At 60.3% G+C, this 54,910-nt stretch carries 58 protein-coding genes and 1 tRNA gene (2 of these 59 only partly in view); 25 read left to right on the top strand and 34 right to left on the bottom strand.

Translation table 11 applies throughout. The features are described from left to right. Window positions 1–2,904 carry the 3' portion of an aminotransferase class III-fold pyridoxal phosphate-dependent enzyme gene (locus TRL7639_RS19480; protein WP_207559700.1) on the top strand. The gene continues 165 nt to the left of window position 1, outside the view, so 2,904 of the gene's 3,069 nt are visible here — the last part of the coding sequence; the start codon falls outside the window, past its left edge; its stop codon occupies window positions 2,902–2,904. Between the two features lie 68 nt (window positions 2,905–2,972). Here the strand turns inward: TRL7639_RS19480 and TRL7639_RS19475 are convergent, their stop codons facing one another. Both TRL7639_RS19475 and hemP read right to left on the bottom strand, forming a co-directional pair. After that, window positions 2,973–3,446, bottom strand: coding sequence for a hypothetical protein (locus tag TRL7639_RS19475; RefSeq protein WP_085797537.1), 474 nt, complete (start codon window positions 3,444–3,446; stop codon window positions 2,973–2,975). Continuing rightward, window positions 3,443–3,610, bottom strand: coding sequence for a hemin uptake protein HemP (gene hemP / locus TRL7639_RS19470; RefSeq protein WP_085797536.1), 168 nt, complete (start codon window positions 3,608–3,610; stop codon window positions 3,443–3,445). The genes TRL7639_RS19475 and hemP overlap by 4 nt, the downstream gene beginning before the upstream one ends. A 323-nt stretch (window positions 3,611–3,933) precedes the next feature. Here hemP and gph point away from each other — a divergent pair, with 323 nt between their 5' ends. Beyond that, window positions 3,934–4,590 carry a phosphoglycolate phosphatase gene (gene gph, locus TRL7639_RS19465; RefSeq protein WP_085797535.1) on the top strand — a complete coding sequence of 219 codons (657 nt, stop codon included), beginning with the start codon at window positions 3,934–3,936 and terminating at the stop codon, window positions 4,588–4,590. On the opposite strand, the gene TRL7639_RS19460 is transcribed toward gph, so the two are convergent. Together TRL7639_RS19460 and TRL7639_RS19455 are read right to left on the bottom strand one after the other, a co-directional pair. Next, the gene (locus TRL7639_RS19460; RefSeq protein ID WP_085797534.1) at window positions 4,572–4,976 is read right to left on the bottom strand and encodes an acyl-CoA thioesterase; all 405 of its coding nucleotides are present in this window, start codon (window positions 4,974–4,976) and stop codon (window positions 4,572–4,574) included. The genes gph and TRL7639_RS19460 overlap by 19 nt on opposite strands. A 51-nt stretch (window positions 4,977–5,027) precedes the next feature. Then, window positions 5,028–5,888: a 2-dehydro-3-deoxygalactonokinase gene (locus TRL7639_RS19455; protein ID WP_085797533.1), complete on the bottom strand. Its 861-nt coding sequence runs from the start codon at window positions 5,886–5,888 to the stop codon at window positions 5,028–5,030. A 169-nt stretch (window positions 5,889–6,057) separates the two neighbouring features. Here TRL7639_RS19455 and TRL7639_RS19450 point away from each other — a divergent pair, with 169 nt between their 5' ends. Then, window positions 6,058–8,100: a molybdopterin-dependent oxidoreductase gene (locus TRL7639_RS19450; protein WP_085797532.1), complete on the top strand. Its 2,043-nt coding sequence runs from the start codon at window positions 6,058–6,060 to the stop codon at window positions 8,098–8,100. A gap of 65 nt (window positions 8,101–8,165) precedes the next feature. Here the strand turns inward: TRL7639_RS19450 and TRL7639_RS19445 are convergent, their stop codons facing one another. Then, window positions 8,166–8,876, bottom strand: coding sequence for a GNAT family N-acetyltransferase (locus TRL7639_RS19445; protein WP_085797633.1), 711 nt, complete (start codon window positions 8,874–8,876; stop codon window positions 8,166–8,168). Window positions 8,877–8,970: 94 nt separating this feature from the next. Between TRL7639_RS19445 and pdxR the strand changes: the two genes are divergently transcribed. Beyond that, the gene (gene pdxR / locus TRL7639_RS19440) at window positions 8,971–10,386 is read left to right on the top strand and encodes a MocR-like pyridoxine biosynthesis transcription factor PdxR (RefSeq protein WP_085797531.1); all 1,416 of its coding nucleotides are present in this window, start codon (window positions 8,971–8,973) and stop codon (window positions 10,384–10,386) included. Next, entirely contained in the window at window positions 10,386–11,213 is an 828-nt protein-coding gene (locus TRL7639_RS19435; RefSeq protein WP_085797530.1) for a PhzF family phenazine biosynthesis protein, read from the top strand. The genes pdxR and TRL7639_RS19435 overlap by 1 nt, the downstream gene beginning before the upstream one ends. A gap of 1 nt (window position 11,214) precedes the next feature. On the opposite strand, the gene TRL7639_RS19430 is transcribed toward TRL7639_RS19435, so the two are convergent. Continuing rightward, window positions 11,215–11,829, bottom strand: a complete 615-nt coding sequence (locus TRL7639_RS19430) for a helix-turn-helix domain-containing protein (protein WP_085797529.1) — start codon at window positions 11,827–11,829, stop codon at window positions 11,215–11,217. Window positions 11,830–12,004: 175 nt separating this feature from the next. Here TRL7639_RS19430 and lpdA point away from each other — a divergent pair, with 175 nt between their 5' ends. The 8 genes from lpdA to TRL7639_RS19390 all read left to right on the top strand — a co-directional run bounded on the left by lpdA (window position 12,005) and on the right by TRL7639_RS19390 (window position 21,790). Next, window positions 12,005–13,387: a dihydrolipoyl dehydrogenase gene (lpdA, locus tag TRL7639_RS19425; RefSeq protein WP_085797528.1), complete on the top strand. Its 1,383-nt coding sequence runs from the start codon at window positions 12,005–12,007 to the stop codon at window positions 13,385–13,387. A gap of 12 nt (window positions 13,388–13,399) precedes the next feature. After that, entirely contained in the window at window positions 13,400–14,329 is a 930-nt protein-coding gene (gene lipA / locus TRL7639_RS19420) for a lipoyl synthase (RefSeq protein WP_085797527.1), read from the top strand. 49 nt (window positions 14,330–14,378) lie between these two features. Continuing rightward, complete coding sequence (locus tag TRL7639_RS19415; RefSeq protein WP_085797526.1) at window positions 14,379–15,752, top strand: alanine/glycine:cation symporter family protein; 1,374 nt, start codon at window positions 14,379–14,381, stop codon at window positions 15,750–15,752. Window positions 15,753–15,828: 76 nt separating this feature from the next. Next, complete coding sequence (locus tag TRL7639_RS19410; protein ID WP_085797525.1) at window positions 15,829–16,242, top strand: universal stress protein; 414 nt, start codon at window positions 15,829–15,831, stop codon at window positions 16,240–16,242. 30 nt (window positions 16,243–16,272) lie between these two features. Further along, window positions 16,273–17,370, top strand: coding sequence for a glycine cleavage system aminomethyltransferase GcvT (gene gcvT / locus TRL7639_RS19405; protein ID WP_085797524.1), 1,098 nt, complete (start codon window positions 16,273–16,275; stop codon window positions 17,368–17,370). A gap of 18 nt (window positions 17,371–17,388) precedes the next feature. Then, the gene (gcvH, locus tag TRL7639_RS19400; RefSeq protein ID WP_085797523.1) at window positions 17,389–17,754 is read left to right on the top strand and encodes a glycine cleavage system protein GcvH; all 366 of its coding nucleotides are present in this window, start codon (window positions 17,389–17,391) and stop codon (window positions 17,752–17,754) included. 68 nt (window positions 17,755–17,822) lie between these two features. Then, window positions 17,823–20,675 (top strand): aminomethyl-transferring glycine dehydrogenase, encoded by a 2,853-nt coding sequence (gene gcvP, locus TRL7639_RS19395; protein ID WP_085797522.1) that lies wholly within the window; start codon window positions 17,823–17,825, stop codon window positions 20,673–20,675. A 116-nt stretch (window positions 20,676–20,791) separates the two neighbouring features. Then, window positions 20,792–21,790 (top strand): helix-turn-helix domain-containing protein, encoded by a 999-nt coding sequence (locus TRL7639_RS19390; RefSeq protein ID WP_235820461.1) that lies wholly within the window; start codon window positions 20,792–20,794, stop codon window positions 21,788–21,790. Window positions 21,791–21,821: 31 nt separating this feature from the next. Here the strand turns inward: TRL7639_RS19390 and TRL7639_RS23145 are convergent, their stop codons facing one another. From TRL7639_RS23145 to TRL7639_RS19325, 14 genes are all read right to left on the bottom strand, one after another. Continuing rightward, on the bottom strand, window positions 21,822–21,959 hold the full coding sequence (locus TRL7639_RS23145) for a hypothetical protein (RefSeq protein WP_165759855.1): 138 nt from the start codon (window positions 21,957–21,959) through the stop codon (window positions 21,822–21,824). A 77-nt stretch (window positions 21,960–22,036) separates the two neighbouring features. Next, window positions 22,037–22,927, bottom strand: coding sequence for a sugar nucleotidyltransferase (locus TRL7639_RS19385; protein ID WP_085797521.1), 891 nt, complete (start codon window positions 22,925–22,927; stop codon window positions 22,037–22,039). A gap of 25 nt (window positions 22,928–22,952) precedes the next feature. Next, window positions 22,953–23,597: a sugar transferase gene (locus tag TRL7639_RS19380; RefSeq protein WP_085797520.1), complete on the bottom strand. Its 645-nt coding sequence runs from the start codon at window positions 23,595–23,597 to the stop codon at window positions 22,953–22,955. Window positions 23,598–23,621: 24 nt separating this feature from the next. Beyond that, the gene (locus TRL7639_RS19375; protein WP_085797519.1) at window positions 23,622–25,682 is read right to left on the bottom strand and encodes a GumC domain-containing protein; all 2,061 of its coding nucleotides are present in this window, start codon (window positions 25,680–25,682) and stop codon (window positions 23,622–23,624) included. Window positions 25,683–25,687: 5 nt separating this feature from the next. Then, window positions 25,688–26,527: a glycosyltransferase gene (locus tag TRL7639_RS19370; RefSeq protein WP_085797518.1), complete on the bottom strand. Its 840-nt coding sequence runs from the start codon at window positions 26,525–26,527 to the stop codon at window positions 25,688–25,690. Continuing rightward, window positions 26,524–27,066 (bottom strand): glycosyltransferase, encoded by a 543-nt coding sequence (locus tag TRL7639_RS19365; RefSeq protein ID WP_085797517.1) that lies wholly within the window; start codon window positions 27,064–27,066, stop codon window positions 26,524–26,526. The genes TRL7639_RS19370 and TRL7639_RS19365 overlap by 4 nt, the downstream gene beginning before the upstream one ends. Window positions 27,067–27,095: 29 nt before the next feature. Continuing rightward, window positions 27,096–27,563, bottom strand: coding sequence for a glycosyltransferase family protein (locus TRL7639_RS19360; RefSeq protein WP_085797516.1), 468 nt, complete (start codon window positions 27,561–27,563; stop codon window positions 27,096–27,098). A gap of 106 nt (window positions 27,564–27,669) precedes the next feature. Next, the gene (locus TRL7639_RS19355) at window positions 27,670–28,908 is read right to left on the bottom strand and encodes a glycosyltransferase family 4 protein (protein WP_085797515.1); all 1,239 of its coding nucleotides are present in this window, start codon (window positions 28,906–28,908) and stop codon (window positions 27,670–27,672) included. Further along, window positions 28,905–29,852, bottom strand: a complete 948-nt coding sequence (locus TRL7639_RS19350) for a glycosyltransferase family 2 protein (protein ID WP_085797514.1) — start codon at window positions 29,850–29,852, stop codon at window positions 28,905–28,907. Before TRL7639_RS19350 ends, TRL7639_RS19355 begins: the two co-directional genes overlap by 4 nt. A gap of 24 nt (window positions 29,853–29,876) precedes the next feature. After that, entirely contained in the window at window positions 29,877–31,184 is a 1,308-nt protein-coding gene (locus TRL7639_RS19345; RefSeq protein ID WP_085797513.1) for a hypothetical protein, read from the bottom strand. Continuing rightward, the gene (locus TRL7639_RS19340) at window positions 31,181–32,164 is read right to left on the bottom strand and encodes an acyltransferase family protein (RefSeq protein WP_085797512.1); all 984 of its coding nucleotides are present in this window, start codon (window positions 32,162–32,164) and stop codon (window positions 31,181–31,183) included. Before TRL7639_RS19340 ends, TRL7639_RS19345 begins: the two co-directional genes overlap by 4 nt. Next, the gene (locus tag TRL7639_RS19335) at window positions 32,161–33,420 is read right to left on the bottom strand and encodes a Coenzyme F420 hydrogenase/dehydrogenase, beta subunit C-terminal domain (RefSeq protein ID WP_085797511.1); all 1,260 of its coding nucleotides are present in this window, start codon (window positions 33,418–33,420) and stop codon (window positions 32,161–32,163) included. The genes TRL7639_RS19340 and TRL7639_RS19335 overlap by 4 nt, the downstream gene beginning before the upstream one ends. Continuing rightward, complete coding sequence (locus TRL7639_RS19330; protein WP_165759854.1) at window positions 33,417–34,655, bottom strand: oligosaccharide flippase family protein; 1,239 nt, start codon at window positions 34,653–34,655, stop codon at window positions 33,417–33,419. The genes TRL7639_RS19335 and TRL7639_RS19330 overlap by 4 nt, the downstream gene beginning before the upstream one ends. After that, entirely contained in the window at window positions 34,652–35,908 is a 1,257-nt protein-coding gene (locus TRL7639_RS19325) for a polysaccharide pyruvyl transferase family protein (protein WP_085797631.1), read from the bottom strand. Before TRL7639_RS19325 ends, TRL7639_RS19330 begins: the two co-directional genes overlap by 4 nt. A gap of 299 nt (window positions 35,909–36,207) precedes the next feature. Here TRL7639_RS19325 and TRL7639_RS19320 point away from each other — a divergent pair. Beyond that, a tRNA-Arg gene (locus TRL7639_RS19320) sits at window positions 36,208–36,285 on the top strand. A 68-nt stretch (window positions 36,286–36,353) separates the two neighbouring features. On the opposite strand, the gene TRL7639_RS19315 is transcribed toward TRL7639_RS19320, so the two are convergent. Continuing rightward, on the bottom strand, window positions 36,354–36,830 hold the full coding sequence (locus tag TRL7639_RS19315) for a GNAT family N-acetyltransferase (protein WP_085797509.1): 477 nt from the start codon (window positions 36,828–36,830) through the stop codon (window positions 36,354–36,356). 4 nt (window positions 36,831–36,834) lie between these two features. Then, window positions 36,835–37,146 (bottom strand): ETC complex I subunit, encoded by a 312-nt coding sequence (locus TRL7639_RS19310; RefSeq protein WP_085797508.1) that lies wholly within the window; start codon window positions 37,144–37,146, stop codon window positions 36,835–36,837. Between the two features lie 209 nt (window positions 37,147–37,355). On the opposite strand from TRL7639_RS19310, the gene uvrB reads away from it, so the two are divergent. The 4 genes from uvrB (at window position 37,356) to TRL7639_RS19290 (ending at window position 40,887) form a co-directional block, all read left to right on the top strand. Then, window positions 37,356–39,542, top strand: a complete 2,187-nt coding sequence (uvrB, locus tag TRL7639_RS19305; protein ID WP_085797630.1) for an excinuclease ABC subunit UvrB — start codon at window positions 37,356–37,358, stop codon at window positions 39,540–39,542. Window positions 39,543–39,605: 63 nt separating this feature from the next. Further along, entirely contained in the window at window positions 39,606–40,097 is a 492-nt protein-coding gene (locus TRL7639_RS19300) for a hypothetical protein (RefSeq protein ID WP_085797507.1), read from the top strand. A 101-nt stretch (window positions 40,098–40,198) separates the two neighbouring features. Continuing rightward, complete coding sequence (locus tag TRL7639_RS19295; RefSeq protein WP_306456285.1) at window positions 40,199–40,369, top strand: hypothetical protein; 171 nt, start codon at window positions 40,199–40,201, stop codon at window positions 40,367–40,369. Window positions 40,370–40,458: 89 nt separating this feature from the next. Then, window positions 40,459–40,887, top strand: coding sequence for a hypothetical protein (locus tag TRL7639_RS19290; protein ID WP_133057679.1), 429 nt, complete (start codon window positions 40,459–40,461; stop codon window positions 40,885–40,887). A gap of 1 nt (window position 40,888) precedes the next feature. On the opposite strand, the gene TRL7639_RS19285 is transcribed toward TRL7639_RS19290, so the two are convergent. Then, window positions 40,889–41,242, bottom strand: a complete 354-nt coding sequence (locus TRL7639_RS19285) for an MmcQ/YjbR family DNA-binding protein (RefSeq protein WP_085797629.1) — start codon at window positions 41,240–41,242, stop codon at window positions 40,889–40,891. Between the two features lie 4 nt (window positions 41,243–41,246). Next, window positions 41,247–41,540: a DUF5665 domain-containing protein gene (locus TRL7639_RS19280; RefSeq protein WP_085797504.1), complete on the bottom strand. Its 294-nt coding sequence runs from the start codon at window positions 41,538–41,540 to the stop codon at window positions 41,247–41,249. A gap of 106 nt (window positions 41,541–41,646) precedes the next feature. Between TRL7639_RS19280 and TRL7639_RS19275 the strand changes: the two genes are divergently transcribed. Together TRL7639_RS19275 and TRL7639_RS19270 are read left to right on the top strand one after the other, a co-directional pair. Beyond that, the gene (locus tag TRL7639_RS19275; protein ID WP_085797503.1) at window positions 41,647–42,132 is read left to right on the top strand and encodes a HugZ family pyridoxamine 5'-phosphate oxidase; all 486 of its coding nucleotides are present in this window, start codon (window positions 41,647–41,649) and stop codon (window positions 42,130–42,132) included. 21 nt (window positions 42,133–42,153) lie between these two features. Beyond that, window positions 42,154–42,420, top strand: coding sequence for a hypothetical protein (locus TRL7639_RS19270; protein ID WP_085797502.1), 267 nt, complete (start codon window positions 42,154–42,156; stop codon window positions 42,418–42,420). On the opposite strand, the gene TRL7639_RS19265 is transcribed toward TRL7639_RS19270, so the two are convergent. From TRL7639_RS19265 to parA, 3 genes are all read right to left on the bottom strand, one after another. Continuing rightward, complete coding sequence (locus tag TRL7639_RS19265; RefSeq protein WP_085797501.1) at window positions 42,417–42,824, bottom strand: universal stress protein; 408 nt, start codon at window positions 42,822–42,824, stop codon at window positions 42,417–42,419. The genes TRL7639_RS19270 and TRL7639_RS19265 overlap by 4 nt on opposite strands. A 76-nt stretch (window positions 42,825–42,900) precedes the next feature. Beyond that, the gene (locus TRL7639_RS19260; RefSeq protein ID WP_085797500.1) at window positions 42,901–43,221 is read right to left on the bottom strand and encodes an antibiotic biosynthesis monooxygenase family protein; all 321 of its coding nucleotides are present in this window, start codon (window positions 43,219–43,221) and stop codon (window positions 42,901–42,903) included. A gap of 30 nt (window positions 43,222–43,251) precedes the next feature. Next, on the bottom strand, window positions 43,252–43,887 hold the full coding sequence (parA, locus tag TRL7639_RS19255; protein WP_085797628.1) for a ParA family partition ATPase: 636 nt from the start codon (window positions 43,885–43,887) through the stop codon (window positions 43,252–43,254). A gap of 133 nt (window positions 43,888–44,020) precedes the next feature. On the opposite strand from parA, the gene TRL7639_RS19250 reads away from it, so the two are divergent. Continuing rightward, window positions 44,021–44,686 carry a hypothetical protein gene (locus TRL7639_RS19250; protein ID WP_085797499.1) on the top strand — a complete coding sequence of 222 codons (666 nt, stop codon included), beginning with the start codon at window positions 44,021–44,023 and terminating at the stop codon, window positions 44,684–44,686. A 49-nt stretch (window positions 44,687–44,735) separates the two neighbouring features. Here TRL7639_RS19250 and TRL7639_RS19245 read toward each other — a convergent pair whose 3' ends face one another. The 4 genes from TRL7639_RS19245 to TRL7639_RS19230 form a co-directional block, all read right to left on the bottom strand. Beyond that, window positions 44,736–47,021 carry a glycosyl hydrolase family 28-related protein gene (locus TRL7639_RS19245; RefSeq protein WP_085797498.1) on the bottom strand — a complete coding sequence of 762 codons (2,286 nt, stop codon included), beginning with the start codon at window positions 47,019–47,021 and terminating at the stop codon, window positions 44,736–44,738. A 141-nt stretch (window positions 47,022–47,162) separates the two neighbouring features. Beyond that, complete coding sequence (locus TRL7639_RS19240; protein WP_085797497.1) at window positions 47,163–47,564, bottom strand: DUF4864 domain-containing protein; 402 nt, start codon at window positions 47,562–47,564, stop codon at window positions 47,163–47,165. 54 nt (window positions 47,565–47,618) lie between these two features. Next, window positions 47,619–49,193: a lysine--tRNA ligase gene (locus TRL7639_RS19235; protein ID WP_085797496.1), complete on the bottom strand. Its 1,575-nt coding sequence runs from the start codon at window positions 49,191–49,193 to the stop codon at window positions 47,619–47,621. 95 nt (window positions 49,194–49,288) lie between these two features. Further along, window positions 49,289–50,170 carry a LysR family transcriptional regulator gene (locus TRL7639_RS19230; protein ID WP_085797495.1) on the bottom strand — a complete coding sequence of 294 codons (882 nt, stop codon included), beginning with the start codon at window positions 50,168–50,170 and terminating at the stop codon, window positions 49,289–49,291. Between the two features lie 96 nt (window positions 50,171–50,266). Here TRL7639_RS19230 and TRL7639_RS19225 point away from each other — a divergent pair, with 96 nt between their 5' ends. Together TRL7639_RS19225 and TRL7639_RS19220 are read left to right on the top strand one after the other, a co-directional pair. After that, the gene (locus TRL7639_RS19225) at window positions 50,267–50,725 is read left to right on the top strand and encodes a cupin domain-containing protein (RefSeq protein ID WP_085797494.1); all 459 of its coding nucleotides are present in this window, start codon (window positions 50,267–50,269) and stop codon (window positions 50,723–50,725) included. Between the two features lie 89 nt (window positions 50,726–50,814). After that, window positions 50,815–51,237, top strand: coding sequence for a tellurite resistance TerB family protein (locus TRL7639_RS19220; protein WP_085797493.1), 423 nt, complete (start codon window positions 50,815–50,817; stop codon window positions 51,235–51,237). A gap of 60 nt (window positions 51,238–51,297) precedes the next feature. On the opposite strand, the gene dacB is transcribed toward TRL7639_RS19220, so the two are convergent. Then, window positions 51,298–52,785, bottom strand: a complete 1,488-nt coding sequence (dacB, locus tag TRL7639_RS19215) for a D-alanyl-D-alanine carboxypeptidase/D-alanyl-D-alanine endopeptidase (RefSeq protein ID WP_085797492.1) — start codon at window positions 52,783–52,785, stop codon at window positions 51,298–51,300. 85 nt (window positions 52,786–52,870) lie between these two features. Between dacB and TRL7639_RS19210 the strand changes: the two genes are divergently transcribed. Next, a complete protein-coding gene (locus TRL7639_RS19210) occupies window positions 52,871–53,698 on the top strand; it encodes a DMT family transporter (protein ID WP_085797491.1) in 828 nt (275 codons plus the stop codon). Here the strand turns inward: TRL7639_RS19210 and TRL7639_RS19205 are convergent. Together TRL7639_RS19205 and TRL7639_RS19200 are read right to left on the bottom strand one after the other, a co-directional pair. Continuing rightward, complete coding sequence (locus tag TRL7639_RS19205; RefSeq protein WP_085797490.1) at window positions 53,678–54,292, bottom strand: nicotinate-nucleotide adenylyltransferase; 615 nt, start codon at window positions 54,290–54,292, stop codon at window positions 53,678–53,680. The genes TRL7639_RS19210 and TRL7639_RS19205 overlap by 21 nt on opposite strands. A gap of 33 nt (window positions 54,293–54,325) precedes the next feature. Beyond that, entirely contained in the window at window positions 54,326–54,793 is a 468-nt protein-coding gene (locus tag TRL7639_RS19200) for an MOSC domain-containing protein (RefSeq protein ID WP_110647190.1), read from the bottom strand. Window positions 54,794–54,889: 96 nt separating this feature from the next. On the opposite strand from TRL7639_RS19200, the gene TRL7639_RS19195 reads away from it, so the two are divergent. Next, a protein-coding gene (locus TRL7639_RS19195; protein WP_085797489.1) for a KAP family P-loop NTPase fold protein crosses the window boundary here: on the top strand, window positions 54,890–54,910 show its 5' end (the start). Its footprint extends 1,362 nt past the window's final position; 21 of the gene's 1,383 nt are visible here — the first part of the coding sequence; its start codon is at window positions 54,890–54,892; the stop codon falls past the right edge of the window.

The raw sequence follows: 54,910 nt of genomic DNA, 5'->3' as shown, positions 1-54,910 counted from the left end.
CTGGTTGACATGCAGGTCAAGGCGTTGGAGCACATCGCCCAGGCCGCGCCCGGCCTTCCATTCCCAAAAGTTTTCCCGACAATCGCAGGCGCGCTGTTGCCAGAGATCGCAGATGAAAGCGGCGCACCGCGCCTTGCTTGGTTGCTCGAACGGTTGCCGGGAGACTGCTACGCCAAATCCAACCCGAAACCGCTGGACCTGATCGTCAAACTGGGTCGGGTTCTGGGCGCGACCGGACGGGCGCTCAAGGGGTTCGAAAACGATGGGCTTGAGCGCGATTTCAAATGGAACCTGATGCAGGGCGATTGGATCGCGAACAATCTGGATGCGATCGACGATCCGGCAAGGCGGGCGCTGTTGGGGGACATCACCAGGTCGTTTGCGGCGATCAAGCCCGAGCTGCAGGCCCTGCCCAAACAAGCGATCCATAATGATGCCAATGATTACAACATCCTGGTCGAAGGCGAATTGGGCGCGCCCAAGCAGGTATCGGGCCTGATTGATCTGGGTGACATGTGCGCCGCGCCCAGGGTTTGCGATCTGGCCATCTGTGGCGCTTACATCGTTCTGGATCATCCCAACCCCGAGGCAGCTTTGGCCGCGTTGGTGCAGGGCTATCACGCGGCCGGGCGACTGAGCCCACAAGAGGTTGATCTGATCTGGCCATTGCTGCGGATGCGGCTGGCGGTGTCGGTTGTGAACTCGACCCTGATGGCGGTGGAGAACCCCGGCGATCCTTATGTCACCATCTCGCAGGCCCCTGCGTGGCGGTTCCTTGAAAATGACGCGGTCAATGGTGGTCTGATGTCGGCGCGCTTGCGCGCCGCCTGCTACCTGCCCGTGACCGATGGCGCCGACCGGGTTCACGCCTATCTGGAAGAGCACCGGGGCGAGTTTGCCGATCTCTTTGGTCGCGATCTGAACGATGTGCCGATGGGGTCGCTCTCGGTCGAGAACTCCACTTGGCCGCAAAACCCGTTTCACATGCCATTGGAAGAAGCCGCTCGTGTGGGTGAGGAATTCGGTCCCGACTGGTGGCTGGGCTATTACAGCGAACCGCGCCTGATCTATGCCGAACCGGGGTTCCGCAAGGGCCCCTGGAAGGCCAGCGACCGGCGCACCGTGCATTTGGCCGTGGATGTCTTTGCCCCCGCCGGAACGCCGCTTTATGCACCGATGAGCGCACGGGTCGAGGTGGTCGAGAACCGCACCGGGCATCTGGACTATGGTGGCGTGGTGATCCTGCACCACGAAACGCCCGAAGGCGATGCGTTCTACACCCTCTATGGTCACCTGGATCCCGAGGTCTGCGACCGTCTGAAGCCTGGTGATCCGGTGGCGCGCGGATCGGCCTTTGCCCGGCTGGGCAATCACACTCAGAATGGCGGTTGGGCGCCGCATGTGCATTTCCAACTGGCACTGACCACTGACGGCATGGAGGCCGACTGGCCTGGCGTCGGCGACCCGGACGAGATATATCTGTGGCACAAGGTCTGCCCCAATCCGGCAGCGATGCTGAACCTGCCCGACGACAAGGTGTTCTATCAGCCCACCGATAAAGGCGGCGTGCTGCAAGGACGGCAGGAGCATTTCGGCGGCAACTTGAGCCTGACCTATAACGATCCGGTCATGCTGGTGCGCGGCTGGAAACATCACCTGTTCGACGAATGGGGACGGCCCTATCTGGACGCCTACAACAACGTCCCCCATGTGGGTCACGCGCATCCCCGCATTCAGGCGGTTGCGGCGGATCAGCTCAAACGCATGAACTCGAACACCCGCTATCTGCATCCGGCGCAGACCGCCTTTGCCGACAAGGTGCTGTCAAAGCTGCCAGACTATCTGGAGGTTTGCTTTTTTGTCAATTCCGGCACCGAGGCCAACGAGCTGGCCTTGCGGCTGGCACGGGCGCACACCGGCAACAAGGGGATCGTGACACCGGATCACGGCTATCACGGCAACACCAATGCCGCCGTCGCGATCTCGGCCTACAAGTTCAACAAGCCGGGTGGCATTGGTCAGGCGGATTGGGTCGAACTGGTTGAAGTGGCCGACGACTACCGCGGTAGCTTCAATCGCGATGATGCCGATCGTGCCCGAAAGTTTGCCGATCTGGTCGATCCTGCGATTGCGGCCTTGCAAGAGCGCGGTCAGGGGCTGGCCGGGTTCATCGCTGAAACCTTCCCCTCGGTCGGTGGTCAGATCATCCCGCCCAAGGGTTACCTGCCTGCTGTTTACGAGAAGATCCGCGCCGCTGGCGGGGTCTGCATCGCAGATGAGGTGCAAACCGGATTGGGCCGCCTGGGAGAGCATTACTTCGGCTTTGAACACCAAGGCGCCCTGCCCGACATCGTTGTCATGGGCAAACCCATCGGCAACGGGCATCCCCTGGGCGTACTGGTTACGACCAAAGAGATCGCGCAAAGCTTCGACAACGGGATCGAGTTCTTTTCGACCTTTGGCGGCTCGACCCTGTCTTGTCGGACCGGCAAGGAAGTGCTGGATATTGTCGATGACGAGGGGTTGCAGGACAACGCACGCCTGATGGGCGACACGCTGATGGCGGGGCTCAAGGCGCTTGAGGCCAAATATGGCAGCGTTGGCGATGTGCGCGGTATGGGCTTGTTCCTAGGGGTCGAACTGATCAACCCGGACGGGTCCGAGGGCACCGAGATCTGCAAATTCGTCAAGAACCGGATGCGTGATCACCGCATCCTGATCGGCAGCGAAGGGCCCAAAGATAACATCCTGAAAATCCGCCCGCCGCTGACGATCGAGGCAGAAGACGTCGAGATGATCCTTTGGGCCTTGGATCAGGTGTTGTCAGAGGTGGGCGACTTTGCACCCGCGCACGATCACGGCTGCGGGCATGAGCATCATCATTCCGGCTGCGGGTGCTGCTGACAGAAAATGCCCCGGACCTGAGGGAGGGCCGGGGCGACAATGACTTTGTTGAAAATGGTTTAGTGCTGTCAGTGCAACACTGATGGCGACGTGGAATGTGTCACCCGTCCGTGTTGAAACGGAAGGGTCATGCGCCGCAAAGCCAGCCCGAATTGCTCGGACAGGGCCGTCAGAGACGGTGCAAAGTCCGGCCGCACGATCAACGCAGCCATCATCATCGCGTCTTCATTCTGGCCGTCTGCCGCTGCACCGATCATCTGCGCGAAACAGCTTTCATCTGCGCCCAAACAGGAACAACCCAGCCCATGCCGGATCAATGGGCGACGCCCGTGCACGGCACATAGCGAGCAAATCTGCTCCAGCGTCGACATCGCCGATTTGCCAAGACCCCGCCCGAGAGCAAGATTGAAATCGCTGGCGGCATCAGCGCGGGAATGGGCGCTGTCGCTCCACATGCGCAGGTACATCACCGCGCCCGCCTCAACCGGGGCCAGGTCGGCGAGACGGCCAACAGCCGCCCCGCCCCGAGGTGTCCCGCTCATTTGGTCAGGATCAATTTGCCCGCGCGGGTGATCCGCAGCGTGTACAGCTGATCGCCCAACTCAATATGGGCCAGATTGCCGCCTTTGGTCAGCTCTTCGGCCTTGTGGGCCGGCAGCAGGGAAACAGGGTAACCTTGGGTCGGAGTGGAGGTCTGCGCGTTCATTGGATCATCTCCTGAGCTTTGGACTGGATGCGAGTGGTGGCTGGGACGTGTGTCCGGGCTCGAGGAAACAGACATTTGAATTCAATGCTTTGCATGTTGCGAACCAGAGATCGGACTGGGTTGCGATATTGGCTGACCCTATGCAAAGCAGGTTGGCAAAGCAGGTTGGCAAAACGGGTTGGCTGTTCGTGTTGATCCATAATCTGATAAAAATAGTAAGGTATGTCAAGCGGGCAATTTTGCGCCCGCAGAATTCTGCGAGCCTCCCCTCTTGCGCTTGCGCTTTGGCCCTGTCACTCAAGGCTGAAACAGGGGGACTTCTAATGACCGCAAGCATCGTCTTTGATCTGGACGGCACGCTGGTCGACAGCGCACCGGACATTGCCGCCGCCGTCAACGCCATGCTGGCAGACGAAGGGTACGAATCGCTGGACCTTGCGACCGTGATCTCTTTTGTCGGCAATGGCTTGCCGCATCTCGTGAAACTGGTGATCGAGCACGTCGGGCAGGACATGGCCCGTCACGCCGAGCTGTCGGCGGCAACCCTCGCCCACTACAACCGCGCCTCAACCGCGCTGACGGTTGTGTATCCCGGCATCATCGAGGTGCTTGAGACGCTGCAAACGCGGGGGCTCAAGATGGGTTTGTGCACAAACAAGCCCGAAGCCCCGGCTCGCCATGTGCTGGACGCGCTGGACATGTCGCGCTTCTTTGACGTGGTGATCGGCGGCGACAGCCTGCCTCAACGCAAACCGGACCCTGCCCCATTGCACGCTACCTTCGACGCGCTGGAGGCCACGCAAAAGATCTATGTTGGCGATAGCGAGGTTGACGCTGAAACCGCACACCGCGCGGGCGTGCCGTTTCTTCTGTTCACAAAGGGGTATCGCAAGACACCGGTGGCCGATCTTCCGCACCATGCCACGTTTGACGACAGCGCGGGTCTGATTGCAGCCGTTGATCAGCTGCTCGGCAGTTGAGCTTCGATCCGTTCGCGGATGCTGTCGGGCCAGGGTTGTGATTTGCCCATACGTTGGATGTAGACGAGCGTGCCGCTGCACCTCAGGCGCAGTTCGTCGCCGCAATGCGCCGTGATCTCATAGCTCACGCTTGAGCGCCCCAGGCGTACGGGCGCCAGGCGAAAATCTAGAACATCGCCGTGCAAGCTGGGCGCGGTGAACCCGGCCGAAATCTCGACCGTGGGCGCGCCGTTTTCCTTGACCAGAACATCAAACGGGGTGCCTAGGGACTGAGCAAACCAATCCTCGACCACATCGTTGATCATCTCGAAGTAACGCGGAAAGAAAACGATCCCTGCGGGGTCACAATGTTTGAACCGAACCGGGATCTGAACGTCAAAGGCCAAGGGGCTGCTCCTGTTTGTTTGCGCGCACTGTCGGGTGTTTGCGACCCGAGCTCAAGAGGTCAAGGTGCGCCAAGCGGTCGCCAGGCCGGCCCGCGTCATGCGCGGCTCATCCGCCAAGGCAGCCGGGGCACCCTGGGCGGCCAGGGCATCAACATAAAGCTGCGCCAATTCGCCCTCGCCCACCACGGCCAGTTGCTGACCCAGCCAAAAGGGGCGCGCTGCTGCCAATTCCGACCCGATCAACCCACCCAGCAGGCGCGCGCGGGCGATCTCGGGCTCCAGCCCATCTAGCACCGCCTCGGCATGTATCGAATAGACCCGCGCCATGACCCGCTCGGGCTTGGCAATGGCATCTGCCACCGCTTCGACAAAAGCAGCCCCATCCACGCGGGTCGCGCGCGCATCGGGCACCGTGCGCTCCAAAAATGTGGCCGCGACAACGCCGGTCATGAAGGTCTGAAAGCTCACGATCTCTCCGGCGCTGACGTGAATCCAGCGGCTGTGTTCGCCGGGGATGCAGATCACGCCGTCCCACTCCGGGTTGAGGGACAGGAACCCAGCCACGCGGGTCTCATCCCCTTGCATCAGGTCCACCGGTTGTTTCTGACGCAGGCCGGAGACACCGCGCAGGCGCACCCGTGCGTCGCCCATGTCCACCGACCACGCCCCGTCCGACAGAGGCGCGCAGGGCACCGAGGCCCCCACAGGTCCAAGCGTGCCACAGGTCATTACGTCGACCGCCGAATCCGACAAGAAGCCTGAGATCAGGTCCAACAGAGCCTCAGCCGGGCGCGTGGTCTCGACCGGGCCGACCTGCGTGGCCATATCAAGAACCGTATCCCCGCGCATGGCCCAGGCCCGCCTGCGCACAGGCGTCCAATCAACTGCGATCCATTCCGGCAAGGTGTCCATGTCTGCTCCTGCTTTACGGTCCCGTTGCCATAGCGGATTCTGTACGGGCCTGCCACATCCCAGCCAAACCAATCTAATTGGTCTGGTCAGATTTTGCCCTTTTGGCCGTTCTGCACAACCAAATGACAGCGCTATCCTGCCTCAAACACAGCAACGCCCGGACTCTGTCATGACCCAGCAAGCCAAAATCCACCCCAGCGTCTGCCCGCTGGATTGTCCCGACACCTGCAGCCTGAACATCACGGTCGAGGGCGACCAGATCACCCAAGTGAAAGGCTCGGACGCAAACCCCTATACGGCGGGTGTCATCTGCAACAAGGTCACACGCGCCTACCCGGATTTCGTGCATGGCGACAAACGCCTGACCCATCCGATGAAACGCACAGGACCGCGCGGCAGCGGACAGTTCGAGCGCATCACCTGGGACGAGGCGCTGGATATCATTCATGACCGCTTTGCTGCGGTAATTGCGGAGCACGGGCCGCAATCGATCCTGCCCTTCAACTATGCAGGTCCCCATGGGGAACTGGCAGGTGGCTCGATGGACCGGCGGTTCTTTTATAAGCTCGGCGCGTCCCTGCTCAATCGCGGCCCGCTATGTGGCGCGGTGCGCGGCACAGCTTACAGCAGTCTCTATGGCGCAGCGCCGGGGATGCCGCCCGAGCAGGCCGTGCACGCCGATCTGATCCTGGTCTGGGGCAACAATGTCACCGTGTCGAACCTGCACATGACCCGCGTGTTGAAAGAGGCGCGCAGCACAGGCGCCCGCGTGGTCGTCATCGACCCCAAGCGGATCAAACAAGCCGAACAGGCGGATATGCACATCCATATTCACCCGGGCACAGACGTCGTCCTTGCCATGGCTCTGGCCGCCGAACTGGAGCGGCGGGGTGCCCTGGACATGGATTTCGTCACCGAATGGACCATGGGCTTTGACGCCTACATGGAACAGGCCCGCAGCTATTCGGTCGAAGACGTCGAAACGATCTGCCGTGTCCCTATGGGCCAGTTCCACCAGTTGGCCGATTGGATCATGGCGGCGGACACGATGGCCACCTCGCTCGGCAACGGGATGGAGCGGGGTCGCTCCGGTGGTTCCGGCCTGCGGGCTGCGATGGCGCTGCAGGCGTTGACTGGCCAGCACGGGCGCTTGGGCGCGGGCGTGATTGCGAAATCCGGACTTTCGGTGCCCAAGACCACGGACGTTCTGCAAGGCTCACATCTGATCCCAAGCGGAACGCGGGTGTTCAACATCGTGGATATTGCCGAAAAGCTGCAGGATGAGACACTCGACACACCGGTCAAGGCGACGCTGATCTACAACCACAACCCGGTGGCCACCCACCCCGATCAGGCAAACATGATCAAGGCGCTGATGCGCGAAGATTTGTTTGTGGCGGGCTGCGATGTGGCAATGACCGACAGCATGTTGCTGTGCGACGTGATCTTGCCTGCCTGCACCCATTTCGAACATGACGACATCTTTGGCGCCTATGGGCAGAACTATTTGCAACGGGCGGCTCCAGTGATCCCTCCGGTCGGGGAAAGCCTGCCCAACACCGAAATCTTCCGGCGGCTCGCGGCAAAGTTCGGCTTTGATGGACCAGAGTTCCTGGCCAGCGACCGCGATCTGATGGATCAGGCCATGGATGGTGCGCATCCACAATTGAACGGTCAACGCCCCAGCGAGATTGCCGTGGACCGCGCCATCGGCATGAAAACCCAAGGCGGCGCGGACATGATCATGTGCGATACCGTCCACCCTGCCACGCCAAGCGGCAAGATCGAGCTGTTCAGCCAGGATCTGGAGGATCGCTTTGGCTATGGCGTGCCACGTTTTGAACCCGTACCACAAGACCGGCGCTTTGCCCTGATCACGCCATCCTCAGCCAAGCGCACCAACGCCACCTTTGGCGGTCATGCTGACAGTCTTGGACCCGAAGTGGTCGAGATGAACCCCGCAGATGCTGGCGATCTGGGGTTGCAGGACGGGGCCGAAGTCACGGTGTTCAACGGACAGGGAGAGGTGACCTTTACCCTTTCCATCACGGAGGCCACGCGCCCCGGAGTGCTTTACAGTCCCAAAGGCACCTGGCGCGCCACCTCGAAAACCGGTCTGACCGCCAACGCGCTGATCCCCGCAGGCATCCGCACCGATATCGAAGACGGCGCCTGCTACAATGAAACCTTTGTGGATGTGAGATGCAGCTAGGGCAGATCCTGCCCAGCTCCCTGCCTGGCGAGATTTCCGAAGGTCCGGAAATCTCGCCTTTTTTGTCACGACATCAAAGCAGCCAAGGACTGTCGCTGTTGCCCCTGTTCGTCGAAATTCTCAGGTGCAAGCCACGTATCGAATCCGGCCTCGATCCGCGGCCAATCCCGGTCCAGGATCGAAAACCAAGCGGTGTCCCGGTTGCGGCCCTTGTAGACCAGCGCCTGTTCGAACGCGCCGTCGTAGGTAAAGCCCAACCGCTCTGCCGCGCGCTTGGACGGCGCATTGAGCGCATCACATTTCCACTCGTAGCGGCGATAGCCCAACTCCGCGAACACCCGTTTCATCATCAGAAACATCGCCTCGGTCGCAAGCGGTGTCCGTTGAAGGAGCGGAGAGAACGCAATGAACCCCACTTCGATCGTGCCCGCCTGCGGCGCGATGCGCAGATAGCTGGCCACGCCAACGGCCTGTCCGGTCTGGGCGTCGATGATGGCGTGAAACAAAGGATCAGGGCTGAGCGCCGCCTCGGCCAGCCAAGCGTCGAACCCGGCTCGGTCATCGACAAAAGGACCAACCGGCATATACGTCCAAAGCTGCCCCGTTTGGTCATGATTGAAAGCGTCGAACAGGTCCGCACCGTGCCGTTCAGGGTTCAGACGCTCAACCCGGCAAAACCGCCCCTCCATGGGCGCATCGCCCGGCCGGTCGCATCCGGTCCAATTGGGCACCTCGACCCCGATGGGTTGTCCGTGTTCGTTGATCCGCTGCGCCATGATGCTCTCCATTCCGCATTGTCGATTGCGGGTTTGCACCACATTCGGCGCGCCGTTAATGTCCAAAGAATAACGATTTGAGCAGACCAATTCGATGACCCAAACGCCCTCCATCGCCTTTGCCATCGACCGCGAGGCCCGCACGCCCGTGTTCGAGCAGATCTGCGACCACATCCGCCAAAGGGTCACGCGGGGTGATTTGCTGCATGGCGCGCGCCTGCCTGCCACCCGCGCGCTGGCGACGGAACTGGGGGTGTCGCGCTCAACCGTGGTCACCGCTTACGAACAACTGGTGGCCGAAGGGTATCTGAGCAGCCTGCAAGGGTCCGGATATACCATCCGCGCGATGGAAGGGGTGGAATTCGCCGCGCCCAACCCGTCACCGACCCGCGCGATTGAACCCGAAACCACCCCCACCCGTCTGCCCTTCGCACCGGGCTATCCCGACATGCGGCTGTTTCCCTATCGCCAATGGGCCAAATCAGTGGCACGGGTCTGCCGCACCAACCCGCAGGCCATGCTGCTGGGCGGCGCGGCGTTCGGCAATTTCGAACTGCGCCAGGCCATCGCCGGGCACGTGGCCGAATGGCGCGGCATCACGGCAGACCCGGCCCAGATCATTGTCACCGCAGGCTCGGCCGACGCGCTGGAAATCTGCACCAGAACGCTGGCCGAGCGCGGTGAGGGCATCGGGCTGGAAAACCCCTGCTACCCACCTTTGCGACGCTTTGCAGATGCACGCGGGCTGGTGACGCGTTTCCTGCCCGTGGATGAGCATGGCGCGCAACTCCCCCGCCCGGAACAGGACGTGCGTCTGTCAGTTCTGACACCGTCTCATCAGTTCCCGCTGGGGGGCGCGATGTCGCCAGACAGGCGGCAGGCCTTCATCACCTGGGCCGACCGCACCGGCGGCTGGATCATCGAAGACGACTATGACAGCGAGTTCCGTTATGCCGGGCGGCCCATTCCGGCGATGGCGGGTTTTGATCGGCTGAACCGCACGATCTATGTCGGCAGCTTCTCCAAGATCTTTTCCAACACCCTGCGCCTTGGCTATCTGATCGTCCCCCAGGCGCTGACGGATCACTTCCGCACCTCGCTCGAACGCTTTGGTCTGCGCGCCAGTTACATGCCGCAGCAGGCCCTGGCCGAGTTCATCCGCGATGGTGAATTCTATCGCCATCTGCGCCGGGTGCGCCGCACCTACGGCGAGCGGCGCAGGTATCTGCTGGACCGGCTGACCCGGGACTTTTCCGACGTTGGCTCGCTGGTGGATCATCAGGCGGGGATGCAGGTGGCCTTTCATCTGCGTGCTGGGCTAGACGACACAACACTTGCCGCCCGCGCGAAAGAGCTGGGGCTCAACGTCGACACCTTATCGCATTTCTGCGCAACCGGGGCGGACTATAACGGCTTTCTTCTGGGCTACTGCGGCTTTTCCATAGAAGAGCTGGAACAGGCCCTGACCCGCCTTGAACAGATATTCGACCCCTCACACCGGAGCCGCTGATGCAATCCCGCCGTTTCATGCAAGTTGATGTCTTCACGCCCACCCCGACCCAAGGCAACGGGCTGGCGGTTGTGCTGGATGGGGACGGGCTGAGCGATCAGCAGATGCAGGATTTTGCCACCTGGACCAACCTGGCCGAGACAACGTTCATCCAATTCCCCACCTCGCCGGACGCAGACTATCGCCTGCGCATCTTCTCGCTGTCGGGCGAGATGCTGTTTGCCGGGCACCCCACGTTGGGCAGCTGCGCGGCCTGGCTGGCTGCGGGCGGAGTATCGAAACGGCCCGGCGTGGTGGTGCAAGAATGCGGGGTTGGGTTGGTCGAAATTGACCAAAGCGGCGCGATGCCCGCCTTTGCCGCGCCTTCAACCACGGTGGACGCCCTGGACCCGGACCAAGTCGAGCGCATCTGCGCAGCACTTGCCCTGCCTCGGGACCTGATCACACGCACTACGCGACTGAACAATGGCCCCACATGGCAGGTGATCGAACTGCAAAGCGCCGCTGACGTTTTGGCCGTGGCCCCATTCGCCAAACGCGGGCCGGAGTTTCGCGGTGTTGCCCTGCTCGGACCGGGCGGCGAAGCAGACGTAGAGGTCCGCAACCTTGGCCCCGCCAGTTCCATGAGCGAGGACCCGATCACCGGGTCGCTGAACGCGGCGCTTGCGTGTTGGAAATACGAAACCGGCGATTGGACGGGCCCAAAGGTGATCGCGCAAGGCACCTGCATCGGTCGCACCGGTCGCGTTTACGCCGATTGTCGCGAGGGCACCGTGTGGATCGGCGGTCAAAGCCACATTCTCATCGACGGCACGGTGACCCTGTAGATCACCCCTCGAGCGACACCCAAAGGACGGTAGCGTCCTCTTCGCTGGTCGAGACACAGCCGTGCCCCATGCCGCTGTCGTAATACACGGAATCCCCCGCCTGCATCTTCAGCGGCCGGTAGTGTTCCGTATAAAGTGTCAGCTCGCCGCTTAGCACGAACATGAACTCTTCACCCCGGTGTCGAACCCAGCTTTCAAACTCAGTGACATCGCGCGCCTTGATGGTGCTGATGTAGGGGACCATGCGTTTGCTGGTCAGTTCACTGCACAGCAGCTCGTGATCATAGGTCGGGGTTTCCTTGTGCTCGCCCTGCCCCTTGCGGGTGAAATCACGACGACCCGAGATATCGCTTTGCGCTGACTGCACAAACAGCTGCGGCGTTTCCAGTTCCAGCGTTTGCATCAAACGGCGGATGATCTCGAAACTGGGGCGGGTTTGATTGTTTTCGATCTTGGACAGGGTCGAGCGACCAATGGCGGCCGCCTTGGCCGCTTCCTCAAGCGTCAGGCCTTTTTCCTTGCGCGCATCCCGAATCATTTTCCCCAGAACTTCGCCATCCGGGGCTTCATTCGCCTCAATCGCGATACCGCTCTCTTCTAATTGAACTGGTTCCATCCGCCCATTTTCCTTGTTTCCCGCAGAGCTTAGCCATGACCTAGTTCATAGTCAAAATTTCTCAACAATAGTTTTTGTTGCTTATAGGGGAAAAGTTTCCTAAAGGAGTCGAAACGCAGCATACAGGCGCATTCGGCGACAATCCGCTACGCGCCATCTCAGGGAGGGGAGACCCATGAGCGCATTTGATCTGATCGTGATCGGTGGTGGACCGGGTGGCTATGTCGCGGCGATCCGCGCGGCTCAACTGGGCCTGTCGGTCGCTTGTGTCGAAGGGCGCGGCGCCCTTGGCGGCACTTGCCTGAACGTTGGTTGCATCCCGTCCAAAGCCTTGCTGACCTCCTCGGCCAAGTTTGCCGAACTCTCCCATGTCTCCTCACACGGCATCTCGGTCGAGGGGGCCAGCATTGATCTGGACGCCATGATGGGGCGCAAGGACAAGGTGGTGGGCGATCTGACCAAAGGGATCGCTTTCCTGTTCAAGAAGAACGGTGTTGAGCACATCGAAGGCTGGGCCAGCATCCCCGCCCCTGGTCAGGTCAAGGTGGGTGACGAGGTCCATGAGGCCAAGAACATCCTGATCGCCACCGGGTCCGAACCGACCCCGCTGCCGGGTGTCGAGATCGACGAAGTGGATGTGGTCAGTTCGACTGGTGCGTTGGCATTGGATGCGGTTCCAGAGCATCTGGTTGTTGTGGGTGCAGGCGTGATCGGCCTGGAGCTGGGCCAGGTCTGGGCCCGTCTGGGCGCCAAGGTGACCGTTGTTGAATTCCTCGACCGTATCCTGCCCGGCATCGACGGCGAAATCGCCAAGCTGTCGCAGCGTGCCTTGTCCAAGCGGGGTCTGAAGTTCCAGCTTGGCCGTGCGTTGAAGACCGTTGAAAAGACCGACGCGGGCCTGTCGCTGACCGTAGAGCGTGTCGGCAAGGACAAAGTCGAGCAGATCGAAGCCGACAAGGTGCTGATCGCCATCGGTCGCCGCCCTGTCACCCGTGGTTTGGGTCTCGAAGACCTGGGGGTCGCTGTGAACGCACGTGGTTTCATCGAAGTTGACGACGCGTTCCAGACCTCGGTCCCCGGCATCTATGCCATCGGCGATTGTGTCCCCGGCCCGATGCTGGCGCACAAGGCCGAAGAGGACGGCGTCGCCTGCGTCGAATCCCTGGCCGGTCAGCACGGCCATGTGGATTACAACACCGTTCCTGGCGTGGTTTACACTGACCCCGAGGTCGCCTCGGTCGGGCAGACCGAAGAGGCGCTTAAAGAGGCAGGCACCGACTATATAAGCGGCAAGTTCACCTTCATGGCGAACTCGCGCGCGCGCTCGACCGGTGAAACCGACGGCGCGGTCAAGGTTCTCGCCACGCCCGAGGGGCAGATCCTGGGCGCGCACATCTGCGGCGCGCATGGCGGCGATCTGATCGCAGAACTGGTGCTGGCCATGACCAAAGGCGCCACCGTTGAAGAGGTCGCGCGCACATGCCACGCCCACCCGGCTATGGGCGAAGCAGTGAAAGAGGCCTGCCTCGACGCGCTTGGCCGCGCCATCCACGCATAAGGGGGACGCCAGATGACCATCCAGCTTCGCCACCCCGAGAAATCCAAAAAGGCCGACAGCGTGATCCCGCGCAAGCCCAAGTGGATCCGCAAGAAAAAGATCGAAAGCGCCGAGTATTACGAAACCCGCCGCCTGATGCGGGACCACAATCTGAGCACGGTTTGTGAAGAAGCGGCCTGTCCCAACATCGGCGAATGCTGGTCGCAGCGCCATGCCACCATGATGATCATGGGCGAGACGTGTACCCGCGGTTGTTCCTTCTGTAACGTGGCGACCGGCAAGCCGGACGCGCTGGATGCGTTTGAACCCGGTCGCGTCGCGCAAGCTGTCAAGAAGCTGGGACTGCGCCATGTGGTGATCACATCCGTTGACCGCGATGATCTGGCGGATGGCGGTGCTGATCACATTGCACAAACCATCCGCGCCGTGCGTCATCAGACCCCCAGAACCACGATCGAAGTGCTGACCCCCGATTTTCTGGGCAAAGGCGACGCCGCGCGGGCCGTGTTCAACGCCGCACCAGACGTGTTCAACCACAACCTTGAAACCGTACCGCATCTTTACCCACGCGTGCGCCCCGGTGCCCGCTACTATACCTCGCTGCGCCTGCTGGATGATGCCAAGCGCGCCAACCCGCAGGTCTTCACCAAGTCCGGCCTGATGGTGGGTCTGGGCGAAACCATGAATGATGTGCGTCAGGTCATGGACGACCTGCGCGCGGCTGGGGTCGATTTTTTGACCGTCGGCCAATACCTGCAGCCCACCCCCAAACATCACCCGATCGACCGGTTCTGGACGCCTGAGGAGTTCGCCCAGCTGGAACAGATCGCAAAGGGCAAGGGCTTCCTCGGCGTATCCGCAACGCCGTTGACCAGATCCTCGTTCCACGCGGACGAAGATTTTGCCGCCTTGAAACAAGCTCGTCTGACGGCTCTCGCCTGAAGCGGTCGAAGATCAAGGCAAATTACCAGACGCAAATGGGAGGGAAACCATGGAAGCGTTAAGTTCAATCGTAGGAGCCATCAATGGCGTCGTGTGGGGGCCGCTGATGCTGGTCCTCATCCTCGGCGTCGGCTTCTTCCTGCAGGTCGGCCTGAAGTTCATGCCGATCCTGAAACTGGGCACGGGCTTCAGCCTGCTGTTCAAAGGCCGTGAAGGCCAAGGCGAAGGCCAGATCAGCCCGTTCAACGCGCTGATGACCTCGCTGTCGGCCACCATTGGCACAGGGAACATCGCCGGTGTTGCCACCGCTGTCTTCCTGGGCGGTCCGGGCGCCTTGTTCTGGATGTGGATGACCGCCCTGGTGGGCATGGCCACCAAATATGCCGAAGCCGTCTGTGCCGTGAAATATCGCGAGACCGACGAGCTGGGCAACTTTGTTGGTGGTCCGATGTACTACATCAAAAACGGCCTCAGCTCGTCGTGGTACTGGCTGGCCCCTGCCTTTGCCCTGTTCGGCGCGATTGCCGCGTTTGGTATCGGCAACGGCGTACAGGCCAACGGCGTAGCACAGGTTCTGGACAGCAACTTTGGCGTCAACACATCCGTGACCGGCGTTGTGCTGATGGTTCTGACCGCAGCCGTGATCCTGGGCGGCATCACTCGCATCGGTGCGGTGGCTGGTAAACTGGTGCCGTTCATGGCCGTCAGCTACATCATCGCAGGCCTGCTGGTTCTGCTGATCAACATCGGCGCCATCGGCGACGCGCTGAGCCTGGTGTTCACGCACGCCTTTACCCCGTCGGCAGCCGAAGGTGGCTTTGCCGGTGCAGCCGTCTGGGCCGCAATCCGCTTTGGTGTGGCCCGTGGTGTGTTCTCGAACGAGGCCGGTCTGGGTTCCGCTCCGATTGCACACGCTGCTGCCTCGACTGCCGGTCCTGTGAACCAGGGTCTGGTTGCGATGCTGGGTACATTCATCGACACCATCATCGTCTGCTCGATCACCGGTCTGGCCATCATCGCCTCGGGCGCGTGGATCTCGGGTGAATCGGGTGCGGCGCTGACTTCGCTGGCGTTTGAAACCTCGCTGCCGGGCATTGGTGGCGCGTTGATCGCCATTGCTCTGTCGATCTTTGCCTTCACCACCATCCTGGGCTGGTCGTTCTACGGTGAAAAATGCGTGGGCTTCTTCTTTGGCGCTCGTGCGCTGATGCCCTACCGCGTGCTGTGGATCGTAGCGATCTACTTTGGTGCGACCGCCGATCTGGGCTTTGTCTGGCTGCTGGCGGACACGCTGAACGCCATGATGGCGATCCCGAACCTGATCGCTCTGGCCCTGCTCAGCCCGGTTGTCTTCAAGCTGACCCGCGAATTCTTCGCCTCTGGCGGAGCCTCGGAAAGCGGCGGCAGTACGGCTGCTGAGTAACACAAACCCTTCGAGAGGGCCGCACCCCGGCCCTCTCCTCCACAATCAGAATTCTTGCCTCGTGAGGAGACGACAGATGGCTACGAAAATCCTGCTTCCGATCGACCACACCGATGACCGGTCCTGGAAAAAGGCGTTGGCGACCGCGCTGGAACAGGCCAAGTTCTATGGTGCAGAACTGCACGCCGTCGAGGTCATCCCCGAGATCATCCAACTGCCGAACCTGCCCGAAGGCTATGGTTCTGGCGCCAAGGACTATGTCCGTGGCAAAGTCGAGGCCATTCTGGCCGCAAACGACGCCGCCTACGTGCCGGTGCACATTGAAGAAGGCAGCGTTTACCGCGAAATCCTCAAGCTTGCCCACAAAGACGGCTATGACATGATCATCATGGCATCGGCCAAAGGCGACTTCCCGAATTATGAAATTGGTCCGAACCTGGCCCGGGTGGTGCGCAACGCGCATTGCACCGTTATGGTCGTCCGTGACTGATCCCGACCCGTCAACTGAAAGGCACCTGTCATGACCGACGCGCCCAAACGCACACCACTTTATGACCTGCACGTCGAACTCGGCGGCAAGATGGTCGACTTCGCGGGCTGGGAAATGCCCGTCCAATACCCCATGGGCATCATGGGCGAACACAACCACACCCGCGCCAAGGCCGGCCTGTTTGACGTCAGCCACATGGGTCAGGTGATCCTGCGCGGCGAAAACGTGGGTGAGAAATTGGAAACACTCTGCCCGCAGGCTTATGCCACCCTGAAAGAGGGCAAGGCGCGCTACGGCTTCTTCACCAATGAAGAGGGCGGGATCATGGACGACCTGATCGTGTCGAACGCAGGCGATCACTTCTTTGTCGTCGTGAACGCCGCCCTGCGTCACCAAGACATCCCGCACATGACCGCCCACCTGGATGGCGTCGAAGTGACCGAGATCTTTGACCGCGCATTGGTTGCGGTCCAAGGCCCGTCAGCCGAAAACGTTGTGGGCGATCTGTGCCCCGCCGCGCGTGAGCTGAAGTTCATGGAAACCACCGTGGCCGACATCAACGGCGTCGAATGCCGCATCTCTCGCCTGGGGTACACCGGCGAAGACGGGTACGAGATCTCGATCCCCGAGGACAAGGCGATCGAAGTGTCGCGCGCGTTCCTGGCGCATGACGATTGTGAGCCTGCGGGTCTTGGCGCACGTGACAGCCTGCGTCTTGAAGCCGGTCTGTGCCTTTATGGCAATGACATCGACCAGTCGACCTCGCCCGTCGAGGCCTCGCTTGGCTGGGCGATGCAAAAGCGCCGCAAGGAAGAAGGCGGGTTCCCCGGTGCCGCGCGCATCCAAAAGGAATTGGCCGAAGGCGCCGCCAAGAAGCTGGTGGGCATCAAGCCCGAAGGCCGCGCCCCTGCCCGTCAACACGTTGAAATCCAATGTCTTGAAGGCAATACTATCGGCGAGATCACCTCGGGAGGCTTTGGCCCCACTGTCGGTGGACCGGTGGCCATGGGCTATGTCTCGGCAGGCCACGGCGAGCCGGGCGAGAAGGTCAACCTGATCATTCGCGGCAAGGTTCAACCTGCCGAAATCGTATCGCTGCCCTTCGTGCAGCAAAACTACAAACGCTAAACAGAGAGCAACTAGAACATGGCTATCTATTATTCCGAAGAGCACGAATGGGTTCTGGTCGAGGGCGACACCGCCACCATCGGCATCACACAGCACGCAGCTGACCAGCTGGGAGAGATCGTTTTTGTCGAGCAGAAAGAAGAAGGCGATGACTTCGAAAAAGGCGACGAAATCGGCGTGATCGAATCCGTCAAAGCCGCGTCCGAAATCTACGCTCCCGTCGATGGCGAAGTTGTCGCCGTGAACGGCGATCTCGAAGAGAACCCCGGCAAGCTGAACGAAAGCCCCGAGGGCGACGCCTGGATCTACAAGATCAAACTGTCGGACGCCTCGCAGCTCGAAGAGCTGATGGATCTGGATGGCTACAAAGCCCTGATCGGCTAAGTCTTCATTTGCCAAACACGCCCGGCGGCAGACCGCCGGGCCGGACATTTGACCTCAGGAGCGCTGAAATGGCCTTCAAACTCACCGATTACGAAGCTTACGATTTCGCCAATCGCCGCCACATCGGCCCGTCGCCCACCGAAATGCGCGATATGCTCAAGGTGATCGGCTTCAAAACCCTGGACGAGCTGATCGACGCCACCGTCCCCCCTGCGATCCGCCAGAAAGAGGCGCTCGATTGGGGTCCGGCGATGACCGAGCGCGATGCGCTGTTCCACATGAAAGAGATCGCGAGCAAGAACAAGGTTCTGACCTCGCTGATTGGTCAGGGCTATTACGGCACCACCACCCCGGCGCCGATCCTGCGCAACATTCTGGAAAACCCGGCGTGGTACACGGCCTATACCCCCTACCAGCCCGAGATTTCCCAGGGCCGTCTTGAGGCGCTGTTGAACTTCCAGACCATGGTCAGCGATCTGACCGGGCTGGACGTTGCAAACGCCTCGCTGCTTGATGAGGCCACCGCAGCAGCCGAAGCCATGGCAATGGCGAAACGCGGCGGACGGTCCAAAGCCAACAACGCGGCCTTCTTTGTCGACAAGAACTGCCACCCGCAGACCATCGCCGTGATCAAAACCCGCGCCGAGCCTTTGGGCGTTGACGTGCAGGTTGCCGATCCCGCTGAGCTGGAAGCCGGTGCCGTCTTTGGCGCGATCTTCCAGTATCCGGGCACCAACGGTCATGTGCAGGACTTCACCGACCAGATCGCTGCGTTGCATGAAAACAAGGCCATCGCCATTGTTGCCGCCGACATCCTGTCGCTGGCGCTGCTGAAATCGCCCGGTGAAATGGGCGCGGACATCGCCATCGGCTCGACCCAGCGGTTCGGCGTGCCCATGGGTTACGGTGGCCCCCACGCCGCTTACATGGCAACCACCGACAAGCTGAAGCGCTCGATGCCCGGTCGGATCATCGGCGTGTCCATCGACGCGCGCGGCAACAAAGCCTATCGCCTTGCGCTGCAAACCCGCGAGCAACATATTCGCCGCGAAAAGGCCAACTCGAACGTTTGTACCGCTCAGGCGCTGCTGGCTGTGATTGCATCGATGTACGCCGTCTACCACGGTCCCGACGGCATCAAGGCAATTGCCCAGTCGGTACACCGCAAGACATCGCGTCTGGCCGTTGGCCTGGAAGAGGCCGGATTCTCGGTCGAACCAGAGGTGTTTTTCGATACCATCACCGTTGAAGTGGGTCACCTGCAGAACGTCGTCATGGAAGCTGCCGTTGCCCGTGGCGTCAACCTGCGCAAAGTGGGTGAGACCAAGGTTGGTATCTCTCTTGACGAGCAGACCCGCCCGGAAACCATCGAGGCCGTCTGGGGTGCCTTTGGCATCGACCGCAAAGACGACAGCACAGAAAAGCACTATCGCCTGCCCGATTATGCGCTGCGTGAAAGCGAATATCTGACCCACCCGATCTTCCACAAGAACCGGGCCGAGGCCGAGATCACCCGCTATATGCGCCGCCTGGCCGACCGAGATCTGGCGCTGGACCGTGCAATGATCCCGCTGGGGTCCTGCACCATGAAGCTGAACGCCACGATCGAGATGATTCCGGTCACCTGGCCCGAGTTCGGCAATCTGCACCCGTTCTGCCCTGAAGATCAGGCGCAGGGCTATCACCAGATGATCGACGATCTGAACGACAAACTGTGTCAGATCACCGGTTATGACGCGATTTCCCAGCAGCCCAACTCGGGCGCGCAGGGTGAGTACGCAGGCCTTTTGACCATCCGCAACTATCACTTCGCCCGCGGCGAGGGGCACCGGAATGTCTGCCTGATCCCGACCTCGGCACATGGCACCAACCCGGCCTCGGCGCAGATGGTGGGCTGGAAGGTTGTTCCGATCAAAGCGGATGACAACGGCAACATTGACCTCAATGACTTCCGCGAGAAGGCCGAAAAGCACTCGAACGAGCTTGCGGGCAGCATGATCACCTACCCCTCGACCCACGGCGTCTTTGAGACCACCGTGCAAGAGGTCTGTGACATCACGCATGAGCATGGCGGTCAGGTCTACATCGACGGGGCCAACATGAACGCCATGGTGGGTCTGTCGCGTCCGGGTGACATTGGCGGCGACGTCAGCCACCTGAACCTGCACAAGACCTTCTGCATTCCGCATGGTGGCGGCGGCCCCGGCATGGGTCCGATCGGCGTCAAGGCACACTTGGCCGAGCACCTGCCGGGTCACCCGGAATACGGCACTGCCGTGGGTCCGGTTTCGGCGGCGCCCTTCGGTTCGCCTTCGATCCTTCCCGTCTCGTGGGCCTATGTGCTGCTGATGGGTGGCGCGGGTCTGACGCAAGCAACCAAAGTGGCGATCCTGAACGCCAACTATATCGCGGCCCGTCTGAAGGACTCGTATCCGATCCTCTACACCTCGGAAACGGGCCGTGTGGCGCATGAATGCATCCTGGACACCCGCCCGCTGAACGACGAGGCCCACGTGAGTGTCGACGACGTTGCCAAACGACTGGTGGACTCGGGCTTCCACGCACCGACCATGTCCTGGCCTGTGGCTGGCACGCTGATGGTGGAACCCACGGAATCCGAGCCGATGGCAGAGCTTGACCGCTTCTGTGACGCCATGATCTCGATCCGTCAGGAGGCGCAGGACATCATCGACGGCAAGATCGACGCGGAAAACAACCCGCTCAAGAACGCGCCGCACACGGTCCGCGATCTGGTGGGTGATTGGGATCGCCCCTACACCCGCGAGCAGGCGTGTTTCCCTCCGGGCAACCTGGGCGTCGACAAATACTGGCCGGTCGTCAATCGGGTCGACAACGCCTATGGCGACCGCAACCTGATCTGCACCTGCCCGCCCATGTCGGACTACGAAGACGACGCCTGATCCAACTCAGGCCTCAAATCAACCAGCCCTGCCGGGATATCTCGGCAGGGCACACCCTCCCCTTTTTTCAGGGTGCCCCCAAAACTGACGCGATCCATCACCAGGAGGAGACAGGCATGACCTTTTTCAATCCGGTTTCAGACACCGCTCAATGCACCCTTGCGCCAACAGGGACGGCACCCGTTCACGACATCGACATCTTGCTGCCCGAATGCGCCCCGCTTGCCGGCACCCAGATGATCGAGGACATGTTCCTATCCGCCAATGAGCTGCTGACAGACGGAGGTTATCGCCTGTCGGTGCGCCACCTGTCCGAGCCGCATCACCAAGACCCCCGCCGCTGGAGCCGCCGCACCGTGGTTTTCCTGGGCGATCTGCACACCCGCTGGCAGGTCTCGGCCGACGACCGCCACAAAGTGCAGCGCATCATCCGCCTGGCACCACGTACGGTTCTGGTGGGTGGCGCGGTGTTCCTGCTGGGCGAAACCGGCCTGCGCGACAACCACCAGATCGCGGTTCATCCAAACTTCATGGCCGCCGCCGAAGAAGAACAGCTGACCCCGGCCCAAGGCGGGCGTCACACCGCCAGCTCGAACACGCTGCACAGCGCCACCAGCCCCTTTGCCGCGCTCAATCTGTTCATCGACCTGATACGGGATGACCATGGGCAATTCATTGCAGGTGCCCTGGCCGAATATCTGGGTCTGTCGAATCCATCCGAACGCACCCGAAGCAAGGTGGCTCTGCGCCTGAAACAACGCGCCGAGGGCGACGCCCTGATCGCGCGCATTCTGGACCTGATGCAGGACCACATCGAAGAGCCCAAGCGGGTGCGCGATCTGGCACGTCAGGTGGGTGTTTCAACCCGCAAGCTGGAACGCCGATTTCAGGAAAAGACCGACACCACCCCGCTGGTGGCTTATCGCAATTTGCGGATCGAGCGCGCGCATCAGCTGATGGTGCATTCCAGCCTGTCGCTGCCCGAGATCGTGATCGCGACCGGGTTCAGCTCGCTTACAAACCTCAGCTATTGGTGCCGCAAGGAACTGGGCTCAAGCCCACGAACACTGCGCCGTCAAGCCTTTGCCAACACGGCAGAAGCCCGGAGTGCTTAAACAGCTAGAAAAGAATGGAAAGCCTGGGAATTTAAAAGACGATCCAAACACTAAGCAATGTGCTGGTAACCGCAATGATCCCCAGCGACGCCAACACGACAGCAAAGGTGACCAGAGTCTTGTCCAGACCAGTCGAAGCGGGGCTAACAGTTTGGGATTCGTTGCTCATGCCCCTGACCTAATGCGTGGTGACAGGGGCTTCAATAAGCGGGAAATCGCCCGGCAAATTCCCGCTCGTGCACATTTTCACGAGGCCGCGACACTGGCCTTTGGACCGGGGATCAAACGACTGAGCATGGCGCCGGTTTCCGTCTTCGCCAATTCTTCGACCGAACGCAGAAACGCCCGCTGCGAGGTCCACCCGTTGCGCAAAGCAACCTGATCCGGTGAGCCCTGCACCTGCCCGTTTTGTTGCAACTGCTGGACCGCGCAGCTGGCCTCGAGCAGCGCCTGATGGGTGCCAGCATCAAACCAGGCATAGCCCTGCCCCAACCGTTCCACGGACAACTCTCCTTGGGTCAGATAGCTTTCCAGCAGCGACACGATCTCAAGCTCACCACGGTTGGACGGCTCAACCCGACGCGCGCGTTCGGGCGCGGTGCCGTCCAGAATATACAGCCCCGTGATCGCAAAGTTTGACGGCGGCACCTCGGGCTTTTCAACGATCCCGGTCACGGTATCCCCCTCACAGGCCACAACGCCGTATCGTTTGGGATCCTCGACCTGATAGGCAAAAATCGTCCCCCCTCGGTTCTCCCTCAAGGCTGCTTGCAAGCGCTCGGCAAGGTCGGGACCAAAGAACAGGTTGTCCCCCAGCACCAGCACGGACGGTGCGCCATCCAGAAACCCCTCAGCCAAGGTATAGGCCTGCGCGATGCCATCGGCCGAAGGCTGCACAATCCAGGTGAACGACACGCCCCACTGCCGCCCGTCGCCCAGAAACCGTTGAAAAATGGGTTGATCCTGGGGCGAAGTGATGATCGCAATGTCGCGAATACCGGCCATCATCAAGACACTGATCGGGTAATAGATCATCGGCTTGTCATAGACCGGCAGAAGCGGCTTGCTGATGCCGGTGGTCAGGGGGCGCAACCGCGTGCCGTTGCCGCCGGCCAGAATGATACCTTTATGGGTCATGTAAATCCTCCGTGAAAACAACTGGTCAATAGGCCCCGCGCCCGCCCCAGACGGCCTGGAATGTGCGGAACATGATCTGGATATCCGTCAGAACAGAGACCTGCCGGGCATAGGCCAGATCCAGCGCGATCATCTCATCAAAGCTCACGTCCGCGCGGCCCGATACCTGCCACAGGCCGGTGATGCCGGGCAGAACGCTGTGGCGCCCATGCGCCTTGGCGGAATAGGCCGCAACCTCTTGCGGCAAGGCCGGGCGCGGGCCGACCAGCGACATGTCGCCCCTGAGCACGTTGATCAGTTGCGGCAACTCATCGAGCGACCAGCGACGGATGAACCGACCCACCGGGGTGACGCGCGGGTCCTTGCGCATCTTGAAACAGACGCCGTCTCGTTCGCTGTGCTGGACCAATTGCGCCCGACGCGTCTCGGCATCGCGGTACATCGAGCGGAACTTGAGCATCCGAAACGGTTCCCCATAGCGCCCCACCCGGGTCTGCACAAAAAACACCGGCCCGCGCGAAGTCAGCGCAACCAGCCCCGCAACGATCGCCAGAACCGGCCAGATCGCCAGCAAAATCAACCCGGTCAAGACCAGATCCAGCACCCGCTTGGCGTTGACCTTGGGCAACTTTGAGGTGCGCTTTACGGGAGCAATTGAGGTCATGGTCATTGCAATCTCCTGTGGTCCAAAAGGTCAAGTCCGCACGCTCAGCCAGGGATCGGCTGGCAAGGCATTTCGCATCACCGCGACGCTGCCGTTTCGGGGCAAGGTGTCGAGGCAGTCGATTTGGGAAAGAACAGCGTCCTTGGCGTCGCCGGGGTACATTTCCACCACCCCCACATCGCTGGCGGACAGTACAAACTTGCTGGCAAGGCGGTCTGTCAGGCTTCCGGCCGAAACAACGATCACGTCGAAATCACCCACCAGCTTGTCCAACGACCGGCGCACCATCGGGGCCGAAACCGAGGTGTCGTCGATATCGCTCTCGGGGCCTTTGCGCAGTTCCCAAGCGCCAGTGCTGCCACGCATGGCACGGGGATGTCCGCCCTCGTCGCTCAGCACACTGCGCCAACGGTTTGCGGGCACCGAGGTCTGCGTTACCACGATGTCGCCTTCGACAAAGAGGGCTTTCATCCGGGCTCGGGCATAGCTGGCGGCCAGGGCCCGGGCCAATTCGGTTGTGTCGCGGTCGGCGGCGCAGGTGACGGCAATGATGGGTGCTTTGCCCACAAGGCGCGGATGACGCAGGGGACGCAGTTGCAATTCATTGCGCAACAGGTCGGCGGCCTGTGCGTCGTCACTGCCCGCGTCCGAGACCTGAAGGACAGGCACGCGATGCTCGACCGAAGACAGGGTTTCGGCAAAGCGCACGCGCCGCTCGGCCATGCCAAGTCCAAGGGCAATCAACAGCGACAGCCCGGCACCGCCGACAAGCCCCGCAGCAGCCAGCATCTTGCGGCTGTCGCTGACAGGGTTGGTCGGACGCGAGGCGGGCGACATCAAAACCGCATACCCCGGCAGAGCGCGCCCAGTCTCCAGGCGGATCACCTCAAGTGCGCGGCGGGTTTCTTCCAGCAGCTTTTGCGCCTCGTCTATGTCCTGCTCGACCTGATCCAGCTCGATCCGGCGGCGGTTGAGATCGCGCGCCTCTTTGCGCGCGTTGGCAAGTTGTCCTTCGACCTTGGTGTAAAGGGCGCGAATGTCGGCCAGGCTGGTGTCCGTGCCTTCGGCCGAGGCGTCGGTCAATGCACCGGTCTGCCCCAACACCTTGATCTGCTCGCGACGATCCGCCAGCGCCTTTTCGATCACCGCGATCTCATCCAGCTTGGCTGCGACCTTCAGTTCGAACCGCGCATTGTTCTGCCCCTGATACCCGGCACGCAGCCCAGCCAATTGGCTCATCAGTTTGGCGCGCTCAAAGTTCAGATCCGCCATCGCCCGGTCCAGCAGGGTGGCGCGCATGATCTCTTCGTCCGAGGTATCGGCCGAGGCGCCGCCACTGTTGGCTTCCAACGCAATCAGGGTCGCGGCCACTTCGGATTTTCGCGCGGCCAGACCGTCAATCTGAGCGATCTTTTCGATATGTGCCTTGGCCAGCGCGTTCATGCCATACTCACCCCCTACTTCAAGCTGGGTGGCGCGTAGATCGGTTAGGCGTTCGACCAGTTCCTGCTCACGCGCATACAACTCTGCCAGACGCACTGCCGAGCGGGCCTCTTTGGCTTCGTTCTTGAGCGTCAGATAGGCCGAAACCACCGCATCCAGTTTAATCTGTGCAAAGCCCGGATCGCGGCTTTTGGTTTTCAGAATGATCAGACTGTCCGAGCGGCGGATTTCAACCGAGCCCGCCAGGTCAGAGACCCGGATCCCCCCCGCCGTTTCGGGATCCTGGACCGCAATAGTGTCCACCGCCCGCGACATAACCGGGTGCGAGGCAACATAGGTGGTCTCGGCCTTGACGAAACTATCAAAGGTTTTCAGGACCGAGGCCTCTCCGGTCGAGTAGAGGATGTTGGTCTCCTGAGGGAACACCCGCAGGATGGCCTGTGCCTCGTACAGCTGAACACCGGCAAGATAGCCCAGACCGGCGCAGATCGCCCCAAGCGCTGCGGCCCCGGCCATGGCGCGTTTCCAGCGCCCCCGCAGGGCACGGGCGAACCCGGCCAACGGGTTTTGTTCCGGCGCCTCAACCGGCGGCAGGACCGGTGTGGCCTGTTCCGTGACCGTGGGTTGGGGGAGAGCTGCGAGAGTCATGCCTGTCACCGCACCGCACGTGAGGTCAGGTCACGTTCCCAACGGGTTTCATCGGCAACCTCGAACACAAGCGCCAGTCGCACCCAGGTGACCACGGCCAGAAAGACGGCAATCGGCAAAGCCTCACGCGGGGACGACAACGCACGCCCCAACATGCGGAACCTACGGATCCGCTCGGGGCTGGGCAGGCCCAGTTTGGCAACCTCACGGGCCCCCCTGAGACTGCGGCGGCGAATGTTGACAAGCGCACCGAGCGTCGCTGGGGACCGAGCCACAAAAGTACACCCAGGAACGGTCGCAACCTGCCCTTCGCCAAAGCTGCGGCGTACGTATTCGTCATCTGCGGTCACGTCCGGCAACGGGAACACCCGCGCGGCACCAGATGCGGACACGGCAAACAATCCACCGAACTTTCCCCGATCAAAGTAAGGGTTTGATCGCCACCCTTGATAAAAGGCCCGAACCAGAGCAGATGCGTGCGCCGTATCAACTTTCATCTTGCCGCAGGCCGCCATTGCGTCCTGGTCACTTACTGCGGCGACAAGCGCGGTGACAGATTCGGCCGTTACATCCAAATCTGCGTCCATGCAGACAATCGGCGCTTGCGTATTCGCTGCTGCATACCCCAGGTTCAGCGCATGGCATTTTCCTGCCTGCTCAGTCTCGATGATCCGAGCTTGCGGCAAAGCTGCACGGGCACGGGCAGCGGTGGCATCTGAACAGCCATTCGCGATCACGATGACCTGAAAATCGTCCAAACGCAGGCCGCGCGACAGGAACCAGAGCGTGCGCCCAATCACTTCGGCTTCGTCGTGAGCCGGGATGAGGATGGTGGCCTTGCTCATACCGCCCTCACCGTGTCATTGGATGGCAGGACATGCTGGTCTTCGTGGCCATCCCAGACAAAGTCCCGAATGACCTCGAGCAGTGGTTCCAGCGTGGCGACATCGGGTTGAACCGGAGCTATCGCGACCTCGCACCCGGATCGGACATACCAATCCAAGGTTTCATGCAGCGCTTCGTTGTCCTCGACCACCGTCACATTCGACAGGCGTGCCATTTCTTGCGCGGTGTCCATTTGGTGATCGTTGCGGTGTTCGCCAAGATGAAAGCGACGCGGCATCAGAATGATTGGCTTGCCCAGCTCGGCTGCGGACAAGATGGTGCCCATACCAGCATGGGCCACAATCAGCCGGGCCGCCTTGAAGCGTTGACGGAACTCGGCCTGCCCCAGATTTTCGATCGTCTCCATGTTTTGAAACGACCCCTGGCTGCTGCCAATCTGAGCGAAAACCGGAACACCTGGATTGCCACCGGCCCAATCGTCCAGGGCATGAAGCATGCGATCAAATGGCAGCTGCGTGCCAACGGTTGCGAAAATCATGGGGGGATCCTTTTGGGACAGTGCAGGTTTCAGATCACTGCGCCGCGGTATTCGGCACCGGTCAGGTCAGCGACAGCTGGCCATTGCGACAGAACGCGGTCCGCGACATCCAGCGACAAGCGCGCCGATATCGACAGAGCGCGGGCATTGGCAATCGAGTCGATGAACATCGTGCGGGCGCCAATCAGACGGGCGAGGCGAATGGCGAGAAACCCGCCTGCGGCACCAGTTGAAATGACCACATCAGGACGCACCCGCAGCACGATCCAGGCCAGCCGCAACACGCATGCAATCAGACGCAACGGCGTATCCTTGTTGGCGTCCGGATACGTGTGCACTTGCCCATCGCTTACGCCATCAGAGGCCGTGCTATCGGTGGTGGCATAGTGCACCTCAGCCCCGGCAAAAGCAGGCGACAGATGCTGCATCTGAACCCAATGCCCTCCGCCGGACGAGACGGCCAGAACAACGGGACTGTTGCGTGAATGGTCAGTCATTGTTTTGCTCCCAAGTTTCTCTTCGATGTCTTGAGAACAAATCTACGCGGACTTAACCCTTTGATGAGGCGTCGCAAAAGTCACCCTGACGCCAACAAAGGTGAGCTCAACTATGCTTTGGGATAGCCCGCTGACCCGCCGAGGCGGGCAGCAAATCGGTATATAGATCGACCAGACGATCCGCCTTGTTCGCCCACAGGCCCTCGCGCAGAACCTTGGCCCGTGCGCCCTCTCCCAGTCGTGCCCGCAACTTTGCATCCTGAGCAAGCGTTCCAAGGACCTGAGCGATCGAGGTGGCGAACTGTTCGGGCGTTCTCACCGGCAAGCGGAAGCCGCATGTGTCATCCACGATCCAGCTTGGTCCGCCCCGGTCGGCAGTCACGATTGGCAGACCATGGCGCATCGCTTCATAGAGCACCCCGCCAGCGGGTTCACGAAATGACGGGAAGCAGAACACGTCATGCGAGGCATATAGCGTTTCCAGCTGATCGCGTGGCACCTTGCCGAGGAAGTGCACCCGGTCGGATACCCCAAGCCGCTCGGCCTCGGTCTGGCACAGGTCGAGTTCTTCTCCATCCCCCGCGCTGGTGAGCGTCACACCCGGCATATCCCGCAACTGCGCAAGCGCACGAACCGTGTCGCGCAACCCCTTGGTGCGCACCGCACGACCGACATGGAGGATGCGCATCTGCCCGGGAATACGGGCGCGCGGCTGCACCGGCTCGACATCATCGATGCCCAATTCAAGCATCGGCTCGAACCGCTGCAAGGGAATGTCGCACAGAACATCACGCACATAAGGTGCAACACCCAACATACAGGCGGCCTGCATGTAACTGGCCCGCAGCCATGGGTCGTGACGAAACCGATAGGCATCCAGCCCCCGCAACCTGGTAAACATCGGCGCGCTTGCAGCCTCGGATCGGAATGCCTCTGGGGTGTCCAAAGCACCACCCAGGGGACCGATGACATAAGGTATCTCAAAGTGGCGCAGGGGCGAGGCATAACGGGCAGCCTGTGGCATCAATTGATGCGCGATATCAAAGTGCTCACCCTGTTTCATCTGCTCGGAAATCCAGCGGCGCACGTGGCCTGAAAACACCGGCCAGGCGGGTTTGAGCATCGCGTTCACCCGCTCGTGTACCCGGGCCCAAGCGGGCTCGGGCCAGGTCACGACCCGAGCCTCAGGCAATTGGTCTGCAACGCTCTGGCGCCCTTGGCGCTGAAAGGTCAACACGGTCAAGTTCACGCGTTTAGACAGCGCCTTGGCCCACTTATAGGCAATCAAGGCCTCTCCGACATCGGTGGCATCGACATTTGGGGCGATTATCAGGACACGCATCATTGAGCCGCCCCCTTGGTCACGTTGGTGCGAAATCGGGGCCAGGCCTGTGGCAGATCGCGTACCACTGACAAGAAATGCAGGGCACGCGCACCTGCGCGATTGGGGTGCACCAACCCCAAAGCCGTCCAGAACACCGCGCGCGATGCATTGTGAAAGGTCAAAACCGCAAAACAGGCCAACCCGGCCAATGTTCCGCCATGCTTGCGATGCAGCCGGGTGACACCTTCGGTCATCATCACATCCCGGCGATGATCAAGCTTTGCCACAGAACCGCCGCCAAAATGCGTGACAGCGGGGATCGGAACATAAGTCAGCCCCCACCCTGCTTGCGCAAACCGAAGGCACCAATCTGTCTCTTCTCCGTAAAAGAAAAAGGCCTCATCGAGCAATCCAACCTGCTCCATGGCACTGCGGCGAACCACCATGGCCGCCCCCGAGATCACGTCGACGTGCCGTTCGGTCGATCTGTCCCATCCGGTCATGCGATAGCTGTCCAGCCGTTCGATGCGGGTTAACCCAAGTGCCTGCATAACCAGAAACCTGAGTGACGGAAAGGCACTGCACGACGGTTGAATGGTGCCATCCGTGTTCAGAACCCGCGGCCCCATCACCCCGATCTTTGGGTGGGTGTCCATCCATTCAACGGCTTTGGACAGCACCGCACCATGGATCAACGTATCCGTGTTGAGCAGCAGAATGTACCGCCCGCAAGCCCGCCGAAGCGCCAGATTGTTGCCCCCCGCAAAACCAAGGTTGCGCGCACTCTCGATAAGGGTGACCTGCGGAAACTCGGCCTGCACCATTCCAACCGAAGCGTCACCCGACGCATTGTCGACCACCAGGACCTCGGCCCGCAGCCCTAGCAAACCATCAAAGACGCTACGCAAGCAATCGCGCAGCAGATTACAGGTGTTCCAGTTCACGATGACAATCGAAATATCCATGGCGAAGACCTTCTTTGAAATAGCTCAAAACAACCGCTCAGGCCGCAATTGGGTCTGAGAAAGTGCAAATGAACGGTTAACCGTGGGGGACGACGGGCGGGCATCCAACAGCCAGCTGCCCGCCCCGATGAGGAAAAAGAACAACACGAACAGCGCGTTCCACAGGTGGACCGTGGCCGCGGCCACGCTGATCCCGAACAGAGTAAAGGCCCATGCATGACGTGCCCGGCGCCATTCGGCAGGAAGGCCCCTGCGGCGCCCCACAGACCAGATCAGCCCCAACAGCAGCCCAAGCAACAGCAAAAACGCAGGCAACCCGTAGCGCACAGCCGTCACCAGCCAGAAATTGTCCATGCTGTCAGACATCCAGGTCGGCCGCACCCAATCGCCCAGGCCAATCCCCAGAACCGGATGGCGGGCCACCTCTGCGGTGCCATACTCAAAAATCAGGATGCGGTTGTAGGCGGACTGTTTCGAGAAGGTCAGGTAGTTGACGAAGACATGAAACGGGGTCTTGGTCGACAGCAGATCGACCGCCAGATAGGCCAGCCCGAAGAGAGAAAAAAGTGCGGCCCAACGTCCTTGGATCTTGCCCAGGACGCGCTCCCACGTGGCAACGAACCCCTGCATCATCAGTACCACATATGGTCCCCCCGAGGCTGACATGAAGGTCGCAAGCCCAACACCGGCCACCTTCGCCATGCCCGACACACTGCTCAGCCGCTTTTCGGCCACCACAAAATATGCCAGCGAAAAGGCCGACGCCGAAAAAACCCCGTACAAGATCGGGTGATCAAACGGTCCAAACGTGCGTTCGATACCCATCCGCGGTTCGATGTAGGCAGCCGGTCTGCCACCAAAAGCACCAGAAATGCTATCGTGAAGGATATGGATGCCGGTCAACGCCTCGGGCACCGTGAACAGCAGCGTCGCCAGCACCAACCCGACATATGCGAAAGCCATCGCAACAAACTCTTGGTACGTTCGGATGTACAGACGGCCAATCAGATAGGCCCCGGCACATTCGACAAAGTAGATGCCACCGGATTCGATCCCCTGCGCCAAACCACCCCAATTTATGAGTGCAAAAATCGCCCACGTACAATGCAGCAACAGCAACCCGTCAAACAAGGTGAACCGACCGCGGCGACCGGAAATCAACTGCATTAGCATGGGCAGGATCATGACGATCAAAACCACGCGATACGCTGACAACCTCAGGCCACCCAAATTCAACGACACGGCAGTCGGCAACATCATTGCCAGGAAAAAAACAACAATTGCCGCGGGGACACCGAACACAGTTTTTACATTTGAGGCAGCGATGCTCATGCGCGTGCCCCCTTGAGGGCCCGAAATGAGGATGGGCGCTCGACAAGGTGCCAACTGGCCATGGCAAAGGGCATTGTCGCCATCAGGCTCAGCCCGGCCAACGACAGCGGATCAAGGCCAGGACAAAGCCAAACGACGCTCTGCGCTACGGGCCAGCCATAGATATAAAGGCCAAAGGAGTAATCCGCTCCAAGCTGAATCTGAGGAGCGCTCAACACGAGAAAGAAAACGCCAAGGCAGATCGTGACAATCGCCAAGGGTGCAACCAGAGCCGGAGTGAAAAAAATCGCGATCAGGCCGGTTTTCCAGCTTAGTCGCACCTGTTGCCGCAGGCCGCAAACCACCATCCCCAAGGCAAACGCAAAGAAAAGCGGCAAAGACGTCGCCACACGATGGGGCAAATACTCGGCCCAGAACTGCCCCAATCCGGCAACGAGCAGAACAAACAAGATACAGTAGGGTCTGAGAGTTTTCGGCAAGAGGGCAATCAAGGCGCACAAGCCATAAGCCGCGACCTCATAAAACAAGCTCCACAAAGGGCCATTTACAACCAAGGGATAAGGATTGTTGGCAAATGCCTCTGTCAACCGATGTTCGATGGACACCAACGACACAGCGCGCAATGCCCATGTGGTGGCCTCGGCCCAATCCACCGTTGCGCCGCTGAGCATGGCCAGACCCAATGTGACGATCACGGCGCCTCCCAAGCCCGGGAAAATCCGCAAGGCCCGAGCCCGCCAGAAAGCGCGAGACGATTTGCGCAAACTGCTGGCTGTGATCAAGACGCCGGACAAGAAAAAGAACAAGACCACGGCCCACCCGCCCAAGGACCGCCCGGTCTGCGCCGCCAACGGTTCGACGGTGCCCGGTCCAAGAGCCAATGGCCATGCATGGCTGACGATGACACCGCCAGCCAATACCAGACGCAGAGCATCCAGATTGCCGGTGCAACCGCGGTCCATCGCCTCGGCCAAAGTCATTTTGCTACCTCGGAAATCGACACCTTGCGCCACAGGCGTTCGCGCAAAATCCGTTTCCAAGTCCCCAGAACTGATTGCACCTTTTGCTTGGTCGAAAGACCCAACCACAACTCGAACAATCGCTGCCCCTTGGTCTTTGGGGCGGGCAAACCGACTGCCCGCATGGCCAAGGTCCGCCCCCAGACCGCACCATGGTTGTTTTTCAGGTTCGGTTGCGCGCGTTCGATCACGTCCCGTGACTGTGGCGTGGCAATCAGAACGCCTGTGCGGATTGCGTCCTGGATCAGCTTTTGCCCTTTCTCCGTGCGGGCCACGATCAAGGACTGCCCCGCCTCGGATTGATCGGCAGGGGGCGTATGCCAGGGATCTCCGACAGAGATATCAGCCAAGGCGCCGGTGTGGTCGGCGCACATCCGGCAGCGCCACCGACGCTCGGACTGCAAGATTTTCCCCCAACCTTCGGCATAGGAAATGCCCTCGCTGGTCTGTTCGGTGCCGTCCTCGCCAACCCAGGTGGCCTGCATCCGACCGGGCCATCCATTGCCCCGATACCTCAGATCGACCAGGCGCGCCTGCTTTGGCACCTCCAGTCGGTCTAGCAGCCGATCAGTGGCTTGCAGGTTCGGCGCGCCGGCACAGAAAATCGAAATGGTCAGGGGGATCTGGTCGCCCAAACTAGGCTGTGTCTGGCTCACCCGCTTGACCGAGGCCACATCGCAAGGCTTTCCAACAAAGACCACTCGGTCCGTGCCTGCGGCAATCTCCTTGATCGCTTCGGCCGGGCTGGCTTGGGCATAGCGTGACCCGGTGCCGCGCATAAGCCCTGCCCGGTCACGACTGATCACCGCCTGATTCAGGCGTGGGTCGTCCGGACGCGCCGCAATGTGGGCCACGCCATCCGCCTGCGCCGTTTCCAGTGCAAACAGAGCAAGCGCAGTTACAGCGCCCCCCGATGAACCACTTTGACGGACCTCGGGATCAGCTGCCCAGCCCTGCCAAACACTGGAAACCGGGCCCCAATCGGCATCGATATCGTCCTGGCATTGCAGGTCGGACCAATCCCCCGTTGCCCCGCCACAGACAGCGACGGCGGCCTCCGCTGCCCGCTTGCCCCGGATCGAGTTTTCGACAACCGGACGGCGGCCATTCACCGGGTCCTCAAACATCTGTATGGCCGAAGGGAAAACCCCGGCACAGGCGCCGCAGCCTGTGCACAGGTTTTTGGCAACGATGGTGCTGATAGGATCGGTGCTCATGCAAATACCTCTTTGATCAATGTCGGCTTCAATGTTGTGTTTGCCTGCAGCACGGCGCGGATCGTCGCTCCGGCCTCGCCCAATGCAGCGGCCCAGGCAACCGCCGCCAACGGCAGGCCACCCATTGCGCAAAAGGCTGCAGGAACAATGGCCAAGGCCCGTATCAGGTTGGCCCGGGCAGGATCAGCCGTGCGACCGGTCGCTACCGCAAGCTGCGAAAACGGCGTTCTCAGGATGCGAAATCCACCGGCCATGGCGACCGCAACGCTCAACAGCGGATCAGGCCGGAACGCCGAGCCATAAACGGCCTCGATCGCGGCAGGAGCAAAAAAGACGAAACTTGCGGCAAACCCGGTCGCGCCAGCGATGTATCCTGCCAGAACCGGTGTCCAAATCTGTGGCAGGCGCTTTTCCCGATGGGCTGCGCTCAGCCGGGGCAGCAGCAAAGACGCGGCTGCGCGCCCCGCAATTTGGGCCGGAAGCATCGCCAGTTGCAGGGCGATCCCATAGACCGCCAAAACGGCCCAACCGTATACTTCGGCAACAATCAGGCGATCCGCGTAGAACGCGCAAAACAACAGCGCGGCGTTCATCATCAGGGGCGCGCCGAACCGATACACGCGCTCCAACGCGCCCCACGACATCGCCAGGCGGTAAGGGCGAACAGCCGCCGCGTGGGACAACAACGCAAATGTCATTGCATGCATGACCAAAACCGCCGACATGGCACGATGGTCCTGAAACATCAGGGCCGCTGGAAACACAGCAACGGCCGCAACCAGTGTTGCCCCCGCCTCGACCCTTGCCATGGCCCCGTAGCGGAACCGCCGTTCAAAGCGGCGAAAATCAAGATGCACAAATCCCCGCGCAACGGGCACGAGCGCCAAGAAGGCATAGGCCGCGCTGTCCGGACCCTTGCCCAAAACCAGAGCAAACACCGGTGCCAGGCCCAGCAGGATCACCCCCACAATCAAGCCGCGCAGAACCGACACCCCCTGCAGCTCGGCCTGCAATCGGGCCGTCTCCCCGTCGGCTGCCTGCACCATCAAGCGGTCGATGCCAAAATCACTGGCCATCTCGGCCATGCGCACGGTCAGTGCCAACATCATCGCTTGCCCCAACTCGTCCGGCCCCAGGACATGGGCAAAGACAACCGACCGCCCCAAGGCTGCGGCTTCGGCCAGAACAGGCACGCCCCATACAAGTGGCCGACCGGATAGCTGCGAGCAGATCATCGGCCACCTGCTCCGGCCTGTTTGGCCATATCGTCCATCTCGCGCGTGGCCCGATGTTTGATCTCGGAAATCCGCTGTGACAAGCAATGCTTCAGCGCCTTGCGACGGGCAAAGGATTCTACAGCTCGGACCGCGATTCCGCTTGCACTGGTGGTACGCAGGTCGACCACCTCGTCCCCGATCCCGCATTCGGCAAACACGCCTTTGGCCTTATCGGTGTACCCCAGGCCAAGCGTCGGAGTTCCGGATGAAAACGCGCCGATTGTGGCGTGCATCCGGGCCCCTGCAAACCAATCCAAACGTGCCAGAACCCACTTCAACTCCATCGCGTTCAATGGATCATCCAATACCTCGACCCGCCCCTTTCCCATTTCGCCCAACCGGGCTTGCAGCGCTTGTGCTGCGGCAAGATCGCTTTCCGCATCGCCATCTGGGCGATGCACATGGGGAACAAGAACCAATCGCAGGTTCTGATCGGCCTTCAACAACGCGCGGGCCACTGCAGTTATCTGCGTGCTGTGAGGCGCGTTCAGTCCGAAATCCTGCTGTGCCTGATCCCCCTGATTGAACAGCAAACCCGAGACGTTCAAACCCGCCAATGGATAGCTTCGCTCATGCGTAAGAAGCCGCGCAATTTCCGGCTTCAGCGTTGCGGGCGCCATCTCGGGCAAGGCGACGGCCACATCAACGCCCAAGCGGTGCCGAGCCGGATCAAACGCAGACCCCAGCGCACTTTGCAAAAACACGTAACTTTGCTCGTCACGAACCCAAACCGCGGTTGCGCGTTCCAGAATGTCCCGGGCAATCGCTTGCGTTGCAGGGGTGGAAAAAGGCCCCAGCTTCTGCGGCAACAGGATCAGCGGCACACCCGCGTCCAGAACCATACGTTTGCTCAGGCTCATCGCCTGAAACCGCTTGGCACCGTAGAGGTCGGTGAAACTGTCGCCACCCGAAATATCAAGAACAGCCTGCGATCCTGCAATCACGCGGGCAGCGGCACTCAGGTGGCTCCCGTGGCGCACCAGCGCATGAGCTGTTCGCAGATTGTCACCGCGCCAAAATCGCCTGTGATGGGTCAACCCAACCAGATCGACCTGGGCGTATCCCCAGTCGGCATGACGCAGACCGCGGCCATGATCCGCCACAGTCAGTTTCGATGCCCCCCGCCGGGTCAATCCGGCGACGATGGAATGGCACAACGCGCTTACGCCTTGATTGCCGGTGTCTGGTGCTGCGTTCAAAAGAGTAATCATTTGCGTCCTCGGAAAGCTTTTGATCAAGCTAACTCGGGCAACCACACCGTCCTGGACACGCAAGCGTTGAGGCGCCGTTCCGAAAGGCGCTCGGCGCTAACCGAAAGGTTAGAATATCATCATTTCGATGCTTAAATTGGCCCGCCCCCGATGTGCCGGGCCTGCAGAAGACGGGCCATGCAATCAGCACCGGCACCAAAGAAAAATCCGAATTCGCAGGCAGTTACCCGGGCAAGGTTTCGACGGGTCTAGCAAGTTGACAAGGCGTAGGAATTGGCTGATACAGCCGAACCAAGTGCGGGCCGTTAGCTCAGCTGGATTAGAGCAGGGAACTTCTAATTCTCAGGTCGGGGGTTCGAGTCCTCCACGGCTCGCCACTTCTTCTCAAAAGAGCCTTGGCAAGGGTTGAGTCTGCGTTCGCCACAGTGGGTGGTTCGCAAATCTCTTAGCCCGTCGGTTTGAGATCCAGCCGCATAAAGGCGCTGTTGGGGTCGTCTTCGTATCCAAAAATCGGGCCACAATAGTTGTATCCCAACGCCTCATAGAGCTTGCGAGCCGCTCGGTACTCATCAAGGTGCTCGGCCCCGGTTTCCAACACCAGCGCGGTTGCCCCACTTTGACGCGCATCCTGTTCAAGATGTGCCATCAGATCTCGGGCCAACCCACGACCACGGGCCGCGCTTGAAACATGTACGGATTTGACCTCGGCCGTGCCATCATCCAACGCCTTCAACGCGCCGCAGCCCAAGGGGGTCTCGCCCTCGTAAAGCACCCAGAACCGGATGTCAGGCGTACGCAGCGCATCAGCGCCCATGGTGTGGTTGCTCTCATCCGGCCCGGCATCCTGGCTGTGGGCCAGATGCGCCTCGATCAGGGGACGCACGTCTTCGGCGCCCGGGTCAGCAAGGCGAATATCGATCATGGGATCAGTGGGTCCAGGGACCGCGTCGGTTGGTGGCAAAGTTCTCGCCATAGCCGCCCGCCCGCAGGTTGGGCTTGCGCGTCTTCGGCTCGATCACCTGGGCGTCGATGCCGTGGGATTGGGCGTATTCCACCGCCTCTTCCTTGCTGTCGAACCGCAGGCGCACCTGGGTCTGCGTGTCCGAGCTGGAGGTCCACCCCATCAGCGGATCCACCTCGCGCGACGAGGCCTGACCGTATTCCAGAACCCACTTGCGGGTTTTGGCCATACCAGAGGTCATGGCGTTTCGAGCTGGCTTGAAAATACGGGCACGCATGGGCTGTCTCCTGTCTTTAGGTGTTTTGGCAAAGAATCGGCGGATCGACAAGAACCCAATCGGTAAATTGCGCCGCTTTGTCCTGCCTGCGGGCGCAGATCGGGTCCACGACGCCCTTGATGACAGAAATTGTCATCGGCTTGCCAGATCGGCCTTGAACCAAACCCCGAACAGATCAAAATATGAAGCGCCACAAAGGACGCCGCCCGATGCCCTATGCCCATTCCGACAACACACAAATGGTGAGCGAGGACGTGCGCGCACGCCTCAAGCTTGAGGGCGGCAAAGAATTTGTCATGCACACAGATTTCTCTCCGGCAGGTGACCAGCCCACCGCCATTGCCGAGCTGTCCGGAGGTGTATTCGACGGCGAGCGGGACCAGGTCCTGTTGGGGGCCACCGGCACAGGCAAAACCTTTACCATGGCCAAGGTCATCGAACAGACACAGCGCCCGGCGATCATCCTGGCGCCGAACAAGACGTTGGCAGCCCAGCTTTATGGCGAGTTCAAAGGCTTCTTCCCCGACAACGCCGTCGAATACTTTGTGTCCTACTACGACTACTACCAGCCCGAGGCCTATGTCGCCCGATCGGACACCTATATCGAGAAAGAAAGCCAGATCAACGAACAGATCGACCGCATGCGCCACTCGGCCACGCGGGCTCTGTTAGAGCGGGACGATGTGATCATCGTGGCCTCGGTCTCGTGCATCTATGGCATCGGCTCGGTCGAAACTTATGGCGCGATGACCCAGGACCTGAAGGTCGGCAACGAATACGACCAGCGGCAGGTGATGGCCGATCTGGTGGCGCAGCAATACCGCCGCAACGATCAAGCGTTTCAGCGCGGCTCGTTCCGGGTGCGAGGTGACAGCCTCGAGATCTGGCCCGCCCACCTCGAAGACCGCGCATGGAAATTCTCATTCTTCGGTGAGGAACTGGAACAGATCACCGAGTTCGACCCGCTGACCGGTGAACGCAAGGACACGATGGAGCAGGTACGGGTCTACGCAAACTCGCACTACGTAACGCCAAAACCTACGATGCAGCAGGCCATCATCGGCATCAAGAAAGAGCTGCGCATGCGGCTGGATCAACTGGTGGGCGAGGGCAAGCTGCTCGAAGCACAGCGGCTGGAACAGCGGACAAATTTTGACCTGGAAATGCTTGAGGCCACCGGCGTCTGCAACGGGATCGAGAACTATTCGCGTTATCTGACGGGCCGCGCTCCGGGCGAGCCGCCCCCCACCCTGTTCGAATTCATCCCCGACAACGCCATTGTCTTTGCCGACGAAAGCCACGTGAGCGTGCCTCAGATCGGCGGCATGTACCGGGGCGACTATCGCCGCAAATTCACGCTGGCCGAACACGGGTTCCGCTTGCCGTCTTGCATGGACAACCGCCCCCTGAAGTTTGAGGAATGGGACGCCATGCGGCCCCAATCGGTTTTTGTCTCGGCCACCCCCGCGAAGTGGGAGATCGAACAGACCGGCGGCGTCTTCACCGAACAGGTCATCCGCCCCACGGGCCTCTTGGATCCCGAAGTTGAAATTCGCCCTGTAGAGATGCAGGTCGACGATCTGCTGGATGAGGTGCGCAAGGTCGCCGCCGATGGCTTCCGCACGCTGGTGACGACGCTGACCAAACGCATGGCCGAGGACCTGACCGAATACATGCACGAGCAGGGCATCAAGGTCCGCTACATGCATTCCGACATCGACACGCTGGAACGGATCGAAATCCTGCGCGATCTGCGCCTTGGGGCGTTCGACGTGCTGATCGGCATCAACCTGCTGCGCGAGGGTCTGGATATCCCCGAATGCGGGCTGGTCGCCATTCTGGATGCCGACAAAGAGGGGTTCTTGCGCTCGGAAACCTCACTGGTGCAAACCATCGGCCGCGCCGCACGGAACGCCGAGGGGCGCGTGATCATGTACGCCGACAAGATCACCGGCTCAATGGAACGCGCGTTGGGTGAAACCAACCGCCGCCGCGCCAAACAGATCGCTTATAACGAGGAACACGGGATCACGCCCGCAACGGTGAAAAAGAACGTCGAAGATGTGCTGGCGGGCCTCTACCAAGGCGACGTCGACATGAACCGCGTCACCGCCACCATCGAAAAGCCGATGCACGGCGCGAACCTCGAGGCGCATCTGGACGGGCTGCGAGAACAGATGCGCAAGGCCGCCGAGAACCTGGAATTCGAAGAGGCCGCCAATCTGCGCGACGAGATCAAACGCCTGGAAGCGGTCGATCTGGCCGTCGCCGACGACCCCATGGCCCGCCAATGGGCGGTTGAAAAGGCGTCCGAGGACGCGGTTAAAGCGCGGGGTCGGTCCACGGCAGGGAGGCCGGGGCAGCGGGGTGGGAATGTGAAGCGGCGGAAAAGATAATAAGTTGTATAAACTCAAGACTCATGAGATATTCCCCCCGCCTACATTATTGGAAAATACTTCATGAAGATGCTTGGAAAATACGCTTTACTTTGCTGCCTCAGCATACTCGCGCCAACTGCTCATGCAGAAAAGGCCACTATTCTCCTACAGGAGGATGCACCATTAGAAATTACAAACTACACAAACCGCTATAAATCTCCAGACCGCGTCGGAGACGGTACAGTCATCCACAGAGCGAATGTAAAAAATACATCCAACCAACCGATCGAAGCGTATGGTTTGGGGTTTTACATTTTTGATGCATTTAATCGGGATATGGGGCGACCATTCGTTGGCTATGCAATGGACCGGGTTGTGGTTGACGCGAGTGACGATCCCGGCTGGGAGCAACGCCCCGGATCAGCCTTTCTGTTTCGCCGACATGGGCATGGGTTGGCTTACGTTGCGATTGTTAGATTTGAAGATGGGACAATTTGGCGAGCTGACGATTCCTCGATAACCAAGCAGCTAGAAGACTTCGAACTACTTCTGGATGGAGAATCTGGAGAATAAACTGCTGACTTGGAATAGGTCGAAGGTGAGTAGCAAAATCTATTTCAGTTGCATTTCCGAAATGGGATACTTTCAAAATCCGATCAAGACTGCAGGGCGGTGTGATCCGTCGCAAGGCGAGGGATATCGAGCGGTTTGCGGGGATGGGGCATTTCATGGCGGAAATCGAAAGACGCGGGTATCAGGTGGTCGAGAACGGTGGCCAGATCGTGATCTTTTGTAACCGCGCGCCCATACGCTGGCTCACCCGTCCTGCGGTGGCGCATTCTTAAAAAGAATGCGGTCCGAAATCTTTCAAAGATTTCGGGTGCGGCGCGCCTCCCCCGCTTGCCCAGCGCGCTGTGCGGTCTACACTTTCAGCATGCGATTTCTACTGACCTTTCTGTGCTTCGGTACTCCCGCCCTTGGATGGCACGCGACCCAAGGCGACGTCTGCACCCTGTCACACGACACCGAAGAGGCGCAGATCTTTCTCACCCATGACCCGAGCAAACCGCTCTACACGCTGACGGTTACCTTGAAGGCGCACACTTGGGCGACCTCACCGTGGTTTGCGATGCGTTTCGACGGATCCGATCCGATCGAGATTGCAACCGCCCGGCATGCCCTGTCCAAGGATCGCTTTGACCTCACCGCGGCCGACACCGGGTTTGGCAATGTACTGGACGGGTTAGAATTCAACGACACCGCCATGGCCTTTACCCAGACACAAACCGTGTACTTCCCGCTCAAGGGTGCTGCCCCCGAGGTGCGCAAGTTCCGCAACTGCGCAGGGGCTGCGCTGTCCTGAGCTAGAGCCCCAGTTCCGCCCGCAGCTTCTTGGTCAGCTTCGCCACCACCAGATCATAAGACGTCACGATATGCTCCCTCAAAGAGGCATCGCTCATCCCGCGCTCTTCATAGACCTGCAGCCATTTCATACCCCGGGACGCCAGATAGGGCGCCGGACGGATGCCGGGCGCATCCTGCAGAACCTCATAGGCAATGTCCGTCGCCTTGAAGGTGAACGCATCCGCGCCGTCGTTCCAACCGCACAGCGCAAAGACCTTGCCACCCACCTTCCACACGTCCGAATTGCCCCATTGCACCACATGGGTCGTGGCTTTGAGGTCTGCACAATATGCGTTGAACTCGTTCCGGGTCATGGCGTCAGTCCGTCGCGCCATCGGCATCAACGCCGGTGGAATTCTGGATCTCTTGCGAGATCTCCTTGGCCCAATCGCCAATGATCGGCAAAAAGTCGATCTGGCTGAGCATATAGACCACCACTGAGACAAGGATCGAGGCACCGATCACCGTGCCCAAACCTACGGCCATGCCACGCAGCAGGGCCTGCCACAACATCAGCCAGATCGAGTTCTGGACCCGTACAAATCGATGCCCATTGAACTTGGCAATCTCTTCGCGCAGTGCGCGCAACTCGTCATCAGTACTCTGTGTCATGCGCGCACACTACGGAATCTGTGTGAACTGTCCATAGGTGAGCAGTTGCGGAGATCGCCTAAATCCCGATAAAAACAATCAGAATATAGCATCATCAGGATCCCCCATGCCCCGAACAGACCCGTTCCAACCAGCCGACGACCCGGCCCGCGCCATCGCGCGCGACTTGATGGACACCGCCACCTTTGCTTCCCTGGCCGTGATCCAGCCCGGCCGCACGGCCCCTTCGGTCACGCGCATCGCCTGTACAACGGATACACAGGGGGTGCTTGTCTCTCTGATCTCGCAGCTGTCGACACACACCGCGGCTCTCGAGGCCAACCCGGCCTGCGCATTGTTGCTCGGAGAGCCTGGTGAAAAAGGCGACCCGCTAACCCACCCCCGGTTGACGCTGCACTGCACCGCCCGCTTTCTAGACCGTAGCAGCCCCGAGCACGCGGCACTGCGCGCGCGGTATCTGAGCTTGCGCCCAAAGGCCAAGCTTTATGTCGATTTCGCAGACTTTCGGTTTGTCCGATTTCAGATCGCAGACGGGCTGTTGAATGGGGGCTTTGGCAAAGCATTCCTGCTGAAACCCTCAGACCTCACCTAGGGTAAACCACAAAACTGTGCTATGCTTCAGCCTATGCGTTTTGCCATTTACATGATCGCAGGCGGGCAGTTCATTTTTCTGTGCTTGGCCTGGGTGAATATCGCCATGACACCTTCAGATGCCGCCGGCCAAGGCATGGCCTATGGCTTTTTGATGGTCGGCTTTCTGGCCCTGGCCATCGTGATCATCCCGGCCGTGTTATTGGCCCGCAGCGAGAAATGGCAGGGCGTTGGTCTGTTTCTCGCCGCCCTCCCCTTCCTTGTGCTGATCTGGATCAACGCGATCTAACGCACCACATGGATCGCGCAGCGCGCATTGCGCACGATTTGGGTCGCAGTAGACCCCAGCAGCAGATCCTGCATGCCGGGCCGATGCGACGCCACAATGATGAGGTCCGGCTTGTTCTCTTCGGCCCAATCCAGGATCGACCGCCCCTTGTGCCCTTCGATCACGACCGCCTTGGCATTGGGCAACGGATCAGCCAGCGCCTGCAACTCGCGTTCGATGGCCACGCGGGTCTCGACCAGATAATCGGTCGGCATGTAAGAGATTGCATAGGCCGGAATATGCTCGACCACATGCAGCAGGGTGATCTGCGCCTCGGGGGTCGCCAGCAACTCGGCCAGTTTGAGCGGGCCCGAGATGTCCCGCTCGGTGTCAAAGGAAATCGGTACAAGGATATTATGATACATGGATCGCGCTCCTTTTTCTAAAGACGCTCTGATCCTGCCTGTTCTCCGTGCCGTCTACGTTGATTCAGATCATGTCTCAGCCAAATGTCTCGGCTACATCATACATGACCGGCTCAAAGCTTTTGCAAAGCTCATTGATCTTGCGGTTGCGGTCGCGCATTTCCGGAGTCCGCAACATGGCCAAAAAATCCTCGCGCCGCTCCCACTGTGAATAATTTGCAATCCGGGTCTGGGCGTCGTTCACGTGCAGGCCGGCAGCAACAAACCCTGGCTGCTTTGAGATGAAGTCGGCATAGGCGTCTGTCAGCGCTTCGAGCAGATCCTGACAGGTGCCAGGCGTCATTTCAAAAGTGGTGATGACGGTTTGGACCTGGGCGGCTTTCGAAATGTTTGGCATGCGGATCCTCCTTGAGTCTCCACCAGCCTATCACAGGTTCTTCAGGACGCCCTCGATTTCTTGCATCAATCCAGTGACTTCTGCCTTGGCCGTGCGATTGGAGGATTCTGAAACCGTGCGCCCCTGCCCCAAGGTTTCGGCATAAACGACCCGATTGGCCAATTGGGATTGGGCCACATCCGCCTCAAGCTCGCGCGCCTTTTCGGTCACTTCGGCATCCAGACGCGTGCCGGCACGGGCCCGTGTCATCACCATCATCGCCGGTTTGCTTTCGCGATCAGCCAGATACAGGACCATTTCCACTGCCCACAAATCCAAATGCGAGGTCGCCACCGGGATCAGCACCAGGTCCGAGGCCCGCATCGCTGGCCGCAAATCGCTGTCGGCCTTGGGTGGCGTGTCGATCAGGACGATGTCATGCGCCTCAGCCAACTTGCGCACCTCATAGGTCACCCCCCAGGCCGAGGCGGTGGAAAATTCCAGACCGGGGTCATTATCCGTGGCCTCAAGCCGGGTCATGAACCAGCGCCCTGCGCTGCCTTGTGGATCGGTGTCCATCAGAGCCACGGACTTCCCTGCCTTGGCAAAGGCAACGGCCAGGTTGACGGCCATCGTGGTCTTGCCGGAGCCACCTTTTTGCTGCGCTATGGTTATGACATGTCCCAAGGGGCGCTCCTGATTTCGCTGCATCGCAGCATACCCCAATGCAGCAATGCCGCAATGCAAAAATTTCACAATGCGACCGTCTGGTAACTCCTCGTTAACTAAGGTTTACGAAACTATAACCGGAGGGCACGTGATGGGTCGCATCCTGGCAATTCTTCTGCTCAGTTTATGCGCGGCTCAGCCAGCCAGCGCAGGTGCTTGGCTGCGCGACAAGGACGCCGGCTTCCTGTCGCTCACTGGAACGATTTACAATCCCTCGGACAGCTTTGATTTCAAGTCTGCCGTTTACGGGGAATGGGGTCTGACCCCCAATCTGACGGTCGGTGTCGATCTGAACGAACGCCCTGGCCTGACAGGACACGCTCTGATCTTTGCCCGGGTTCCTGTTGCTGATCTTGGAAAAAGTGGGCGCTTTGCCTTTGAATTCGGTGGCGGCGGCCATCATTTTCAAAACCAATGGCACCCGATGTACAAAGTCGGACTGTCATATGGGCGCAGCCTGAATACCAAATGGGGCTACGGGTGGCTCGCCGTCGACTTTGCATTTGAACACCGCCTGCGCACAAACGATCCGTTTTACAAGCTCGACGCCACAGTTGGACTATCCTCGGATCGCCGGATCAACCCCATGCTGCAGATCGAAACGGCCTACTTTGGCGACTCTGAATTTCACTGGTCCGTCACACCATCCGTTTTGATCACAGGCAAAAACAACACGCGATGGCAAATCGGGCTGGAGCGCAGATCTGCCTATCCCAAGGGGGTCGGCCTGAAAATCGCATTGTGGCGAGAGTTTTGATTGCACCAAAGGAAAAGAGGGGCCGCCAAAACGGCCCCTTGTCTGAAACTTACTTGTCGATGCGCACCTGCACTGCCGCAGTCCCCTGAACGGCCTCCTCAAACACCAGATGCACTTGATCGCCGTTGCTCCCACGTTCCAATTGGACATAGGGGGTCGCATAACGTGTACTGCCCGAGCCATTCACCAACGCGTTGAACGGCACCACGCTGTCCACACCTCGCGCACGCCCACCAAAAGGCAACTCTCCATCTGGATCGATAACCCAAGTTTGCGATGCCGAGTTCTGATCGTGCCGGATGCGCAAGGGGTTCGCACTTTTCTTGGAAATACCGTGATAGGTATTGCCTTCAAAATGCACATTCGTGCTGCGGCTGAAATTCAAGTTCGAAAAACTGGTATCCACCCTTTCAGCTCGGTCGATTGACCCATTGATGGACCGGAACTTGTTTCCTGTCACCGAAACACCATTCAAGAAGTGTCCAGTGCCATAGGGGCGCACGACAATATAGCTGAACCAGGACGCAACATCGCCACACAAGAAGATATTGTCGGTAATGCTCAACGCGCTGTAGGAAAACCCTGTCACGAAATCCGGCGTCGAATCGTGCTCGTTGGTCCACTCGATAAAGCAGTTGTCGATATAGTTCCCCGCCACGGCCGAGCTGGTATAGGTGCCGACGATGACCAGACCAGCGGACCTGATCCCACCGGACACCGAATCCCCTTGGAAGAAATGGTTCCCCAGAACCAAAGAGTTCGCGCCAGACAAAACCGCGAAGTGCAAGAACTTGGTCACACGGTTGTCGCGCAGCTTCACATCGTTGGCGTTTGCATTCACCGCAATGGACACACGATCCGCAACGTTCTTGTTCTCTTCAGCCGACAAGAACTGACACCGGTCGATCAGCATCCCCTGACACCCCCACCCGCTGGATGTCACGCCACGGTCTTTTGGACGGCTGACAAAGCAATCCCGCAGATTGAAACCAATACCGGATGGCGCCAGACGAATACCGCTGCAACGGCTGTTGCACTGGAACTCGATGTCGGTCATCGCGAATTTGGACAGCTGGCTAAAGCCGCGGAAATCCAACATGTACTTGAACTCGTGAAACGCAAAGTTCTGCGTGCCCGCCGCATCATAAAGCCCCGCAGTCAGGGTGATTTCTCCCGCCCCGACATCTTTGGAACGCACATAAACCTCGCGGCCAACACCGTTGCCCCGAACCAGGGAACCCACAGGAATGTTCGCGACATTGGCAACATTTGTCAGTCGCGTGGCATTCGACGGATCATAAGTCGCCTGCGAAGTGTAAACCTGCGTATCCCAAGCCGCGCTACTTTGCGCTTCCAACTGACCGTTTCGGATCACACGCCGGGTTGCATAACTGGTTTTGTTGGGCACTGCTGCTTGCATGTCGATAGGGCCAGTCACGGCCACCTTGCGCCCGCCAAGATCCAGGCTCTCGTGGTCGACATTGTTCAGCAAGGCTTGGAATGCCTTCTTGAAGGCCAGCTCTTCGTTTCCAAACGCGTCAATGTAATTCGGCAGGTCAAAGTTCTTGGTCAGAATCAACATCCGGTCCGTGGGCATGGTCACCGTGCCTTCGAACGTCACTTCGGAATCGAACGTCACACTCTGCGCCAGATGGTATGTGCCTTCGGGTACAAACACGGTTCGACCGTTGGCGGCTGCGTCAGCCGCCTCGAATGCGGCCGAGTCATCGGTCGATCCGTTGCCGACCGCGCCAAAGTCGCGCACATCGACGATGCCGATCATGTCCCGCAAGAAGACGTTGGTGATGTCGGTAATCTCGATGTCATCGACGCGAATAAGACCCCCGTTGGCCCCTTCGATATCCAGACCAAAGTGACCATAAAGCGCAGTCCGCCCCCACGGCATGTCGACACCATCACGAGAACCGGATCCCACGATCCCGGTGACCTCAACCACTTCGCCGTAGGTCGTCAGCGTGACAGCATCAGCGCGTTCCGTCACACCCGTGATATGCGTATTGCCCGCCGCGCCTGCCCAACCGGCGATGCGCACCGAAGGAAGATTGCCACTGATCGCTTTGACGCGGGCCTTGATCTGCAGATAGCATCCCGGCTGCAGCGGCGTTTGCCCCATATAGCGCAGCTTCTGGGTCGAGCTGGTTTTCTGCAATTCCAGACATCCGCCGAAATCAGCGTCCGCCGGAACAAAGGCTGCGTTGGCCGCCCCGTCATATGTGTCCGAACCCGGCGTGCCGTCGCCGCTCGACCAGACATTCAGACCATCCTTGAACGCAGGCGGCATGAACTGAATACCCTCGGTGATTGCCTTGTTCATCCAAATCCCTTTCCCAATCGCGCCGCAGACCACCTGCGATGGCGCATGAAACCCGTGGCCCAAGCGGAAAACTCGGACGCGAGCAATTGGGTAAGGGAAAGGGATTAAAGCCGCCTCATAGCACCGTCACGGTGGCGTTGCTCACGCGGTCTCACCTCCGGCGTCCAAAATCTGTACGCCGTTGATTTTCCAGACACCTTCTTGGTTTACCATTTGGTAATCCAGAATGTGGACCGACCCGTCACTGTCGGTGATCATGACCTTTTGCCATTGATAGCCTGCGATTTCCCGCAATTCGAGAAAGCGAACCTCGCTTGGACGCCACACCATCGGATAACCACGCCGCACCATCACGCCAAAGTTCTCGGGCGTGCGAAACAGGTTCTGGATAGTGGGGCTGGCAAAGCCGAATGCCGTGACAAAGTCATCCGCTTTGAACGCCTGTATCTGCGACCGGATCTGGTTTTCGATCTGGGCCTCTTGCGCGGGCAAGGGGCTGACCAAAGCCAGTGTCAGGGCAATAGCAGTAACGAATTGGCGCATGGGACATCCTCCGGGCTGTCCCGCAGAATTAGCCCCACGCGCCGGATCGTCAAATCAGGCCAACTCGCCCGCCAGCCCCTTGTTGATCAGGGCCACAGTCTCATCCACGCCATAAAGCGCGATGAATCCACCAAAACGTGGCCCCTGGCTGGCACCCAGCAGAACCTCATAAAGCGCGGTGAACCAGGCCCGCATCGGGTCGAACCGCTCGCGTCCCACCGAATAGACGATGGATTGCAGCGCTTCATCTTCGACCGGACCGTCATAAGCAACCAACTCAGCCCGCAGCGCTTCCAGAGCTTCACGTTCCTGATCCGTCGGCGCACGGAACTGCCGTGTGGGTTTGACGAAGTCGTTGAAATAGCGCACTGCAAATCCGGCAGCCTGATCCAGATCAGGATGGCTCTCAGCACTCGCATCGGGTGCATACCGCCCGATAAAGCCCCAGAGCGTTTCCTTGTCTTCGGCCCCAGACACAGACGCCAGGTTCAACAACATCGCAAATGGAACAACCAGGGTCGAAGCCGGAACATCACCACCATGAATGTGCCACACCGGGTTGTTCAACTGAGCCTTCAGCTCCTGACCAGGATAGGCCCGCAGCTGCTGGTGATACTCATCCACTGCCTTGGGGATGACATCAAAGAACAGCCGCTTGGCGGTCTTGGGCTTCTGATACATGAAATACGACAGCGACTCCGGCGCCGCATAGGTCAGCCACTCCTCCATCGACAGGCCGTTGCCTTTTGATTTGGAAATCTTCTGCCCCTGCTCGTCGTTGAACAGCTCATAGCTCAAGCTCTCCGGCGGCTGCTTGCCCAGCGCACGACAGATCTTGGTCGACTGCGTGACCGAGTCGATCAGGTCCTTGCCCGACATCTCATAATCCACACCCAGCGCGGCCCAGCGCATGGCCCAGTCGGGCTTCCACTGCATTTTGACATTGCCACCAGTGACCGGGATCTCAACCTTCTCGCCATCGGGTTCCTGATAGACAATCGTGCCCTTCTCGACATTGCGCTCCAGTGTCGGCACCTGCAGCACGTGGCCGGTTTTCGGCGAAACGGGCAGGAAGCAGGAATAGGTCTCGCGCCGCTCCGGCCCCAGCGTGGGCAACATGATCTCCTGGATCTTGTCGAACCGCGCCAGCGCGGTCAGCAGCATCTCGTCAAACTTGCCGGACAGGTAATAATCGGTCGCCGATGCGAATTCATACTCAAAGCCAAAGCTGTCAAGAAAGTCGCACAGCCGCGCGTTGTTGTGCTGCGCAAAGCCTTCATGCGTGCCAAACGGATCGCGCACTTTGGTCAACGGCAGGTGCAGATCTTCTTTCAGCTCGTCCTGCATCGGCACATTGGTCGGAACCTTGCGGAACCCATCCATATCGTCCGAAAAACAGATCAGCTTGGTGGGAATGTCCGAAATCTGCTCAAACGCATGGCGCACCATCGACGTGCGCGCGACCTCACCAAAGGTGCCGATATGCGGCAGGCCCGAGGGGCCATAGCCGGTCTGGAACAGCACATACCCCTTTTCCGGATCCTTCTTCTGATAGCGTTTGAGCACCCGGCGCGCTTCTTCAAAGGGCCAGGCCTTGGACGCAAGAGCGGTTTCACGCAGATCAGACATATCAGTCTCCATAGGGAAAATCGGTGCCGGTTGCCCCATGCAACCAACCCGGCCTCTCCTATTGTGCAACTGCGGCATGAGTCAAGAAACTGGCACTATTTCTGCCCTTTTTCCGCGATCCAGTGCAGAATATCCTGCACCGCGCGCTCTGCCGCCAACCCATCCCGCGCTGACAAGAAGTATCCACGTGCCGAAATCGCGTGATGCAGGCGCAACCGAGTGATCGCGCCGGTGTCCAGAAAGCTGTCGAGTACCCCGTCCCAACACAGGCCCACCCCCTGCCCGGCCAGCACCGCATTCACAAGCATCGCATATGAGGTGAAATCCAAAACCCGCGCGCCTTTCGGCATGTCCAGACCCGCAGCACGGAACCAACTGGGCCAATCATGCCACTGGCTGCGTGCGGTCTCCATCGTCAGCAAGGTCATCTTTGACAGATCGTGATCCGCCCCGCTCATGCCTCGCTTATCCAGGTACAGCGGGCTGGCGACCGGGAACACAGCGTCCCCCAGCAGGCGCATTTCGTCGCCCTCTTCCGGCAGGCCAAACCGGATCAGAACATCACCGGGCCGCACAGCCTCACCATACTCTTGGCTCATGATGCGAATCGTAACGTCGGGAAAGGCGTCTTCCAGTTCCCCCAGCCGCGGGATCAACCAGAACGCCACAAAACCCGACGGGGCCGTCACCGTTACAACGCGGCCCTTTGCGGCCTGCCGGATCTGCGCAACAGCACTTTCGATCTGACCAAACCCACCATGCAACGCCCGCAGCAAGTCCCTGCCTGCTTGGGTCATTCGTACAGGTTTGCGGCCCCGATCAAACAAAGCGACGCCCAAATCCGCCTCTAACGCCGCAATCCGGCGCGAGATCGCCGGTTGCGATACATTCAGCTCCTGCGCCGCCGCCGTCAGCGTGCCATGACGGGCCGCCGCGTAAAAAGCCGTCAGCCCTGAAAACCCCGGAAGTCGCTCCATCTATCATAACTCCAGCGTATAATTGGATTCAGCTTTATCCTATTGCCGAAACACCGCAACCCCTCCTAACTGCCCTCAACAGGAAGGAGACTGCAGATGACCGAAAAACTCGAAACGCTCGCCACCGATCTCGGTGATGCCGAAATGCTCAACCAGGCCAGCAATCTACCGCATGCGCCCTTGGCCATCGACGCAGCCCAGGTCCCGCTGTCCGGCGGCACCGATCCAACCTATGGCGAAGTGCGTTGGCGCACCCTGATCAACGGCACGCCTGACGCTCCCCGCGACATGGTACTGGGCCTTGCCGAGTTCGAACCCCACGGTCGCCTGCTGCCGCACCGCCACGACCCACCCGAGTTCTACTTTGGCCTCGAAGGGGATGGCATCGTCACTATCGACGGCATCCCGCATCGTATCGCCCCTGGCATCGCGATCTATGTCCCCGGCGGCGCCGAACACGGAACCCAGGCCGGAGAACACGGGCTCAAATTTTCGTACGGCTTTGCAACTCCGAACTTCGAAGACATCGAATATCGCTTCACCGCTGCGGGTTAAGACCGCAGATGAAAAATCGCGGGCGGGTGTTGTCCCCGCCCCGATGGCTCCGTATCTTGCGCGGGTAGCATTTTGAGCAGGATACCACGATGACCGAGCAAGCGCCCCACCCGATGACCCCGCAGGATTGCCTTGTTGCGATCATGGTTGCGGTGTCGGCGTCAGATGAAAACATCCGCACCGCCGAGCTGGTCAAGATCCAGTCCGCCGTCAACATGCTCCCGGTCTTTGCCAATTATGACATCGATCGCATCAACCGGGTTTCATCCGTGGTGTTCGATCTGTTCGAGCAAGAGGACGGCCTGGATGCGCTCTTTGGCCTGACCCGCGAAAACCTGCCTGAGCGTCTTTATGAAACCGCCTATGCCCTGGCCTGCGACGTGGCGGCCGCAGACGGCAACCTGGCCGAAACCGAACTGCGCCTGCTGGAAGAAATCCGGTACGAGCTGAACGTCGACCGCCTGCACGCGGCCGCCATAGAACGCGGCGCCCGTGCCCGTCACGTGGTCTGAATATCTGCCGATTCCAAGAACGCGAAACCCGGCCACGACCGGGTTTTCCGTTTCTGGGCCTCAACTTCCATAAAGCGCGCCCCAGCGTTCAATCAGCTTTTGCTGCAACCGCTTTGACCGCCGGTTCCACGCCCGTGCACCTTCCGGCACTTCGCGATCCGCCCGCTTGATCCGCGACCGCTTGGCGGTGTCTGCCGTAAAGATCGCAAACGCCAGCTCGGTCCCGTCGGCGGCCGTCATGAACCCACCCAGGCCCGAGACGAAATTCAACGTCCCTGTCTTGGCGTCCACTTTGATCGGATGTGATTTCAACACCCGCCCCTTGCTGTCGCGCATGGCAAACGGCTTAAGCAGCGGACGCAGGATGCCCTGCTTGTGCACCTGCACCAACGCCCCAAGCAGATCCTGCGGTGTCATCCGGGACGCATCGCCCAGGCCTGAGTGATCCACAAGACTTGTACCCTTCATGCCATATTTGGCCGCGGCCCAACGGCTCATCTCCTGCGCCGAGGATTTCAGCGAATTGGGCGTGCCGCTGCGTGCAGCAGTCGCGAACATCCCCACCATTTCCGCCGTCAGGTTGGTCGAATACTTGAGCATGCCCTTGAGGATGCTCTGCAGCGGCGCGCTCTGGTGAACCGTCAATACGGTGCCCCCAGGTCGGGCCTTGGCGATCTTGGGGTTCTTCAAGACAATGCCGTTGGCCCGCGCCAGGGTCTGAAATACATCGCCCGCATAAAGTGCAGGCTTGCGTACTGGCAACCACCGCGACCCGCCCTTGCCCAGCGCCTGGCTGGCCACTGTCCACTTGTCCACCCGCTGCGTCTCTTCATAGGTATAGACCGGCAGCCGCCGGTTCTTGACCTGCATCTGCGCCATTGCCACTTGCGGCTTGTACTTGTTGCTCCGGGCGTCCATCGCAACGGTGTACCCCTTGCCGCCCCGCTTCCATTCGAAATGAACCCGATTGAAATTCAACGCAATGCCCGCCACTGACGGGCTGTACCCAAGATGATCAGGCTGTGCCGGGTCAATGCTGCGCACATACGGCAGCGCACCGTCATAGACTTTGAACGCTCCACGCACCTCGCGGACCCCTGCCGCCTTGAGGTTCCCTGCCATCTTGGCCAGCGAATTGGTGTCAAGCGTCGGATCTCCACCGCCCACAAGCACCAGATCCCCCCGCAACACCCCGTTTTTGACGGGGCCAGTCGCGACAAGCTCAGTACGAAACACATGCCCAGCCCCCAGCACATCCAATGCATAAAGCGCGGTCAGTGCCTTGGCGACGCTGGCCGGGGGTAAACCCGAAGCAGAGCCTACGGCCTCCAGCTGCAATCCCGTCTTTGCATCCGCCACGGCAAAGGCCACGTCGCCCGAAAGGCCCGAAGCTTTGATGACCGTTTCCGGCCCACCCTGCGGCGCCCCACCAAGCCCCCGCATCTGCGGACGCAATGATGTCACCGGCGCGTTGGCAAAACCCGTTCCGGGGACCGAAATTGCCCCCAAAGCCCCCAACAGAAAACGTCTCGTAATCAATCCACTCATGACCTCATAAAATCGCAGACCTTCGTGTCAAACAAGCGGCAGTTTCAAGGTTTTCTTGGTCTGTGCCCCATGATACCCGCGACACATGCTAAGGGCCGTTCTGATCATGTTTGTCGCCATGTCACTGATCCCCGCCGGGGACATGGCCGGCAAGCTGTTGACCGGGTCACATGGCGTTTCACCGGCCTTTGTCGCCTGGTCGCGATTTGCGCTTGGCGTCCTGATGATCCTGCCGTTCACCCCCCGCTCTGCCTTTGGGTTGCTCAAAGACCCCCGCATCTGGTTTCGCGCGCTTTTGCTGGCGGGCGGCATCTTCTCGATCCAGACCGCGCTGAGAACCGAACCACTGGCCGACGTCTTCGCCGCTTTCTTCATCGGCCCCATCCTCAGCTACGTGCTCTCGGCCTTGCTGCTGCGAGAGCCGACCACGACGATCCGCTCCCTGCTGATGCTGACGGGCTTTGCCGGGGTCCTGCTGGTCGTGCGCCCTGGCTTTGGCGGCACAACCGGTCTGGCCTGGGCCCTGCTCGCAGGGTGTTTCTATGGCAGCTTCCTGACCGCCTCGCGCTGGCTGTCGCATCTGGGCTCGCCACTGGCCCTCAGCTTCACACAGCTCTTTGTCTCGGGCTTGGTTCTAATACCACTTGGGCTGATGCACCTGCCGACACTCACACCCGCTGTCGCCGGGTTCACCACGCTCAGCGCGCTTGGCTCGATGCTGGGCAACCTGCTTTTACTGGTGGCCTATGCCCGCGCGCCGTCAACCAAACTGGCCCCACTGGTCTATTTCCAACTGATCGCAGCAACCGGTCTGGGCTGGGCTGTATTCAACGACTTCCCCGACGCCCTCACATGGGCCGGGCTGGCGTTGGTCCTGCTCTCGGGTCTGGCGTCAGCCGCCTTGCGTCGCTGACCAATCCCCGCGCGCACGAATATCGGTCGAACTGATGTCCACCATCGGCACATTCACGAAACACCACGCCGGGGCCTGCGCCCGCCCCAACAGCCGCCGCGCCTGACCATCCAACCGCGCGCTGGCATAAGCCCGCACCGCCGGCGCCATCCGGGCCGAGATCCGGTCCCCCGGCCGCGCCACAACACCCACCGGCACCGTCTCCATGATCTCGCGCCATTTGCCCCAACGATGCAACTGCGCCAGGTTATCGGCCCCCATAAGCCAGACAAAGCGCACCCCCGGATACAACAGACGCATCGCGGCCAAGGTGTCCGCGGTCACCCGTGTGCCCAAATGCGCCTCGATATCCGTGATCTCAACCCGCGGGTCACCCATCAATGCCCGCGCTGCGGTCATCCGCTGTTCCAACGGAGCAGGCCCCCGCGCCTTCAGGGGATTGCCCGGGCTCACCAGCCACCAGACACGATCCAGCCCAAAGGCCTTGATCGCCTCGCGCGTGACATGCACATGCCCCGTGTGCGGCGGATCAAACGAGCCCCCCAGCAGACCAATGACCTGCCCGGCCCGCGCATATGGCAAAAGATGTCTCATCGCCCCCGTGCTTGGCCCGTGAGATGTGTGTTGTCAATCAACAGGCTGAACCGCATCGCCCAACCGAACCTGCCCCGGCTGGATGACTTGCGCACACCATCCCCCATGCCCCCGCACCGCCGAATAGCCTCCGGGCCCGAACGCCTCCTCCATCCGGCTGCACGGCGCACAGATCGTAGTAAACTCCAACACCGCATCCCCCACCTGCACCCGCCGCCCCTTGAGCGCGGACAGGTTAACCCCTTCGACCACCAGATTGCGCCGCAACACCTCTGGCGGCACCGCCTCCCGTCCCAGAAACGACCCAATCGCCGCCAAATGCTCCCGCTGCACCAAGCTCACCGCCCGCTTACCCGCACGCCCACGATCGCCTTGCAAGCCGTCCTCACCAATCCAAACCTCCGAGAGGGCGTCCATCCCCTCCCGCCGCCCAGGCCGCACCCCAATCCAGGTGATACGCCCAGGCTGCGCCCATCCGGCAATCAGTTCTTTCAACGACATGAACCCACCTCCCGATCTGACGTCACTACACCCCTAGCCATTTGTGAGCCAGCCGCTAACACTACCCCTGATTGATTTGTGATTTGGAGGTTACCCATGCGCCGGACGATGCCCGAG

This window comes from Falsiruegeria litorea R37, from assembly GCF_900172225.1.
Classification (GTDB): domain Bacteria; phylum Pseudomonadota; class Alphaproteobacteria; order Rhodobacterales; family Rhodobacteraceae; genus Falsiruegeria; species Falsiruegeria litorea.
Note: the sequence above shows the minus strand (reverse complement) of the source record. Positions and strands in the feature narration are given on the sequence as shown.

What these genes read in the sequence shown, in the direction of transcription:
- TRL7639_RS19475 (WP_085797537.1), bottom strand. Translation starts at nt 3,446, where the DNA reads ATGAGCGGGACACCTCGGGGCGGGGCGGCTGTTGGCCGTCTCGCCGAC.
- hemP (WP_085797536.1), bottom strand. Translation starts at nt 3,610, where the DNA reads ATGAACGCGCAGACCTCCACTCCGACCCAAGGTTACCCTGTTTCCCTG.
- gph (WP_085797535.1), top strand. Translation starts at nt 3,934, where the DNA reads ATGACCGCAAGCATCGTCTTTGATCTGGACGGCACGCTGGTCGACAGC.
- TRL7639_RS19455 (WP_085797533.1), bottom strand. Translation starts at nt 5,888, where the DNA reads ATGGACACCTTGCCGGAATGGATCGCAGTTGATTGGACGCCTGTGCGC.
- TRL7639_RS19450 (WP_085797532.1), top strand. Translation starts at nt 6,058, where the DNA reads ATGACCCAGCAAGCCAAAATCCACCCCAGCGTCTGCCCGCTGGATTGT.
- TRL7639_RS19445 (WP_085797633.1), bottom strand. Translation starts at nt 8,876, where the DNA reads ATGGCGCAGCGGATCAACGAACACGGACAACCCATCGGGGTCGAGGTG.
- pdxR (WP_085797531.1), top strand. Translation starts at nt 8,971, where the DNA reads ATGACCCAAACGCCCTCCATCGCCTTTGCCATCGACCGCGAGGCCCGC.
- TRL7639_RS19435 (WP_085797530.1), top strand. Translation starts at nt 10,386, where the DNA reads ATGCAATCCCGCCGTTTCATGCAAGTTGATGTCTTCACGCCCACCCCG.
- TRL7639_RS19430 (WP_085797529.1), bottom strand. Translation starts at nt 11,829, where the DNA reads ATGGAACCAGTTCAATTAGAAGAGAGCGGTATCGCGATTGAGGCGAAT.
- lpdA (WP_085797528.1), top strand. Translation starts at nt 12,005, where the DNA reads ATGAGCGCATTTGATCTGATCGTGATCGGTGGTGGACCGGGTGGCTAT.
- lipA (WP_085797527.1), top strand. Translation starts at nt 13,400, where the DNA reads ATGACCATCCAGCTTCGCCACCCCGAGAAATCCAAAAAGGCCGACAGC.
- TRL7639_RS19415 (WP_085797526.1), top strand. Translation starts at nt 14,379, where the DNA reads ATGGAAGCGTTAAGTTCAATCGTAGGAGCCATCAATGGCGTCGTGTGG.
- TRL7639_RS19410 (WP_085797525.1), top strand. Translation starts at nt 15,829, where the DNA reads ATGGCTACGAAAATCCTGCTTCCGATCGACCACACCGATGACCGGTCC.
- gcvT (WP_085797524.1), top strand. Translation starts at nt 16,273, where the DNA reads ATGACCGACGCGCCCAAACGCACACCACTTTATGACCTGCACGTCGAA.
- gcvH (WP_085797523.1), top strand. Translation starts at nt 17,389, where the DNA reads ATGGCTATCTATTATTCCGAAGAGCACGAATGGGTTCTGGTCGAGGGC.
- gcvP (WP_085797522.1), top strand. Translation starts at nt 17,823, where the DNA reads ATGGCCTTCAAACTCACCGATTACGAAGCTTACGATTTCGCCAATCGC.
- TRL7639_RS19390 (WP_235820461.1), top strand. Translation starts at nt 20,792, where the DNA reads ATGACCTTTTTCAATCCGGTTTCAGACACCGCTCAATGCACCCTTGCG.
- TRL7639_RS23145 (WP_165759855.1), bottom strand. Translation starts at nt 21,959, where the DNA reads ATGAGCAACGAATCCCAAACTGTTAGCCCCGCTTCGACTGGTCTGGAC.
- TRL7639_RS19385 (WP_085797521.1), bottom strand. Translation starts at nt 22,927, where the DNA reads ATGACCCATAAAGGTATCATTCTGGCCGGCGGCAACGGCACGCGGTTG.
- TRL7639_RS19380 (WP_085797520.1), bottom strand. Translation starts at nt 23,597, where the DNA reads ATGACCATGACCTCAATTGCTCCCGTAAAGCGCACCTCAAAGTTGCCC.
- TRL7639_RS19375 (WP_085797519.1), bottom strand. Translation starts at nt 25,682, where the DNA reads ATGACTCTCGCAGCTCTCCCCCAACCCACGGTCACGGAACAGGCCACA.
- TRL7639_RS19370 (WP_085797518.1), bottom strand. Translation starts at nt 26,527, where the DNA reads ATGAGCAAGGCCACCATCCTCATCCCGGCTCACGACGAAGCCGAAGTG.
- TRL7639_RS19365 (WP_085797517.1), bottom strand. Translation starts at nt 27,066, where the DNA reads ATGATTTTCGCAACCGTTGGCACGCAGCTGCCATTTGATCGCATGCTT.
- TRL7639_RS19360 (WP_085797516.1), bottom strand. Translation starts at nt 27,563, where the DNA reads ATGACTGACCATTCACGCAACAGTCCCGTTGTTCTGGCCGTCTCGTCC.
- TRL7639_RS19355 (WP_085797515.1), bottom strand. Translation starts at nt 28,908, where the DNA reads ATGATGCGTGTCCTGATAATCGCCCCAAATGTCGATGCCACCGATGTC.
- TRL7639_RS19350 (WP_085797514.1), bottom strand. Translation starts at nt 29,852, where the DNA reads ATGGATATTTCGATTGTCATCGTGAACTGGAACACCTGTAATCTGCTG.
- TRL7639_RS19345 (WP_085797513.1), bottom strand. Translation starts at nt 31,184, where the DNA reads ATGAGCATCGCTGCCTCAAATGTAAAAACTGTGTTCGGTGTCCCCGCG.
- TRL7639_RS19340 (WP_085797512.1), bottom strand. Translation starts at nt 32,164, where the DNA reads ATGACTTTGGCCGAGGCGATGGACCGCGGTTGCACCGGCAATCTGGAT.
- TRL7639_RS19335 (WP_085797511.1), bottom strand. Translation starts at nt 33,420, where the DNA reads ATGAGCACCGATCCTATCAGCACCATCGTTGCCAAAAACCTGTGCACA.
- TRL7639_RS19330 (WP_165759854.1), bottom strand. Translation starts at nt 34,655, where the DNA reads ATGATCTGCTCGCAGCTATCCGGTCGGCCACTTGTATGGGGCGTGCCT.
- TRL7639_RS19325 (WP_085797631.1), bottom strand. Translation starts at nt 35,908, where the DNA reads ATGATTACTCTTTTGAACGCAGCACCAGACACCGGCAATCAAGGCGTA.
- TRL7639_RS19315 (WP_085797509.1), bottom strand. Translation starts at nt 36,830, where the DNA reads ATGATCGATATTCGCCTTGCTGACCCGGGCGCCGAAGACGTGCGTCCC.
- TRL7639_RS19310 (WP_085797508.1), bottom strand. Translation starts at nt 37,146, where the DNA reads ATGCGTGCCCGTATTTTCAAGCCAGCTCGAAACGCCATGACCTCTGGT.
- uvrB (WP_085797630.1), top strand. Translation starts at nt 37,356, where the DNA reads ATGCCCTATGCCCATTCCGACAACACACAAATGGTGAGCGAGGACGTG.
- TRL7639_RS19300 (WP_085797507.1), top strand. Translation starts at nt 39,606, where the DNA reads ATGAAGATGCTTGGAAAATACGCTTTACTTTGCTGCCTCAGCATACTC.
- TRL7639_RS19290 (WP_133057679.1), top strand. Translation starts at nt 40,459, where the DNA reads ATGCGATTTCTACTGACCTTTCTGTGCTTCGGTACTCCCGCCCTTGGA.
- TRL7639_RS19285 (WP_085797629.1), bottom strand. Translation starts at nt 41,242, where the DNA reads ATGACCCGGAACGAGTTCAACGCATATTGTGCAGACCTCAAAGCCACG.
- TRL7639_RS19280 (WP_085797504.1), bottom strand. Translation starts at nt 41,540, where the DNA reads ATGACACAGAGTACTGATGACGAGTTGCGCGCACTGCGCGAAGAGATT.
- TRL7639_RS19275 (WP_085797503.1), top strand. Translation starts at nt 41,647, where the DNA reads ATGCCCCGAACAGACCCGTTCCAACCAGCCGACGACCCGGCCCGCGCC.
- TRL7639_RS19270 (WP_085797502.1), top strand. Translation starts at nt 42,154, where the DNA reads ATGCTTCAGCCTATGCGTTTTGCCATTTACATGATCGCAGGCGGGCAG.
- TRL7639_RS19265 (WP_085797501.1), bottom strand. Translation starts at nt 42,824, where the DNA reads ATGTATCATAATATCCTTGTACCGATTTCCTTTGACACCGAGCGGGAC.
- TRL7639_RS19260 (WP_085797500.1), bottom strand. Translation starts at nt 43,221, where the DNA reads ATGCCAAACATTTCGAAAGCCGCCCAGGTCCAAACCGTCATCACCACT.
- TRL7639_RS19250 (WP_085797499.1), top strand. Translation starts at nt 44,021, where the DNA reads ATGGGTCGCATCCTGGCAATTCTTCTGCTCAGTTTATGCGCGGCTCAG.
- TRL7639_RS19245 (WP_085797498.1), bottom strand. Translation starts at nt 47,021, where the DNA reads ATGAACAAGGCAATCACCGAGGGTATTCAGTTCATGCCGCCTGCGTTC.
- TRL7639_RS19240 (WP_085797497.1), bottom strand. Translation starts at nt 47,564, where the DNA reads ATGCGCCAATTCGTTACTGCTATTGCCCTGACACTGGCTTTGGTCAGC.
- TRL7639_RS19235 (WP_085797496.1), bottom strand. Translation starts at nt 49,193, where the DNA reads ATGTCTGATCTGCGTGAAACCGCTCTTGCGTCCAAGGCCTGGCCCTTT.
- TRL7639_RS19230 (WP_085797495.1), bottom strand. Translation starts at nt 50,170, where the DNA reads ATGGAGCGACTTCCGGGGTTTTCAGGGCTGACGGCTTTTTACGCGGCG.
- TRL7639_RS19225 (WP_085797494.1), top strand. Translation starts at nt 50,267, where the DNA reads ATGACCGAAAAACTCGAAACGCTCGCCACCGATCTCGGTGATGCCGAA.
- TRL7639_RS19220 (WP_085797493.1), top strand. Translation starts at nt 50,815, where the DNA reads ATGACCGAGCAAGCGCCCCACCCGATGACCCCGCAGGATTGCCTTGTT.
- dacB (WP_085797492.1), bottom strand. Translation starts at nt 52,785, where the DNA reads ATGAGTGGATTGATTACGAGACGTTTTCTGTTGGGGGCTTTGGGGGCA.
- TRL7639_RS19210 (WP_085797491.1), top strand. Translation starts at nt 52,871, where the DNA reads ATGCTAAGGGCCGTTCTGATCATGTTTGTCGCCATGTCACTGATCCCC.
- TRL7639_RS19205 (WP_085797490.1), bottom strand. Translation starts at nt 54,292, where the DNA reads ATGAGACATCTTTTGCCATATGCGCGGGCCGGGCAGGTCATTGGTCTG.
- TRL7639_RS19200 (WP_110647190.1), bottom strand. Translation starts at nt 54,793, where the DNA reads ATGTCGTTGAAAGAACTGATTGCCGGATGGGCGCAGCCTGGGCGTATC.